This window comes from Alcanivorax quisquiliarum (assembly GCF_023051175.1).
In the GTDB taxonomy this organism is placed as follows: domain Bacteria; phylum Pseudomonadota; class Gammaproteobacteria; order Pseudomonadales; family Alcanivoracaceae; genus Isoalcanivorax; species Isoalcanivorax quisquiliarum.
Window position 1 is genome coordinate 458,983 of record NZ_JALKII010000001.1, and the last position, 57,671, is coordinate 516,653.

The following is a 57,671-nucleotide window of genomic DNA, read 5'->3' on the forward strand; positions in this document are numbered from 1 at the left end:
CCGCCCGCCGATTCGTAAACCTTCCGACCTGAAAAAACACGACTGCCTCATCCTCGACTCTCACGGTTCCTTTCGTGATCTCTGGCCATTGTGTGGGCCGAATCATCGCGAAATGGTGCGTGTCACCGGCAGCCTGATTACCGACAACAGCGAAACACTTCGCAATTGGGTGTTGTCGGGGTACGGCATCGCAATCAAGAGCGAATGGGATGTAAAAAACGAACTGCGCACTGGCAAACTGGTCACGTTGCTGGACGGTTACACAGTGCCGGACATGGATTTCTATATCATTTATGGCAGCCGGAAAAACCTGCCCGCCAAAACACGCAACTTTGTCGAATTCATCGAATCACGCATTCATCAGAACTGAACTGCCCCAGGCGTTTTTTTCTCCCTCTCTGCCGAAAATCTGGCTCGCAGAGCAGCCATGTTGTTGCCCTCGCACAGACAATATCCTCACCAACTGTTTCATCACACAATGACAACGATTGCATCCTGTCGGATTCCGCCGGCCAGCGCTTGCCTCCCTCGGAGCAACGCTGCACGATGAAACAGTTTCGTGATATTTATTTATCAGAGTTGATTGCTTATTATCCATGCTCGGCAGGATCGTTTGGCATATAACGAAAAACAGCTTTTCACTATTTTCTGTTTTCAAGTGTTCACTGATTCGTTACTCTGGCGTGCATTGGATCACGGCACCGGCAGAATCAAGCGGTAGGTGACAAGCGGCAGTAGCCAGCAGAAACCCTGCGGAAACTTAGGGGCATCTGCACAGCTAGCCTGAACACCTAGCCCAAACAGATAGCACGAAGATATCCGCAAGAAAAAGCCTGCGGGAGATAACTTGAGGAAGCGCGCAAGAAGAGCAAAAAAAGGAAACATCATCACGCTGATTTTTTACCCACGTTGAGCCTTTTGGGCTCAAGTTGGAACAAATAGCTGTTGGATTCTGCCGTAGCTACTTTTTCCTGATATTTGATGTCTACATTGCATCAGACCCGCCCCCCGGCGGGCTTTTTTTTGCTTCATTACCGACGATCTCCGCCAGTGGCCGCCGCCAGCCTCGCCAACTTTATCCCGCTTCCTTCCGCCCGCAATTTGTATGCCCGTGAACATCACGACAAGCCTGCCTGACTCTCATACACCTATACATACACGCATACATGACTTGAATTCGCAGCTTGAAAGCGCACCAGCAATCCCTTTACCCGACAAAGACCGGTAGCCAGCGACCGGGGCCGCAAGGATTGAAAGCAGCACCGTGAGCAATGGCGCACCAGTAACGTCGGCCGGATACGAAAACGCTTGTGCCATTGATCTGGAAGCGCAGCTCGATCCAACACCGCAGCCTGACGTCACCAGGCGAGCTACCGATATCATGGCCGCCATTTGCGGACACCATGCCTCGCAGCAATTCCACCGCGGCAACGCAGCTGGCTCACCCTGCTCCACGGTCAGCAGTAATCAGCGCTCGCCGACGGCTGCCTGCTTGTCCGCCCTGGCATCCCGCCTCGCCTTGCCGGGCGTGCCTCGGCCATGAGTGCCACTCCCTGTCAGCCCGGCAAGCCGGCTGTGGATGGCAAACCGGCCACGAGCACCAGCCAGCTAGCCGCTTGCCAGCAGCCACTACCGCCAACACCGCCCGCCGATCACTGCTCCATAAGTGCCGCCACGCCAACCGGCACCCAGGCATTTTTTTCTCGCCAGCGCAGGCGTTACAGGTAACAATATCGGCCAACAGGGTGCCGCGAGCTTGACGATGATCCTGGTCAGATAAAAGCCTTTGCGGTGGCGGTTTCACGTTCATATGTTTGTCACAAAAACATCTGATACTGCGCTCGATGACTACTTTTATGGCACCACAACACCCTGCATTCCCCGCCCTGGTCGGCCACCGCGGCGCACGCGGCGAAGCCCCGGAAAACACCATTGCCGGATTCATGGTAGCGGTTGAGGCAGGCGTAAAAGCGATCGAGCTTGATGTGCGGATGTCCGCCGATGGGCAGCTGGTGGTATTGCACGATGCTCGTGTGGATCGCACCACCTGGCACGCTGGCCAGGCACGTCGATTCAGCCAGGCGGAACTGGGCCTGCTCGACGCTCGTCGTAATACACCCGGCTGGCATAGCCCGGTGGGCATCCCGACACTGGCAGACGCCGTAGACGCCTGCCCGGCTTCGATCGGCTTTCAGTTCGAGGTCAAGGGCGGCGATGATCGCGTCTATCTGAATCGCCTGGCTCACAACCTGCGCCTGCTGATCGAGGAACGCCAGCTGCATCACCGGGTGGTGGTCACATCCAGCCACACCGGCTTTCTGCGCATGATGGCGCTACAGGCGCCGCAGATCAGCCTGGGCTATGTGTGCCAGTATCGTTACTTGCAACCGATTCGCCGCTGCACCGCACTGGGCTGCCACTGGCTGATTGCCCATTACGGGCTGGTTGATACCCGACTGGTCGCTCGGGCGCGTCAACGGGGCCTGAAGATATCTGTTTGGACGGTGAATGATCTGCGCGAAGCCGAGCGCCTGGCTGCGCTCGGGGTGGATAGCATCATCACTGATTTCCCCACCAGTTTCGCGGCTCATTTCAGCAACCGTGAACAGCGTCAGAAAGCACGGGTGTTTTAATCACACACGGTAGCCAGCGCCAGGAAATCATGCAGCTCGTCCTGCCGCGCCCGTGCATCCCGATAGCCCATCTGGATCAGTTCGCGGCAAAACCCCGGCTGGAACAGCAGATAACTCACCGCCGCAGCGCCTGGTGAACTGGTGCCACCCGACCCCCGCAGCAGAAACCGCAACGTCCGTGGCAAGCTTTGAATATGCTGGGCTGCGATTTCGTCGATGGGCTCGGAAGGATAGATCTTCAATACCTCGACTTCACGCAGCGTCACGCCTTCGCGCTGGCGTGCCTGCTCCGGAATCGCAGCCAGCGTGCCATTGATGCGCTCCAGCCGCTCGACATCGCCCTCCAGCGTATCCACGAACACACTGTTGAGCACATGCCCGAGCACTTGCGCCAGGGAGGGATATCGATCCAGCTGCCGCTGATGTTCGGCACTGGTATCGCCGGACACCCCGATCACAAGCACACGACTGGCGCCCAGATGCAGCGCCGGGCTCACTGGCGCCAACTGGCGCACCGCGCCATCGCCGTAATAATGCCCCTCCACTTTTTGTGCCGGGAACAGGATCGGGATAGCGGAAGAGGCCAGCAAGTGTGGTAATGAAATGGTGCTGCGCTTGCCTTTGCGACGGGCCCGCTGCCATTCCAGCAGCTCTTCTCGCCCCTGGAAAAACGCTACCGATTCACCATTGCTGTAGGACGACGCGGTGATCGACAAGGCATCCAGGTGGCCACGCTCGATGGCTGCCCCGATTCGCTCGAAATTGATCACCAGCGAGAGCAGCCGCCGCAGTGGCTCACTGTCCAGCAGTGCGCTATTGGTGGGTGTGTCTCCGGTCAGGTACACCGGCAGCAGCCAGCGCGACACGGAACGGACAAAAGCCCACAGATCCGTGCGATAAACCTGATCGGCGGTGAGGTTCGACCAGACGCGCTCCAGCCCACGCACGGCGGTACGAAAACTGGCCGCATTGGCCGCCAGCGCAGCGGCATTGATGGCGCCGGCGGAGGTGCCGCAGATGATCGGAAACGGATTGCAGCTGCCTCTGGGCACCAGCTCCGCAATCGCGGACAGAACGCCAACCTGATAGGCAGCACGCGCGCCGCCCCCCGACAGGATCAAGGCAGATTTTGCTGCCGCCGGTTCATCCCTTCGGCGCAAGGCCCTTAGCATCAGCCGCCCCCCAGAACGGTCGAATCCGGCATTTTCAGAACCAGCCACAAGGGGCCGGAAATTCAGGCGCGACGGTTCGCGTCGCGAGACAGTGCGGCGGCGCGCTGCGCCTGCTCGGCAGGAATTTCGGCGTTTTCACAGTCAGCGGGATTGCGGCCGCACAGATCACATTCTTCTGTCAGGCCCATCGCCGACATGCCGCCACAAGACCCTTTCATGGGCTTGTTGCCCAGGATCACACCGATTGCCATACCGGCAAACAGTAGCAGCAAGAGTGCAGAAGCCGCGACATAGGTCATCAACATCAGTTTGCTTGCTCCATATGGAGACGGAACTCATCCGTCATGAATTCGCGGAACCCATCGTCCGCTCGTACTATGAAGAATACCGCCAGGTGGTGTTCGCTCGCAAACGCCATGCCCTCTTCAGGGCCGAGCACGGTAAGCAGCGTTGCGAGGCCATCCGCCTGCATGGCGCTGGTGTGCAACACGGTCACCGAGGCAAGGTGATGGGCCACCGGCTGCGCGGTTCGCGGGTCGATAGTGTGTGAATAGGTTAGACCATTTTTTTCAAAAAAGTTGCGGTAATCGCCGGAAGTGGCCATCGCAAGATCCTGCAACGCCACCACCGTGTTGATAATGCGCTCCCCCGCGACCGGCCTTTCAATGGCGATACGCCAGGCGCTGCCATCCGGCTTGCGGCCTTGTGTTCGCAAATCGCCCCCGATATCCACCAGCCAGGCACCCACGCCCTGTTGGCTCAGGTATTCACCGACCCTGTCAACCGCATAGCCTTTGGCAATGGCAGAGAAATCCAGATACAACGCGCCGGGTTGCTGCAACGAGCGTTGCGCTGCATCCCAGGTCAGCCGCTGCCAGCCAATACGAGCACGCGCCTGCTCGATACTGGCCTGCTCCGGCTCGCTGTCACGTCGCCCACCAGGCCCGAATCCCCACAGGTTCACCAACGGCCCGACAGTGGGGTCGAATGCCCCCTCGCTCTGCTCCGCCAGTGTCAACGCCGCCTCCAGCACCTCGGCAAAGCCTTCCGGCACCACATGCCAGCTGCCTGCTTCGGCCCGGTTGAAGCGGGAGATATCCGAATCCGCAATATAGGTGCTCATCTGCCGGTTGACCTCGGCAAGCACGCCTTCGACGCCTGCGCGGAGATCCTCCACGCTAGTGCCTTCCGGCACCGCGCCCAGCGTTACCCGCCATACGGTGCCCATGGTCGGGCCGCCAAAGCTCGCCAGCGGCTGGCCCGGCCCGGGCGAGCAACTTGCCAACACCAGCAGAGCCAACAGAAACAGGGCCCGAAGGCCCTGTGTTCTGATTCCAGCTGTCGCACTGCGCATGGCCTCAGCCACCGAAGTCATCCAGCAGGATGTTTTCTTTCTCGACGCCGAGGTCTTCAAGCATCTTGATCACTGCCGCGTTCATCATCGGCGGCCCGCACATGTAGTATTCACAGTCTTCGGGCGCGGGATGGTCCTTCAGGTAGTTATCGTAAAGTACCTGGTGGATAAAGCCCGTCAGCCCGTCCCAGTTGTCCTCCGGTTGCGGATCGGACAGCGCAAGGTGCCAGGTGAAGTTTTCGTTCTCCTCAGCCAGCTTGTCGTATTCATCGCTGTAGAACGTCTCGCGAACCGAACGTGCGCCATACCAGAAGCTGATCTTGCGTTTGGAGTTCAACCGTTTCAGCTGGTCGAAAATATGCGAGCGCATTGGGGCCATGCCGGCGCCGCCACCCACAAACACCATTTCCGCTTCGGTCTCCTTGGCAAAAAAATCGCCGAAGGGGCCAAATACCGTCACCTTGTCACCCGGCTTGAGATTGAACACGTAGGTGGACATTATGCCTGGCGGAATATCCTTGGCACCCGGCGGTGGCGTGGCAATACGGATGTTGAACTTGAGCAGCCCCTTTTCTTCCGGGTAGTTCGCCATGGAATAGGCGCGCACCACGTCTTCGTTGTTCTTCGCTCGCATGTCGAAGAACTTGAAACGCTCCCAGTCACCACGGTATTTCTCGGCAATATCGAAATCCGAGAATTTGATGTCATAGGGCGGGCATTCCAGCTGCACGTAACCACCGGCCCGGAAGTCGACTTCTTCGCCTTCGGGCAGTTTCAGCACCAGCTCCTTGATAAAGGTGGCAACGTTATCGTTGGAGATGACTTCGCATTCCCACTTCTTCACCCCGAAAATCTCTTCGGGGATCTGAATTTTCATATCCTGCTTTACGGGTGTCTGGCAGGACAGGCGATACCCTTCGCGGATTTCTCTTTTCGTAAAATGTGTTTCCTCGGTCGGTAGAATATCACCGCCACCCTCTACTACTCGACACTTGCATTGCGCGCAAGTGCCACCTCCACCGCAGGCGGATGATAGAAAAATCCCTTTGGCTGCCAAGGTTCCAAGTAATTTGTCGCCAGCAGACACCACCAGTTTTTTCTGATCGTTAATTTCAATAGTAACGTCGCCACTGGCGACCAGCTTGCTCCGCGCGGCCAGAATGACGAGCACCATCGCGATCAGCATGATGGTGAAAACCGCTACACCTACAACAATTTCATTACCGAACATCGAGTATTCCTCCTCAGAGCTGCACGTCAGAGAACGACATGAAGCCCAGCGACATCAGGCCGACCGTAATGAAAGTAACAATACCGCGCAGACCGTCAGACGAATCGCTGTACTCAAGCCTCCCGCAGACCAAGGCCAGTGTCATATTCTCGCCCCCTACTGCACGGTTCCAGAAATGCTCCACTTCCTTCCTCCGTCAGTACAGATCGCTGGTACGCGAGTTCGGCGCAATACTGAACTGATCTTGCTCCACCTGCTGAGGCTTCCAGGCTCGCAGCCCCCATATAATCAGGCCAATCAGAAAAAACGCTGATGGTGGCAGCAGAAAAATACCGTTGGGCTGATACCAGCCGCCTGCGCTGATCACCGGCAACACCTGATAGCCGAGCAAAGACCCTGACCCAAACAGCTCCCGCACGATACCCAGAATCACCAGGATCAAGCTATACCCCAGGCCATTGCCTACCCCATCGATGAAGGCCGGCACGGGTGGGTTAGACATGGCAAACGCTTCCGCGCGACCCATGACTATACAGTTGGTAATGATGAGACCAATGAACACAGATAACTGGCGGCTAAGCTCATACGAGAAAGCCCTCAGAAACTGGTCCACCAGAATTACCAGTGAGGCAATGATCACGACCTGGACGATCATGCGGATACTGTTCGGGATCTGATTTCTCAATATGCTGATAAACAGGCTGGAAAACGCGGTCACTGTCGTCAAGGCAATCGCCATCGTCAGCGCCGTGCTGACCTGCGTGGTCACTGCCAGTGCCGAGCAGATCCCTAAAATCTGCAGAGCGATAGGGTTATTGTTGAAAATCGGTTGAAACAGAATGTCCTTGGTTTTGTACTCAGCCATTACCGTACCCCTTGATCTAGTGCCGCGCTGCTGCTTTCACGCAAACGCTCAAGAAACGGGCCAAAACCGTTTTCACCCACCCAGAAGCGCACCATGTTACTGACGCCCACACTGGTAAGCGTGGCACCAGAGAGGCCGTCAACGCGAGTCTCCGCGCCGGGAGCCCGTTCATCTACACTACCTTTCACTACCTGGATCGCGACCTCGCCTTCGTCGTTCAGCAGCTGCTTGCCCTGCCACAACTGGCGCCAGCGAGGATTATCAATTTCACCACCCAGACCAGGAGTTTCGCCATGTTCGTAGAACACCAGGCCCGCGATAGTATTGGCGTCCGCCTCCAGCGACAGAAACCCGTACATCGTTGACCACAGACCATAACCATGCACCGGTAAGATAATGCTCTCCAACTCGCCCTGCTCGTCGCGAGCGAGATAGACTTCGCCCACATGAGGTACGCGACGTACACGCGCAATATCCTCCGACTGTGTTAGCAGTGTGCTCTGTTCCGGATCGCTGGCTGCACCTTGCTGATCATAATCAGCTGGCATTTCCACCTCTTCCCCGGTTCTCAGGTCGACAAAACGATGTTCGATCTTTTCAAACTCTGCGGCGATATCGATCTCCGGACTATAGCGGCCAGCAGCTCGCAACACGTTGCTCTGCCGATCCAGTATCCGGTTAGCCTCTTGCTGAGGACGCAGCGCAACAGCCGCCGTCGATACCACAACACCGCACACAATACACAGCACAAGAGCCGCGGCCAGAGTGCCGCCTATACTGTCTTTGTCAAACGCCATCAGACCGCTCCTCCCACTGTGCGTCGCTGGCGGCGACGGATGTTTGCCTGTACTACGAAGTAGTCGATCAATGGTGCGCACAGGTTACCAAACAGAATTGCCAGCATCATGCCTTCCGGAAACGCCGGGTTGATCACCCTGATCACCACCACCATGAAACCGATCAGGATACCGAACACCCATTTTCCAGCATCTGTCATTGCAGCGGATACCGGGTCGGTCGCCATGAACACCAGCCCGAACGCCAGGCCGCCCAACGTCATATGCCAGTACCACGGCATAGCGAACATCGGGTTCGTGTCACTGCCAACAGCATTGAACATCCAGCTCGTACCGACGACACCCAGCGCCACGGCGGCCATAATCCGCCAGGAAGCAATCCGCGTAAGCAGCAGGATGCCGGCACCTATCAGAATCGCCAGCGTCGAGGTTTCACCAATCGAGCCCTGAATGCCGCCCACGAAAGTGTGCATCCAGCTAATGTCTACCTGCTGCCCCGCAGTCGCAAGCGCAGTCAGGCCAGCGTCGAAATCGATATTGCCAGATGCTGCCAAAGACAACGGGGTGGCGCCGCTGAAGTTGTCCACTGCGACCCAGACTTCATCCCCTGAAATCTGTGCCGGGTAGGCGAAAAACAGAAACGCTCGGCCGATCAGGGCGGGGTTCATGAAGTTCTTGCCAGTGCCGCCAAATACCTCCTTGCCGATCACTACACCAAAGGAGATACCCAGGAATACTTGCCACAAGGGAATCGACGGCGGCAGGATCAGGGTGAACAGGATCCCGGTGACGAAAAAGCCTTCGTTGACCTCGTGGCCGCGTTTCCACGCAAACAGCCCTTCCCAGAGCAAACCACCGAGATATACCACGATCATGATGGGGATATAATACACGGCACCGTGCAACACGTTGGCCCACAGGCTGGTGTAGTCAAAGCCTCCCAGTGCCGCCACCAGATCGGTACGCCAGCCCGGCAGTGGGCTGAAACCAAACTCGGTAATTTGCAAGTTGGCCTGGTAGCCGACGTTGTACAACCCGAATAGCAGTGCAGGCAGCGCGGCGAACCACACGGTCATCATCACCCGCTTGAGATCAATGCCATCCCGAACGTGCGCAGCAGCCCCTGTAGTGCTCGACGGCGAATACAGCATCGTGTCGAACATTTCGTAAAACACATAGTATTTCTGAAACTTGCCGCCCTCGTGGAAATGCGGGGCGACCTGCTTGTCCAGATAATTTCTCAGACCCATGGCCGTCAGCCCTCCAGCTCGATGCGGGTGAGGTTGTCACGCAGAATCGGGCCGTATTCATACTTGCCTACGCAGGCATAGGTGCACAGCGCCAGATCCTCTTCCACCAGCTCCAGTGCGCCCAGCGCCTGAGCCGAGTCGGTGTCGCCGACAACCAGCGCACGCAGCAATTGCGTCGCCAGAATATCGAGCGGCATCACCTTCTCGTAATTGCCCAGCGGCACCATGGCACGCTCACTGCCGTTGGTGGTGGTGGTGAAATCGAATTTCTTGCCCGGCAGCAGACGGGAGAGGTAGATACCCATGATCGAGTGCCGGTTTACGCCCGGCGAGATGTAGCCGAGAAAATGACGCTCGCGCCCTTCCCGCAGCACGGTTACCTGATTCGCTGTGCGGCCCAGATAGCTCAGCGCACCACGGGCGTTGTGGCCATTGAACACCGAGCCGGAAATGATCCGGTTTTCACCAGCCTTGAGCTGTCCTTCCACCAGATCGGCCAGATTTGCACCAACGCGGGTGCGCAGCAGGCGCGGGTTTTCAACCTGCGGGCCCGCCAGGGAAACAACCCTCTGCGTGTACAGCTTGCCAGAGACAAACAGCTCGCCGATGGCGATCACGTCCTGATAATTGACGCTCCAGACAGTTTTCTGCAAGCCGACCGGATCAAGGAAATGAATATGAGTGCCGGGGTTGCCGGCCGGGTGCGGGCCGGCAAACTGTTCTTCACGAATCTGTCCACCGGCAAACGAGGGCTGCGCGGAGTCAGGCGCCTTGCAGACCCAGACCGGCCCGTCAGTGAGGCGAGTCAACACGGTCAGGCCATTGCGAAACGCCTGTTCCTGCTCCTTGATGATCAGATCCGGGTTCGCAGCCAGCGGGTTGGTATCCATGGCCGTGACAAAGATCGAATTGGGCACCGAACCGGGCGTGGGCACTTTGCCGAACGGGCGTGTGCGCAGCACCGTCCAGACGCCGGATTCCACCAGCTGTTCCTGTACCGTTTCACGAGCCAGACTACCGAGGCTGCTGACGTTGTGCGCCGCAAAAGTGATCTGATCATCGTCGCCGGTCAGCTCGATGACCACCGACTGCAAGACCCGACGCTGGCCGCGGTTGATGGCTTTGACGATGCCTGACGCCGGGGCGGTAAATTTCACACCCTCGGTCTTCTTGTCAGAAAAAATCAACTGCCCCTTGCGAACCTTGTCCCCTTCCTGCACTTCCATGGTGGGCCTCATGCCCACATAGTCACCGCCGAGTATGGCGACGCTGCGCACGCGCGGCCCATCCTCGATCGACTGGCGCGGCGCACCGGTGATCGGCAGATCAAGCCCCCGTTTGATTTTGATCATAGTCTCTCGCCCACGTTCAGAAACTCAGTAAGCTGTGTCCCGGGCGCCCGGCCCCGGAGCATCGGGAAATATACTGCTGGAATCGACACTGCAAACGCTTTTGGTCGCCGCATTTTGCAGGAACACGACCCGCCGGTCCGCTGGCGCGCGCCATTATAGAGAGCCGACCAGCGTCACGCCAGCCGGCCATCTGGCCATCTCGCCACAACAAAAGGCCCGCAGTGCGGGCCTGATGATCAGTCCTTTGGAAAGACCGGAAACTCCACGCCAGAGATCTGCTGCAAAATCCGCAGCACCTGGCAGCTGTAGCCGAACTCGTTGTCGTACCACACGTACAGCACGCAATGCTTGCCGTTGACAATCGTTGCCTCGGCATCAATGACGGACGCATAGCGCGCACCGACAAAGTCTGTGGATACGGCATCTGGCGAGCTGATGAAATCAATCTGGCGCTGGAGCGGTGAATGCAGCGATACCCAGCGCAGATAGCTGTTGAGCTCTTCCAGCGTGGTTTCTTTTTCCAGCGTCAGATTGAGGATCGCCAGCGAAACGTTCGGTGTCGGCACCCGGATCGAGTTGCCGGTCAGCTTGCCTGCCAGCTCCGGCAATGCTTTCGCCGCCGCTGTGGCAGCACCGGTTTCGGTGATGACCATGTTCAACGGCGCAGCACGCCCGCGACGCGGCCCCTTGTGGAAGTTATCCAGCAGGTTCTGGTCATTGGTATAGGAGTGCACTGTTTCCACGTGACCGACGGTGATGCCGAACTTGTCATTCAGCGCCTTCAGCGGCGGCACAATCGCATTGGTGGTGCAGCTGGCCGCAGAAATGATCGTATCACTGTCGTCGATCAAGGCGTTGTTAACGCCGTGTACGATATTCTTCAGATCGCCTTTGCCGGGCGCGGTAAGCAGCACGCGCTTGATACCGGGGCTCTTGAGGTGCTGGCTCAGGCCCTCGCGATCGCGCCACTTGCCGGTGTTGTCGATCAGCAGGGCGTCATTGATGCCGTAGGCGGTGTAATCCACCTGCGACGGATCAGAGGAGTAGATCACGCGAATGAAGTTGCCATTGGCAATGATCGCGTTGTCTTCTTCATCTACGGCAATCGTGCCGGAGAACGGGCCGTGCACCGAATCGCGGCGCAGCAGGCTAGCGCGCTTTTGCAGGTCGCCCTTGCCGGATTCGCGCACTACCACGGCACGCAGCCGCAGGCCATCACCACTGCCGGCTTTCTCGATCAGCAACCGGGCCAGGATACGGCCGATCCGGCCAAAGCCGTAAAGCACCACATCGGTGGGGGTCGGCTTGGCGGCGCCGCCATTGAGGGCCTCCGCCAGCTCCTGGCGCACGTATTCCTCGACCGACTGGCCGCGGCTGTCCTTTTTATAGTTGACCGCCAGCTTGCCGATATCCAGCCGCGATGGCGACAGATCAAGCTTCATCGCTTCTTGCAGAATCGGGAAGGTGTCGACCACGGACAGCTCGGCGTCTTCCACTTGCTTGACGAAGCGGTGTGACTTGAGAATCTGGATAACGGAATTATTGACCAGCGACCGGCTGTAGACCGTGGTAGCGACGTTCTTTTCACGGTACAGCTTGCCGATCATGGGGATCATGGCTTCGGCGATTTCTTCGCGGTTCTTCCAGCGTCCGAAGTGGTCTTCCTGCTTACTCACGGGATAAGGCCCTCTGGGTGGATATCCGGGGTGGATAGGATAGCGGCGGTTTCGGGCGCGCATTCTAGCGCTTAACCGTCGGATTATCCACCGGAGCGGTGAAACCGTTCCCGGATTTTCAGGCGTTCAGCACCTCATGAACCCTTCTGCGGAGCACCGGCACCACCTCCGCCTCGAACCAGGGCCGCTGCTGTAGCCAGCGCCGGTTGCGCGGGCTCGGATGCGGCAACGGGAACCAGTGCGGCAAGGCGTCAGCATAATGACGCACGTTCTCTGTCAGCGAGGCGCGGCGGTGCGGCAAATAGTAGCGCTGGGCGTATTGGCCAATCAGCAAGGTCAATTGCAGATCAGGCAGCTCGGCACGCACACGCTCGTGCCAGGTTGGCGCGCATTCCGGCCGTGGCGGCAAATCACCGCCGCGCCCACGACCCGGATAGCATAGCCCCATTGGCATGATGGCGATCTGGCGGGTGTCGTAAAAGCGTTCACTGGTGAGGCCGAGCCAATCGCGGAGCCGCTCGCCGGAGAGGTCATCCCAGGGCACACCGCTTTTATGCACTCGTGTGCCGGGTGCCTGGCCGATGATAAGCAGCCGCGCCGTGCTGGCGGCCCGGATCACCGGCCGGGCGCCCAGCGGCAGCATCGGCTCGCACAAGGTGCAGCGGCGCACCTCCTCCAGCAGCTGGATCAGCCTGTCTGCCATTGGCCCTCCCATTGGCCCTCCGTCAGACCGGGTTTGCCGGCGGCTTCACGCGCACCAGCCCTTCCTGCGCCACACTGGCCACCAGCACGCCGTCGGCGCGGTAGATCGAGCCAAGATTGAAGCCCCGGGCGCTCGATGCGGACGGGCTTTGCATATCGTAGAGCAGCCATTCGTTCACCTTGAACGGCCGGTGAAACCACATCGCATGATCAATACTGGCGGACATCACGTTCGGCTGAAAGAAATTCAGGCCATGAGGCAGCATCGACGTGCCCAGCAGGCCGTAATCCGAACAATACGCCAGCAATGCCCGGTGAGTGGCGGCATCAGCCTGGTAATCGCCCGGCACACGAAACCACACCTGGCGAGCCGGCTCCTGCGGTGCCATGTTGAACACCGCCGCCGGGCGCACCGGGCGAAACTCTACCGGGCGCACTTGCAGGAATGCATCGCGGATACTTTCCGGCACCTGCGGCGCCAGCCGGGCGCGCAACGTCCGGTCATCTTCCAGCTCATCCGGCAGCGGCACGGGCGGCATCGAGGTCTGATGCTCTATACCCTCTTCTTCTACCTGGAAGGACGCCTCCAGACAGAAAATCGGCCGCCCATGCTGGATCGCCGTCACCCGCCGGGTGGTAAAACTGTTGCCATCCCGGATGCGGTCGACTTCATAAATGATCGGCACGCTGAAGTCGCCCGGCCGCAGAAAATAGGCATGCAGGGAGTGCGCTGCTCGCTCTGCCGCCACCGTGCAGCTGGCTGCCATCAACGCCTGTCCGGCCACCATCCCTCCAAAAATGCCGCGCTGCCGGGTATTGCGGGTGGCGCCTCGAAACAGATTCTGTTCAAGCTGTTCCAGCCGGATCACGTCCAACAGGTCATTGACCGCTTCTTTCATGTCAGGGGTTCTCGCGCTGTGGAATACTGGCCAAATGGCAGGTGCGGCATGATAACAGCGCCACTCGAGCCACCCAACCCCGGGCACGGCTCGCCGTCGCCGCTCGTCGCCGTTACAATGCGGCGCCCGCAAGCCGCCGAACCGACCGCCCATGACGCTATTGCCCGCCGCTCCGCTGTTCCCCACTGGCGCAGATCACTACCGTAACTGGCGCGGTCTGGATGCCGGTGCGCTCGCCGCCGTACTGGCCGAAATAGCCGCCCAGGCAGATCACCTCACGCTGGTGGTCACGGCCGATTCATCTCAGGCACAGCAGCTTGCCGCCAGCCTCCGGTTCTATCTGGCCGAACAGCCGCAGATTCCCGTGTTGCTGTTTCCGGATTGGGAAACGCTGCCCTACGATCTGTTCTCGCCACACCAGGACATCATCAGCGAACGTATCGACGTGCTGCATCGCCTGCCGGCGGCCGAGCGCGGCCTGCTGATCGCGCCGGTGAACACGCTGATGCAACGGCTCGCACCGCTGGCGCATATCGCCGGCAACAGCTTCAGCCTGCGCGTCGGCGAGCAGTTCGATATGGAAGGCACGCGGTCACGGTTGGCAGCGAGCGGCTATCGCCAGCGCGACAACGTTTACGACCGGGGCGAGTTCGCGGTGCGCGGCGCCATCATGGATATCTTCCCCATGGGCGCGGAGCAGCCGTTTCGCATCGAGCTGTTCGACGACGAGATAGAATCGCTGCGGCTGTTCGACCCCGATAGCCAACGCTCCACCGGGCAAGTCGACGATATCCACCTGCTGCCGGCAGCCGAATACCCGCTCAGCAGCGATGGTATCAGCCGCTTTCGCCAGCACTTCCGCGAGCGCTTCGATGTAGACCATCGCCAGTGCAGCATCTATCAGGATGTCAGCGACGCCATCGCCAGCCCCGGCCTGGAATATTACCTGCCGCTGTTCTTTGCAGAAATGTCCAGCTTGTTCAGTTATTTGCCAGCGAGCGCCAAGCTCGTACAACTGGCCGGCGTTGCCCCAGCGGCGGAGCAGTTCTGGCAAGAGGTGTGCGACCGCTTCGAGGATCGACGCCACGACATCCGCCGACCGATTCTGGCCCCCGCCGAGCTGTTCCTTCCCGTGGATGAGCTTAATCGTGCCTTGCGCAGCCACCCGGCGGCCCGCGTCGACGAACAGGCCGACAACGGCGGCGTGCAATTCGATTTCGCCCCACTGCCGGAAGCCGCCGACCCACGCGGCGGCAACCTGTTTGCACCGCTCCAGGCACAGCGGCAGCAGCACCCTGACTGGCGTATTCTGGTCTGCGCGGAGACTGCCGGCCGCCGCGAGGCCTTGCTGGAGTTGATGCAAAAACAAGGCATCCAGCCCGCTATCATTGATGGCTGGCAGGCTTTTCTGGCAGGCGATGCACCGTGGTCGCTGACCGTTGGCGAGCTGGAGCACGGCTTCCTCGCACCAGAACACGATCTGCTGGTGGTGGCGGAAAACCAATTATATGGCGAGCGCATCATGCAGCGCCGCCGCCGCAAAGCGGGCCAGGAAACCAGCGCCGAGCAGGCGTTCCGCTCGCTGGGCGAGCTACAGCCCGGCACGCCCGTGGTACATATTGATCACGGCGTGGGCCGCTATCAGGGCCTGACCCACATGAAAGTGGATGGCCAGCAGCACGAATTTCTGCTGCTGGAATATGCCGGTGGCGACAAGATTTATCTGCCGGTGTCTTCCCTGCATCTGATCAGCCGCTATGGCGGCGATCAGGAGCACGCACCGCTGACCCGCCTTGGCTCGGATCAGTGGCAACGGGCGCGGCAAAAAGCGGCCGAAAAAATACACGACGTGGCCGCCGAACTGCTCAATACCTACGCACGCCGGGAAGCGCGCCAGGGCCGCGCCTTCACCTTGCCGGAAGACGACTACCAGCGTTTTGCAGCGGCGTTCCCGTTCGAGGAAACCGCCGATCAGCAGGCCGCCATCGGTGCCGTACTCAGTGACCTTCAGGCCGACCGCCCGATGGATCGCCTGATCTGCGGCGATGTGGGCTTCGGCAAGACCGAGGTGGCCATGCGCGCGGCCTTTATCGCTGCGCAAAACAACACCCAGGTGGCCATCCTGGTGCCCACCACCCTGCTCGCCCAGCAGCACTTTGAATCATTCAGCGACCGCTTTGCAGACTGGGCGGTGCAGATTGAAGTGTTGAGCCGCTTCCGCAGCCAGAAAGAAAAAACCGACGTGCTGGCGCGGCTGAAGGAAGGCAAGGTGGATATCGTGGTCGGCACGCACCAGCTGTTGCAAGAGAACGTGCAGTTCCGCGATCTCGGCCTGGTGATTGTGGATGAAGAGCACCGCTTCGGCGTGCGCCACAAGGAGCGCCTGAAAGAGATGCGCGCCGAGGCCGATATTCTCACGCTGACCGCCACCCCGATTCCGCGCACCCTGAACATGGCCATGTCCGGCATGCGCGATATTTCCATTATCGCCACGCCACCGGAACGACGGCTGTCGGTCAAAACCTTCGTGCAGCAGAAGAACGCAGCCGTGATCAAGGAGGCCATTCTGCGCGAGCTGCTGCGCGGCGGGCAGCTGTATTATCTGCACAACGACATCGACAGCATGCGCCGCGTCGCTGAAGAGCTACAGGCACTGGTGCCCGATGCTCGCATTGCCATTGCCCACGGGCAGATGCGCGAGCGCGAGCTGGAGCAGGTGATGTCCGATTTTTATCACCGCCGTTTCAATGTGCTGCTATGCACCACCATCATTGAAACCGGCATTGATGTGCCCTCGGCCAATACCATCATCATCGAACGAGCCGATAAATTCGGCCTCGCCCAGTTGCACCAGCTGCGCGGCCGGGTTGGCCGTTCGCACCATCAGGCTTATGCGTTTTTGCTGACGCCCTCGCCTAAAGCGATGACCCGCGATGCCGTCAAGCGGCTGGAAGCCATCGAGCAGGCGTCCGACCTCGGCGCCGGCTTTACCCTGGCCAGCCACGATCTGGAAATCCGGGGTGCTGGCGAGCTGCTGGGTGAAGAGCAGCATGGCCATATCGAATCCATCGGCTTTTCGCTGTACATGGAAATGCTCGAACAGACGGTCGAGGCGCTCAAACGTGGCGAGCAGCCCGACACCCTCAAGCCGCTATCCGGCGGCCCGGAAATCAATCTGCGGGTCGCCGCCCTGATCCCGGACGATTACCTGCCGGACGTGTTCAGCCGCCTGACACTGTACAAGCGCATTGCCAGCTGCAAGAACGGCGAACAGCTCGACGAGCTCAAGGTCGAGATGATCGACCGTTTCGGCCTGCTGCCGCCGCAGGTGAAAAACCTGTTCCGCCTGACCGCACTGCGGCAACTGGCCGAGTCGCTGGGCATCACCCGCATTGATGCCGGCAGCGAATACGGCCGGCTGGAGTTCTCGGAACGCACCGCAATTGATCCCCTGCGGCTGGTCAAGCTGGTACAATCCCGCCCTCAACAATATATGTTGCAGGGCGGCAGCACCTTGCGTTTCGGCATGGATGCGGAAACCGGTGATGAACGATTCGAAGAAGTCGAGGCCCTGCTCGAAAAACTGGTGTGAGAACCAGGGGGGATACAGCACATGATCCGCATACTGCACGCTTTGCTGGTGCTGGGCTTTGGCCTGCCCGGCCTGAGCGTTCACGCCAGCGATAACTGGTATCACGTCGAGTTGATGGTGTTTGCCCATGAGCGAGCCAGCGACGAGCAATGGCGCCGCAACCGGCTGCCTGCTTATCCGGCCTCCCATATCCACTTCAGTGAGCACGGCACACGCCTGCCCGATGATGCCGACGATGCCCTTCGTGACGCCTTGAGCCAGGGTGCCTGGCAACCCGTCAGCAACCTCTCCATGGACGACATGCGTGAACGCATGGCCGAGAGCGGCCACTACCGCACGCTGTTTCATGACAGCTGGCGCCAGCCGATCAGCGCCCGTGAGCAGGCAGTGCCCGTCTACATTCAGGGAGCGCGCATGCTCGACGTGGCGGCGCGAAGCAGCACGTGGACAGAAGCCGGTTTTGCCGAGCTTGCCGAGCCCGCCGATTCATTCGAACCCGACCTTTCTGCATCGGGCCTTTCCGAATCCGGCCTTTCCGAATTCGATCTTGTCGAACTCGCTGGCGCAAGCATCGAGGCGCTTGCCTCGCCGGCCCCGCTTCCCGAGCTGCAAGGCACGCTAACGCTGAGCGAGTCACGCTTTCTGCATGTGGAGCCGAACCTGTGGCTGGCGCTGCACGACGGCGATGGCGAATACTACTTCGCCTCGCTCACGCAGAGCCGCCGCCTGCGCGTCGGCGAGCTGCACTACATCGATAACCCGCGCCTGGGTGTATTGATCAAAGTGAGCCAGTAATGCCTCGTTTCGGCCGTCACACAAACTGGCCGGCGCAGTAGCCCGACGACCAGGCCCACTGAAAATTGTAGCCACCGAGCTGGCCCGTCACATCCAGCACCTCACCAATGAAATGCAGGCCGGGCACATCATTGGCGGCGAAGGTGCGTGACGAGATGGCTCGTGTATCGACACCACCCAGCGTCACCTCCGCCGTTCGATAGCCTTCCGTGCCGCCGGGCTTTACCTGCCAGTCGTGCAGTGATGCGGCGGCCTCGTCCAGCGCCGCATTGCTGAAGCCTTGCAGGCTACTCTGCCAGCCGTGCCACTGTGCCAGCGTCTGCGCCAGTCGCTTCGGCAGCAATTCTGCAAGGCAGTGCTCCAGCGTGGCGGCAGGCCGATCGCTCCGCCAGCTGCGCCAGTCGGTATCGTCGCCGGGCAACAGGTCGATGTGCAGTACGTCGCCCGGTTGCCAGTAGCTCGAAATCTGCAACATGGCCGGCCCGCTCAGCCCGCGGTGGGTAATCAGCATGGGCGCCTGAAAGCGCACCTCGCCGCAGCGCACACTCACCGGGCAACTGATGCCGGACAATGGCGCCAGGCGCTCCTTGAGATCTGGTTGCAGCGTGAAGGGCACCAGCCCGGCCCGCGTCGGCAATACCGGCAAGCCGAACTGCTCTGCGATCCGGTAGCCGAAACCGGATGCCCCCAGCGTCGGTATCGACAGGCCACCACTGGCAATCACCAGTGATTCGCAGCGCAGCCTGCCGGCCGAGGTGCGCAGCATGAAACCCTGCCCTGCCTGCGCTACGTCAATTACCTTGGTGTTCAGCTCAATGGTGGCGCCGGCCCATTCGCACTCAGTCAGCAGCAAATCCAGAATCGGCCGGCTGCTATCGGTGCAGAACAGCTGGCCCGGCGCTTTCTCGCACCAGTCCACCCCGTGCCGCTCGACCAGCTCGAAAAAGTCGCGTGGCGTATAACGCTTCAGCGCAGAAATACAGAACGACGGATTGGCGGAGATAAAATGCGCTGGCGCGCAATCCAGATTGGTGAAATTGCAGCGCCCGCCGCCGGACATGAGAATTTTCTTGCCGGGCATGTTGGCATGATCGAGCACACGCACACTGCGACCGCGATAAGCTGCTGTGGCCGCGCACATCAGGCCAGCCGCGCCGGCGCCAATCACGACCACATCAACCGCTTCAGTCACTACAACCTCTCCAGGGCGATGCGCATGGCCTGCGCGGCGAACTCGGGTTGCGCCGCATGGCGACCACCCCGGCACTCGAACGCCAGCGCAGCACTGAGAATCAGATGCGCTGCGGCGCCGGCATCATGCTGCTCGGCCAGATGCGAGAGCCACAGCTTTGCTTCACTGTCGAAGCCCCGCTCGATCATGCGCTGAAAAAGCTGCGTGAACGCCGCCAGATGCATGCCGACAAATTCGGCATCACTGCTTTGCGCCGCGAAATCCGGCACCTTGATGCGATATTCCCGCCATAGCTCCTCGGCCAGTGCCATGGTCTTCTGTTCAAGGTAGGCAGCCGCCGGCGGGCCGGGCGCACGGCGCGAGCGCGCCCACAATGGCGCTGCCAGGAGCGCCAGCACGGTGAACGCGGCAATCGCAATCAGGATTTGCAGCATGGCTCTGCTCTGGCGCTATGGCGGTGCGTCAATCGCTCGCGACCAACGCCGCCAGCACAGCGCATACCTGCCCCATGCCGGCCGCGATAACCGCCTCGATTTCAGCCATGGTGATCTCCGTATCGCTCTTGCCGGCGGCCGGATTGACCACCAGCGACAACATTGCATACGGCAAGCCCAGCTCTCGCGCCAGTACCGCCTCCGGCATACCGGTCATGCCGACAATATCGCAACCATCACGCTCCATGCGCTGTATCTCGGCGGCCGTTTCCAGGCGCGGCCCTTGGGTGACGCCATAACAGCCGCCGTTCACCCAATCGGCGCCGCACGCATCCAGCGCCGCCGCCAGGCGCGCCCGCAAGGCAGCATCAAACGGCCAGGAGAAATCCACATGCGTCACCGGCCCGCTGCGATCATCAAAGAAGGTCATGTCGCGGCCCCAGCTGTAATCGATCAACTGATCCGGCGACACGATGACGCCACTGCGCGCATGGGCGCTGATGCCACCCACGGCGTTGACCGCAATCACGGCGCTGGCACCGGCCTCCTTCAACGCGGCCATATTGGCGCGATAGTTGACCTGATGCGGCAGCAACACATGCGGATCGCCGTGACGGGCCAGAAACAATACTGGCCTGCTCGCCAGTTCGCCTTGCACCACCGGCGCCGAAGGCGCTCCCCACTGCGTGCTGATTTGCAGCCGATCCTGCACCTGCAAGTTGTCCATCCGGGTGAGCCCGGTGCCGCCAATAAATGCCAGCGTCATGACGGTATGCCTCCCTGCTGCTGTACCGCGAAAATGCCCGGCGCATTGCGCCAGAAGCCCTTGTAATCCATGCCACAGCCGAACAGATAGGCATCCTCCGCCTCGACCCCGGTGAAATCGGCCTTCAGCCCCGGCTGCGCCTTGCGCGGGTGAATCTTGTCGACCAGCACGGCGGTAGCCACCGATGCCGCGCCCTGGGCACGGCAGGCTTCGACGATCGCCAGCAGCGTGGCACCCACATCAAGAATATCGTCCAGAACAATGACATCCCGGCCGGCCAGCCGCGTGCCCGGTGTGACGATCCACTGGATTTCGGTATTACCTGTTGTTTCCCCGGCATAGCGCGTGGCGTGCAGATAATCGATTTCCAGCGGGAACGACAGCTCGGTGAGCAGCCGGCCGGCAAATACTACGCCACCGTTCATTACCGTCAGCAGTAGCGGGTTGCGGTCGTGGTAGCGTTCGGTGATGGCCTGAGCCACGCGGTGTATGGCACTGTCAATCTCTGCCATGTCGTACAGTTGCCTTGCACTCTCTCGCACCTGGGCCAGCTCCGGCAGGCTCGGTTTCATAGGCTCGCGTCCTTAATGTCGTATCAGGTGTCTGATCTGGTGTCTGCTCCGGAATGCCCCTCCGGCGGATGCCACAGGTACCTTCCCCGGTGCGCTTTATACCTGTTCGCACAGGCTCGCGGCCAGTGCTACGGCGGCCTGATACTCGGTGGTGCTCAGGCGCACGCCGGGGCGCGCCCGCAGCGTGGCGGCCGGCACCGTGCCGGTATCATCGGTGCGGGCCATGACGGCGTCCACCACCTGTTCTGCGGCGCCGCGATCATTGCACACCAGCACCATGTCGCAGCCCGCGTCCAGTGCCGCAGCGGTGCGCGCCGCATAATCACCGACACTGGCCGCGCCTGCCATGGTCAGATCATCACTGAAGATAACACCCTGGAAACCCAGCTCTGCACGCAGAATCTGTTGCAACCAGAAACGGGAAAAGCCGGCCGGCTCCGGTGCAACAGCGGCGTAAATCACATGCGCCGGCATGATGCCCGCAAGCTTCGGCGCAAGCGCGGCGAACGGCTGCAAATCAGCCGCTCTCAGCGCCGCAAGATCGCGCGTATCCACCGGCAATTCCAGATGCGAATCCGCTGCCACATAGCCATGGCCGGGAAAATGCTTGCCGGTGGCCGCCATGCCGGCTTCGGCCATGCCGTCGATCCAGGCTGCGGCGAGTTCGATCACTGCCTCGCTGCCTGCGTGAAATGCACGATCGCCGATCACGGTGCTGGCGCCGTAATCCAGATCCAGCACGGGCGCAAAGCTGATGTCTACATCGCACTGTACCAGCTCATCAGCCATCAGCCGGCCGAGCGAGCGCGCCTCGAACAGCGCCTCTGCGGGTGCGCTGTCGTAACGCTGCCCCAACGCCGCCATGGGCGGCAAACGCACAAAATCGTCGCGAAAACGCTGCACGCGACCGCCTTCCTGATCCACGGCAATGAGAATATCCGGGCGCACCGCACGCACCGAGGCGGTAAGCTCGCAAAGCTGTTTGCGATGCTGGTAATTGCGCGAGAAAAGGATCAGCCCACCCACCGCAGGATGGCGCAGCAGTTCGCGATCAGTGGCGTCCAGCGAGGTGCCGGCAATATCGAGCATCACAACAGGGGCGGGCATGGCGATTCCTGATTCGGGAAGGGCGAAATGAATGACGAGGCGGCAGCTGCCATCATTCGATGAAAACCGGACAACCCACGCTGACCCGATCAAACAGTGCCGTCACATCCGTATTGCGCATACGGATGCAGCCGTGCGATCTGGGCACGCCCATAGGCTCGCTATCCGGCGTGCCGTGAATATAAATGAAGCGCCGCATGGAATCCACGCGGCCCAGGCGGTTGAAACCGGGTTGGCAACCGGAAAGCCACAGGATGCGCGTCAGTATCCAGTCGCGATCAGGATGCTGCCGGGCCAGCGCCGGGCTCCATATTTCTCCCGTCGGGCGCCGGCCGACAAATACCGCGCCCAATGGGGCTCCCTGCCCGATCCTGGCACGCACGATATGCTGCCCACGAGGTGTGCAGTTGCTGCCGGATTGCTCACCGGGGCCATTGAGGGCCGTTGACACGGCGTACTCTTGCCGCGCCGTGCCGTCCTGAATCGTCAGTAGTTGTTGTTCAATGGAAACGTGAATCAACATCCCGTGAGAAACCGCAGCAGAGAAAGGCGAGTGGTGTTTCAGGATGCCGCATCGCCGCTGCGAATACCACCGACGATAAACGGCAGCAGGCGCTGATTCACATCAGCTACGCCAAGCTCCACACCGAAGTCGCTTTTGCAGATTGCACGCAGCGAATCCATGCTCGACAACGCAAACACGGCGGCGCCAAGGCCGAAGTGAATGCGCCAGAACAGCTCCATCGGCGGCACATCTGGCGCGGCGGCATTCAACACGCGCAGAAAGCGCTTGAACACCGCACCATACTGCTCCCGCAGATACCGGCGCAGATGCCCCTGCGCCTGAGTGTAGGCCAGCCCACACAGGCGAAAGAACAAGGCGATGCGATGGGTTTCCTTGGCCTGGGAAGTAAGCGCCAGCCCGGAAACCAGCGCCAGCAGACGATCAAGGCCGGGCGCCTCATCAGCCTCTGCCAGTTCATCCATGCGGGCATCAAGGGCGGTGCAGAAAGGAGTGAGAAAACGTTCGAAGACCGCCTGGATGAGCGCCTCTTTGGAGCCGAAGTGGTAGTTCACCGCAGCCAGATTGACGCCCGCCTTGCTGGTAATGGCGCGCAGGCTGGTTTCAGCAAAACCTTTTTCGGCAAACAGCACTTCTGCGGTATCGAGAATACGTTGCACTGTTCCCGTCTGTGCCGCCATGAATCTCTCCAGCCTGAATCCTGCCGTGCTGCCGGATTACCCGGCAAACATACGTTTGAAACATATGTTTTGCCTGCGCCTTCTGTCAAGGTTGGCGGGCGTCATGGTCAGTCGGTGTCGGTCAAATTGTCACGAGTGCTGCGGCCCTGCTCACGATACGCACTCAGCACGGTGCGATAGGCCTGATCGACCGAGTCGGTGACCTGCATCAGCTTCATATCCGCCGCGCCGATACAGCCTTCTTCAAGCATGCGCTGCCCCAGCCAATCCATCAGGCCGGCCCAGTATGATTCGCCAAACAGGATAATCGGAAAGGGCGCGATCTTGCCGGTCTGCACCAGCGTCAAGGCTTCAAACAGCTCGTCCAGCGTACCGAAGCCGCCGGGAAACACGACAAACCCCACCGCATGCTTGACAAGCATCAGTTTGCGCACAAAAAAGTAGCGGAAGTTGACGCCCAGATCCTGGTAGCGATTGGCCATCTCTTCTCGCGGCAGCGTGATATTCAGGCCGATGGAGCACGCGCCCTTACCGTAGGCACCGCGATTAGCGCCTTCCATGATGCCGGGCCCGCCCCCGGTCAGCACGTTCAGGCCCGCTTCCGAAAAACGAGCTGCCAGTTCTTCCGCTTTTTGATAATAAAGCGATTCCTCGCCCAGCCTTGCGCTGCCATAAATGGTCACCGAAGGCCCGATGGTGGCGAGCTTGTCGATGCCCTCCACCAATTCTGCCTGAATGCGCAAGACACGCCAGGCTTCTTTACTGCGTATGGCGTCCATGTTGCTCCTCTTGCTGGCCTTGCTCTTCGTGTGCGCCGGCGCAGTCTGCGCAGCGGCACTCCTTTCGCCGAATCCACCCGGCCCGGGGCGATATCGGCCAGTGTGGCACCATTCACCACTCGGCGCTGTAAGCGGCGCAGTCCCGGATCAACGCTGCCACGCGATGCAATGTGGCATCAAGCCGTGCCAGGTCTTCATCTTGTAACGGCGCGCAGGGATCTTCGGTGACCACCGTCAGCGATGCCCCGTCATCATATCCATCTTGATGAGGTAACAGCCGACGAGCCAGCCCGGCAGGGGTATACAACGCCATCAGCTGCTGCTCAAGCCAGAAAACCAGGTCGTCGTGGTGGGTACGTGCTTGCATCAGGAGCGCCAGCTCCGGGGCTTGCACGCCAGCGTCCGCAAAGGCCCGCTCAAGCGCTGGCAGGCTGGTCTGGTTTGCCGGGTTGGCGACGCCTGCCGCGTTGGCGGCCTGCTGGAGCAGGCTCACCAGCGCCGCATAAGCATGGTGGATTGTAGCGCCTCGTAACGCCAGCAGACGGCCATGCGAGCCGCCTGCTTGTCGCTGCTCTTGCAACAAGGTGAGCAGCTCCCGCGCCAGCACCAATCGTTCACGGGCGCCGCTGACAGGGTTGCCGCTCGCTCTGCGCGACATGCTCAAGCTTTCCCGACGGGTGCTTTCTTTTTCGCGGGTGCTTTCCTTTTCGCTACCGCTTCCTTCTTTGCTACCGCCTCTTTCTTTGCGGGCGCTTTTTTCGCTGGCGTCTTCTTTGCCGCCACCTTCTTCGCTGGCGCTTTACGTTTCGCCGGCGCCTTGGCCGCTGCGGTATTGTCTTCTACCTGCCACGCGCCATCGCGGTAAAACGCCGCCCAGCCCGTCGCCTTGCCGTCGACCTCGGTAGAAACATACTGCTCTCGCGTCTTGCGGCTGAACCGCAGCACCGCCTTGTTGCCTTGCGGGTCAGCCACGGGTGCATCCGCCAGATAGCGGTGCTTGGGATCAAGCTGCTCGCGGACGGAACGCACCTCTTCCACCAGCGGTGCCCGCGTCTCGCGGTTACGGGGAAACTGGCTCGCTGCCAGAAATAGCCCCGAGGCACCGTCGCGCAGCAAATAATAGTCGTCCACTTTTGCACATTTCAGATGTGGCATGGGGATGGGATCGGCGCGGGGCGGCGCCGGCTCGCCATTACGCAGCAGCTTGCGCGTGTTGCCACATTCCTCGTTTGTGCATTTGAAAAACTTGCCGAAACGCCCCGTGCGTAGCTGCATCTCACTGGCGCACTTCTCGCATTCGAGCACCGGGCCGTCGTAGCCCTTGATACGGAATTCGCCCTGCTCCACCAGATAGCCAGCGCAGTCCGGGTTGTTACCGCAAATATGCAGCTTGCGCTTTTCATCCAGCAGGTAATTATCCATTGCCGTGGCGCAGATCGGGCAACGTTTCTTGAGCCGCTGTTCCAGTGCTTCGGCTTCATCGTCGTCAGCGCTGACAGCCTCCTCGCCCGGCAGCAGGTTCAGCGTTGCTGTGCAGCGCTCCTTGGGCGGCAGGCTGTAGCCCGAGCAGCCGAGAAATACCCCGGTGGAGCCGGTGCGAATCTGCATCGACCGGCCACAGGTCGGGCAAGCGATATCGGTATCTGTCGGCAGGTTGGCACGCATGCCGCCCTGGGCCTGTTTGCCGGCGCCATCGCCTTGTGCGGCAGCCAGACGTGCGCGGAAGCCCTTGTAGAAATCATCCAGCACATCACGCCAGTTCAACTCACCGGAAGCGATGCGGTCGAGCGTTTCTTCCATGCGAGCGGTGAAACTGTAATCCATCAGGTTCGGAAAATTTTCCACCAGCCTGTCAGTCACGATGTCGCCCATTTTCTCGGCATAGAAGCGCCGGTTCTGCTGACGGACGTAACCTCGCTCCTGAATGGTGGAAATGATCGCCGCATAAGTGGAAGGCCGGCCAATGCCTCGCTTCTCCAGCTCTTTCACCAGGCTCGCTTCGGTATAGCGCGCCGGCGGTTTGGTGAAATGCTGGGTGGTATCAATCTGCTTGATCGCCAGCACATCGCCCTGCTCCAGCGCCGGCAGCACAATATCCTCCTGCCCTCTGCGCGCCATCGGCGGCAGAATGCGAGTCCAGCCGTCAAACTTGAGAATGCGGCCTTTCGCTTTCAGCTCGTAATCGCCGCTTTTCGCGGTGATGGTGCTGCTCAGGTATTCCGCTGGCGGCATCTGGCAGGCAATGAACTGGTTGCGGATCAGCTCATAGAGCCGGCGTGCGTCGCGCTCCATGTCCGCCAGGGATTCCGCCGTGCGACTCACTTCCGAAGGCCGGATCGCCTCGTGCGCCTCCTGGGCCCCATCACGGCTGGAATAATTGATCGGCGCGTCCGGCAGATAACGCTCGCCAAGCTCTGCCTTGATCCACGCTCGGCAGGCTGTCACAGCGTCTGCCGACAAGTTGGTGGAATCGGTACGCATGTAGGTGATGTGCCCGGCCTCGTACAGCCGCTGCGCCATGGTCATGGTCTTCTTGACGCTGTAACCCAGCCGGGTGCTGGCCGCCTGTTGCAGGGTCGAGGTAATGAAAGGCGCCGAGGGGCGCGAGCGTGTCGGTCGATCTTCCCGGGCAACCACCTCCAGCTTGCCGGCCTCACGCAGTGCCTGCTCGTGGCGGCGAGCATCCTGCTCGTTATCCGGGCGGAAGTTGATGCCGGCGTGGCGCACCAGCTCAAGGCGCACCTGCTCACCGGCTGGCGCCTGCGTATCGGTATGCAACTCCCAGTATTCTTCCGGCTGGAAAACGCGGATCTCACGTTCGCGATCCACCACCAGCTCCACTGCCACCGATTGCACGCGGCCAGCGGAAAGTCCTCGTGCGATCTTGTCCCACAGCAGCGGGGAGAGCATAAAGCCCACCACACGGTCGAGAAAGCGCCTCGCCTGCTGCGCCTCGACACGATACATGTCGAGCTTGCCTGGTCGGACGAAAGCTTCCTGAATGGCCTTGCGGGTGATCTCGTTGAACACCACGCGGTCGAAACGATCATCGCTGCCGCCGATCACTTCGCGCAGATGCCAGGCGATGGCCTCCCCTTCTCTGTCAAGGTCGGTGGCGAGGTAAATGCGATCAGCCTTGGCGGCCAGGCGCTTGAGCTCGTCTATCACCTTTTCCTTGCCGGGCAGGATTTCGTATTGCGCCTCCCACTGGCGGTCCGGGTTCACGCCCATGCGATTGATCAGCTGGTCATAGGCCTTCTTTTTCTTGTAGCGTTCGCGCTCCTCGGGTGGCAGGGACCGTGTGTAGGCCGCCTCCTTTGCGCGCTCGCTGGGGCTGGTTCGGGCGCCACCACTGACCGGCAGATCACGCACATGACCCACACTGGATTTGACGATGAAATCGTCGCCCAGATAGCGGTTAATGGTTTTCGCCTTGGCCGGCGACTCAACGATCACAAGCGATTTGGCCATCAGTCTCTGCACTCAGCATTCAGATTATCAACTCCTTCCCGGGGTGCTGCTCCGAGCCCCGGAAGCCCGGCCCACACCGTTTTCCGGGCCGCCGCAGCGCGCCTATTACGCAAGCGGTGAGGGCAAAGGTCAAGGATGCCGTGCTATCTTGCCTGCCGCGAAACCGATTATCGATACCAGCCAGCGCCCGCGACACAAGGCTTGCAGGCAGTTTTGGCGCGACTCCCACCGGCATCCGTCAATCGCCGCTGGACAGCGCAAATCGATCACAGGATGATCAAGCCCAAGGGGAGCGCGCTGCCAATCAGGGCTGGCGCGGGGATTGATCCGGTAGCGGTGCCGGCCATCCGGCGGGAGGCAAGAAGCCATGAGCGATACTTACAAAGACGTGCTGGTCGCCATTGACGGCAGCGAGGAGTCGCGCCACATCTTGAGCCGCGCCGCCTCCATCGCCTGTAGCGGTGGTGGCCGGCTGCACCTGCTGCATGTCATCGAGCCGTTGGCGCTGGCGTATGGAGCCGATGTGCCCATCGACGTGACCGAGCTGCAAGGCAGCCTGATGGAGCAGGCACGGGAGAACGTCAACCGCTACGCCGACGCTTTTTCCATTCCTGCCGAGCGCGTCCATGTGGAGCTGGGCTCGATCGAAAAGACCATTCAGGACAAAGCCGATGTGTTGTGTGCCGATCTGATCGTCATCGGCAGCCATACCCGTACCGGCCTGGCGCTATTGCTGGGGAGCACCGCCCGTGGCGTGGTGCCTGGCGCACATTGCGACGTGCTGGCCGTCAAATTGCGGCGCGGCGGCTGACACAGGTTCAGCCGGCACCTGATACCGGCGCGGCGGATTCGTTCCAGCGACACAACAGATCGGCCAGCGCACTGGCTTGCTCGTGCAACGCCGCCAATTCTTCACGGGTGTCTCGAAGGCCGCTGTACAGAGGCATTTTTCGCAAGTACGAGGCCAGTTCGTGGTGCGGCTCTCGCGTGCGATTCACTTCCAGCGTCCAGCGGATATTGTGCACCAGCATGCGGTAGAACGAGAGCTTGGTCGCCAGCGAAAACAGCGGATAATCGACGGCATAACTGAAATACATGAAATCGATGCGCGCCAGCACAGCTTCGGCGCTGTGCTCATCCACACAGAGCGTGGCGCTGCGAGGCGCACCACGCACCAGCGACAAGGTGCCAAACACCTCGCCCGGTGAAATATGGTTGAGCAGCTCTGCCGGCCGGCCGGGCTGCGATGTCTCGGCCTGCACCGCCAGCCGCCCGCGCAGCAGAAAATACAGGCCGCTGTCTTCGTCCCCCTGGCGAATCACGACTGCCCCCGGATCGGCTCGGGAAATCGTGCAGCAGTTGAGCAGCAATTCGAATTGTGCGGCATCCTGCCGCAATACTTCATTGAAAAACGGCACGCCGGACAACAGCCGACGTATCCGCTCGGGCGGAAACTCCACCCCGTCTACAACCCTGGCGACCACCTTGCTCCCCCCGGAGTTACCACCCATTTGGCGGCTGGCCTTCCTCTTGTGCCGCCCCGCCGCTTCCCACAGCGCCGGGGCGTCTTCAGATCCGCGCGCCATGCTAGAACCTGCAAGCCCTTCCAGCAACGCCGTTCATCCACCACGCGGTCACTTTCAGGCTGGCCAGACGGCACTGTTCATTTAGACAGCAGACATGTTAGCATCGGGCTAGCCACTGAGGATTTTGTCATGAGCGAGAAGCTTACTGTTCGACAGCAGCAGGTACTTGATTGCATCCGCCAGTTCCAGACCGATACCGGCATGGCACCCACCCGTGCCGAAATTGCTGATCTGATGGGTTTTCAGTCCAAGAACGCCGCGTCAGACCATTTGCGAGCACTGGAACGCAAGGGCTATCTGCGACTGCATAACGACCGCTCACGCGGTATCCAGTTGCTGGACGCCGCGCTCTGGCCGGACGATGAATTGCCCGTGATCGGGCGAGTCGCCGCCGGGATGCCAATCGAGGCGGTCGAAAACGTCGAGCGCAGTGTGCCTGTTCCACAGGGTCTGTTTCGGCAACGGCCGACTTACCTGTTGCGGGTGCAGGGCGACAGTATGAAGGATGCCGGTATTTTCGATGGTGATCTCATTGCCGTACGCAAGACCAACGTAGCCCGCTCCGGGCAGATTGTGGTGGCACGGCTGGATGACGACGTGACCGTCAAGACACTGAAGCTCAGCGCTCAGGGAGCTACCCTGTTGCCCGCAAACGATGCCTACACCCCCATCAGTGTCTCACCGGATCAACTGGTCATCGAAGGGATTTTTGTGGGGCTGATCCGGGACGTCCACTGAGCCCTTAGCTCTGTGGCAGCCTCCCTGCGCCAGCGGCGCTGCGCCAACGGCATAGCCGCCAGGCAGGGGGCAAACCGGCAAGCTGGCAGTCGCCCGGCCGCAGGTTTGGCGGTTTGCAGCGGGCGGCGAACGAACGCATCAACGCATCAACGCATCAACGCATCAACAACGCATCAGAAGGCAAGCTAAATAGAAAGTCACATGGAAAGACAAATAGAAACGCGTATAGAAAGACAGATAGACAGACAAAGCAGCAAAAAACATCAGGCAAATGCGCGTTCAGACACCCGCAAGCAGGCACCGGCAAGAAAGCCCTCGAAATACGTGCTCTCGCGGTGCGCCTTGACAGATCAAGCCACTTTTCAAACAGGATGACGGCGGCCTATGCAGCCCTTGGCAGATATCGGCATAAACCTTACCGACAAACGCTTCCAGCCCGATCTTGATGATGTGCTGTCACGCGCCGCCGCGGCAGGGGTACGCTGGCAGCTGATCACTGGCACCGACGTGGCCAGCAGCCGCGCCGCGTTGGCACTGGCGCAGGCCCATGAGAACCTGTTTTGCACCGCCGGGCTGCACCCCCACCAGGCACGCGAATTCACACCCTCACTGCTCGGTGATCTGGAAGCGCTGGCCGGCCATGAGAAAGTGCGCGCCATCGGTGAAACCGGGCTGGATTTCAATCGGGATTTCTCGCCACGGCCGATTCAGGAAACGGCCTTTGCCGCCCAGCTTGAACTGGCGGCCACATTGCAGCGCCCGGTTTTCCTGCACCAGCGCGATGCCCATGAACGCTTCTTGCCCATCCTGAAAGACTATCGCGCAGCGCTACCTGATGCCGTTGTGCATTGTTTTACCGGCAGCCGCCGCGAGCTGTTCGATTATCTGGATCTGGATTGCCATATCGGCATTACCGGCTGGCTCTGTGACGAGCGGCGCGGTGGCGAATTACGGCAGCTGGTGCACAACATACCGAGCGACCGGCTGCTGGTGGAGACCGATGGCCCGTATCTGCTACCCCGCGATCTGCCGGGGAAACCACCCGTGCGAGGGCGCAACGAACCTGCCCTGTTGCCGTGGATCGTGCGACAGCTGGCCGCGTGCCGCGACGAAGCCCCCGAGACAGTCGCGCAAGCAACCTATGAGAATAGCTGCCGGGTATTTTCTGTGAGCATACTGCCAGCCTGATCCGCGTCAGGGCGGGTGCGAGCCCACCTTGACCAGCGCTCGGCCTTCGAGTCATAAGTAGCCGGCGGCACTTCGCCGGCTTCAATACTGCCAGGTGATATTGCCGAGCCGATGTGGCGCGTGTAGCGCGAAGGCGTGGAGCGAGGTACTTCCCCAGCGTCAATCGCCAGCGTCAAGACTGTCGCATAGCGGCACGCCGCATTGCCGCTGTCTGGCCAGCAGATATTCGCCTGCCAGGCAGCCGTTTTTTTCTCAGTTTTCTGCCAACAGATATTCACGAATATCCAGCAACCCGAACGGCCAGGCCAGCTCGCGCCCCTGAAAGCGCAGCACCGGGATACGCTCTCCATAGCGGGCAATCAGCTCGTCGTCTTCGGCAATATCCACCTTTTCTACCGTTGCGAAAGGCGCGGCCTGACGCAATAAAACGTCTGCCTGCTCACACAAGTGGCAGCCCAATGTCGTCAACAGTTCAATCCTGACCATGGGTGATCCTGTAGCACACGTGAATCCGATCGTTGCGCCCGAAATCCGGCGGAATGCTCCAGCGGGTGATGTCTTCCACCGTGTACCAGCGCTTGATGCTTTCATCCAGCTCGAAGCGGCGAAAGTTGCAGGAAAAGTACAGCACGCCACCGGGCTCCAGCCGCTTCATCAATGCCCGGATCAGCTCGGCATGATCGCGCTGCACAACGAAATCATCACGGCTTTTGTTGTTCGAGAACGTGGGCGGATCACAAAAAATCAGATCGAACTGCTGCTTCGCCGTGGCCACCCATTCCCTCACATCTGCACGCACCAGCTCATGCTGCCGAGTGCCAAAGCCGTTCGCTGCCAGGTTGCACCCGGCCCAGTCCAGATACTTGCGCGAAGCGTCTACGGTCACGGTGCGGCTGGCGCCCCCCAGCGCGGCATGAACGGTGGCTGCACCCGTGTAGCCGAACAGGTTCAGAAAACGCTTGCCCTGCGCCTCTTCGCCCAAGCGAAGCCGCATCGGCCGATGATCGAGAAACAGGCCGCTATCGAGGTAATCGCGCAGATTGATCAACAGCCGCGCCTCACCCTCCATCACCACGTGATAATCGCCGCTCTGGTCCAGTTTCTGGTATTGGCCCCGGCCGCGCTGGGGGCTGCGCGTGCGCAAAAAGACCTGCTCCCGATGCACCGACAGCGCTGCCCGCACAGCGCTCACCGCCAGCGTGCGCCGCGCTGCGGCGGCCTGCTCGTCGATGGATTTTGGTGGCGCATATTCCTGCACCAGCGCCCGGTCGCCATAGATATCAATGGAGAAATTGAACTCGGGCAGGTCGCGATCATAAAGCCGATACGCCTGCACGCCGGATTGATCCAGCCAGCGGCGCAGCTGTCGGCTGTTCTTGCGCAACCGGTTGACCAGCGCCTGCGCCGGCTCGGGCACATCAAAGGCCGTTTCGCCGGCAACACGCAGCGGCGGCACAGGCGCTCGCCGCTGCGGCACAAGGCGCCGTACATAGACCTGCATCGGGCCATTGCGCACCCGCCAGGCGGCCTGCGTCGCCATACCACTACGATCCAGCGCCTCCGCCTGCCCGGCAACAATTACCGCGTGCCACTGCGGCGCATGGCGCGCCATAAGCCTGCCCAACGCGTGATAAAGCCAGCCGGCACGCTGCTGCTCTTCCAGCCGCTCACCCCATGGCGGGTTGGTGACCACCACACCGGTTGCCTGCCCCCCGCCAGCAAAATCGCGTGCGCGCAGCGCGCCCAGCTCCCGTCGCTCAAAATGGATCAGCGCGCCGACACCGGCCCGGTCAGCATTCGCACGCGCCTGTTGCAGCACGCTGGCATCGGCATCGAAGCCTTTCAGGGAAAGCCCCTGCGGTGCTGCTCTCCGCGCCTCGCGGGCCTCCTCGCGCAGTGTTTGCCAGGCGGGCAAATCCGTGCCGGGCCAATGCAGCAACGCATATTCTTCGCGCAGCAGACCGGGCGCCTGATTCAACGCCATCATGGCGGCTTCCACCAGCAAGGTACCGCTACCGCAAAAAGGATCGATCAAGACCGGCGCGGTCTCTGCTACCTGCGACACCGCCCCTGCTGTTTGCGACGCTGTCTCTACTGCCTGTGACGCGCTCTTTATCGCCTGCGGCGCAGTTGCTGCCGCCTGCCAACCCGCCGCCTGCAACATTGCGGCAGCAAGAGTTTCCCGCAGCGGCGCCAGCCCGCCATCCAGCCGGTAGCCACGGCGTGATAATGCCTCGCCACTGAGATCAACGAACAATTCGCTGGCTTGCTCCCCCACCTGCAAACGCAGGCAAAGCGCACCGGCGGCGCTATCCGCCGGCAGCACGCCCGCCGGGGCATAGCGTAGAAAGCGGCTACGCGTCACCCGGCTGTCGCCCCGCACGCCCGGTTCATGATCAACACGCACATGTAACCGCAATACACGGTGCGTATGCGTTGCCCAGTCAAACGCAGAGGCCAGTGCATCAGCGGCTTCCAGTGAGCCGCCCTGATGCTGTGCTACCGGCACCAACACCCGCTCTGCCAACCGCGACCACAACGACACCCGCAGTGCATCGCGCACTTCGCCGTTCAGACGCACCGCTGCACCGCCCTGCTCTTGCGCGGCCAGCCCAAGTGCAGCCAGCTCGTCGCACAGCAGTGGCGCCAGCCCCGGCATGCAGGTAATGACAAACTCCATAACAAACCCTTCGTAACTCGTTGAATGTCGCCTGACGACCAGGTCGGTGAACGGATGTTATTCAGCATATGCGTTTTTACTGCTCTGCATATGCCAACTTGTTATTCGACCTTTCCTGCAGGTTCACCATACTGAGACAGACGATACCAACAGGGCGATGCCGAAACCGGATGTTTCAGCGGGCGGGTCGTCCTGCGCTTCAGTTTTCACTCGCTTCAGTTTTCACTTGAGTCACTGCTACCAGGAAAGGGGAACAGTAGATGAAAAGACAGAAACGCGATCGTGTCACCCGAGCCTACTCGAAAGGCTACCATGCAGGCTTGCATGGCAAATCTCAGGATCTCTGCCCGTTTGACGCCTTGATGTCCCGTTCAAGCTGGATCAATGGCTGGCGCGAGGGCCGCACCGATCACCTTAATGGCTACACCGGCATAGCCAGCGTACATAACCTGAAAAACATGGGCTGAGCCTTTTCTTGCATCGTTTCCACGACGCGCGCAAGCGCTGCACAGGGCCCCTCCCGGGCCCTTTTTAATACCTGCCAGAAACTACTGTTGCGAACGGGCCGCCTTCGCCCAGGCGTTTGCCGCTTCGGCCACCAGCGACGGGCCACGGTATATCAGACCAGTGTAAAGCTGCACCAGCGCTGCCCCCGCCCGCTGCTTGTCGGCAGCATCCTCCCCGGTGAGGATGCCACCGACACCGATTACGGGAATCCGGCCACCCAGAGCACCGACCATGTTCACCAGCGCCTGGTCCGCAAGCGGTTTCAGCGGCTGGCCACTGAGCCCGCCCGCCTCGTTGCCGTGTGGCAGCGACTCGACCTGCGGCCTCGTGACGGTAGTGTTGCCCACGGTTATGCCGTCGATGCCATGCTGCACAAAAGCGTCCGCCATCAGCGCCATTGCCTCGGCATCATTATCCGGCGCGATCTTGATGACCAGCGGTACGCGGCGCCCGGCCCGCTGATCCAGTTGTGTCTGGCGCTCGCGCAAGGTGGCCAGCAACTCTTCCAGCGCCGCACCATGTTGCAATGTGCGCAAGCCCGGCGTATTCGGCGAAGATACGTTCACCACCACATAGCTGGCCAGGCCGTGAACACGATCCAGGCAATAAAGGTAATCATCCACTGCCTGCTCGACCGGCGTGCTGGCATTCTTGCCGATATTGATGCCCAGCACGCCGTCGAAGCGGCTGCGGCTGACCGCATCGACCAGATATTCCACCCCGTGATTATTGAACCCCATGCGGTTGATGAGCGCGGACGCGGCCGGGATACGGAACATGCGCGGCTTGGGGTTGCCCTGCTGTGGCCTGGGCGTCACCGTGCCCACTTCGAGAAAACCGAAGCCCAGCGCGGCGAGGCCGTTGATGCAATCGCCGTTTTTATCCAGCCCGGCAGCCAGCCCCACAGGATTGGGAAACTTCAGGCCCATGACCTCCACCGGATACGACAGCGTGCCGGTCGGGTACAACTTGCCCAGCCCCTTGCGCAGCAGCGCCAGCGTCAGCTCATGTACAGCCTCCTCGGGCAAGGAAAACAGTAGCGGGCGAGCGATCTGATAGAGCATCGGAAAACTCCCTGGCGGCGAGCCGAAACGCCCCGGTGGGGCAAGATGGCGCGCATTATATACAGCGCAGCGCCCCACGTCAGACCTGCGAGCTCATGTCGCCACACGCCCGGCCGCAGCCGCACCTGTGTGCGGCCCTGCGCAGCCTGAAAAGCAACCGGGCAGATGCTTCTGCATCTGCCCGGTTGCAAGGGTGGAGCTGTACCAGCAGGCAAGGCATCAGGCCACGTTGCGCTGCTCCCTGGTGAGGATGAAACGCGCCAGCGCCGGCAGCAGCCAGAGCGCACCTATCATGTTCCACAAGAACATGAAGGTCAGCAGGATACCCATGTCGGCCTGGAACTTGATCGACGAGAACACCCAGAAGATCACCCCCGCCGCCAGTGCCAGCCCGGTGAAGGCAACCGCCTTGCCGGTGGTCTTGAGCGTTTCCGCGTAAGCCTCTTCCAGGGGCAGCCCGGCTTTGAGATAGCTGGACAGCCGGCTGTAGATGTAGATGCCGTAATCCACCCCGATCCCCACGCCCAGGGCGATCACCGGCAACGTCGCCACTTTCACGCCTATGCCCATCGAGGCCATCAACGCCTGGCACAACACCGATGTCAGCCCCAGCGGGATCACGATACACAACACCGCACGGATGGATTTGAAGCCGAGCAGACACAAGATGGATACCACGCCGTAAACCAGCGCCAACATGGGATATTGGCTTGCGCGAATGGTCTGGTTGGTGGCTGCCTCCACACCGGCGTTACCCGACGCCAGCTTGAATTCAATCACGCCCGGATCATTGTGTGCCTCCGCGTAGGCGGCCACGGCCGCAGTGACGCTATCCAGTGTCGCGGCGCGGTGATCGTCGAGAAACACATAAAGCGGCGTAACGCTGCAATCAAGATTGAAGAGACTGTCCGGCATGAACATCATGGCGTTGTTCAATGCATATTGATCCCGTGAGATGGTGGCCCATTTCAGGTTACCTTCGTTGGTATTGGCACTGATCAGTTTTGCCGCCGACGCAATGGTGGTGACGTCCTGCACCCCCGGCACTTGCAGCAGTTGCCACGAGAGCGCATCAATCTGCTGTAGCGCTTCATAGCTGTTACAGCTTTCCTGCGGTGTCTTGCCGATCACCACCAGCACATCAGCGCTCACACTGTAGTGCGACACCAGCACATTCACGTCGTGGTTGTACTGGTAGCGGCGCTCGGGAATGTAGCCACGCGGGCAGTCCATTTCCGTACAGGGATCAGGCCAAAGCTCCGGCGCGCCTTTATCGAGGTCACCAACCTGCACATCCTTGGCAACCCAAACGCCCGCTGCGTAGCCCAGCGCCGCGAGGAGAATCGACGCGGCCGCCCAGGTTGGTCGCGCAAAACGTGAAAAGAAATCCGCCAGCCGGTGCTTGCGCTGACGCTTGGCGCGCACACGCTCCAAGGCACGCTCACCGACGCCCAGATAAGACAGTATCACCGGCACGATGATCAGATTGGTGAGGACGATCACTGCCACACCCACACTGGCAGCTATCGCCAGCTCACGAATCACACCGACATCGATAATATAGAGTGTCAGGAAACCCAGCCCGTCCCCCGCCAGTGCAATGACGCCTGGCAGTGCCAACCCGGCAAATGTTCTCACGGCCGCCTGCCGGCCATCCAGCCCATCCGCAGCATGGTTTGCCAACGTGTTGATGATTTGCACGCCATGGCTGACGGCAATAGCGTATACAAGAAACGGCACTAGCATGGAGTATGGGTCAATGGTAAAGCCCAGCATCGACACGATACCCAGCTGCCAGATCACGGCGACAAATGAACAGCCGGCTACCACAAGTGAACTGCGCAGGCTGCGCGTATCCAGCAACAGCAGCGCCAGGGTCACGCCCAGAGTGAGGAAGAACAGCAGCGCCACTTCCGAGGCAGCTGCCATCACATCCCCCGCCATCTTGGCGGCGCCGACGATATGGATGCGAATATTCGGATACTGATCCTGGTAGCGAGCGCGGATATCATCCAATGCGTCGGAAAGCGCGGGAATATCCACGTTGGAATCCGCCGAGAGTACATCGAGCAGGTTGGCGTGAATGATGCTGGAGCGGAAATCATCGGCGACCAGGCTGCCCACGTGGCGTGAGCGCAACACGTTGGTGCGCAAGTCTTCCAGGCTGGCATCGGAACCATCATAGGCCGGCGGGATCACCTCACCGCCTTCAAAGCCGTCTTCGGTCACCTCTGCCCAGCGCACGTTAGGCGTCCACAAGGAACTGATGCGGGAAGGGTCGACGCCGCTGAGCGAGAATACCTCGTCGGTAATTTCCGACAGTGCGGTCATGTAGGATTCATTGAAAATATCGTCGCTTTCGACTTCAGCGACGATCACCCGCACATCATTCCCCAGGCTCACATCGTTACGATGTTCAAGAAAATTCTGAATGTACGGATGGCTGATCGGAACCATTTTGCGCACATCGGTATTGATCTGGATACCCGCCGCCTGAATACCGAGAAATACGGTCAGCGCCGCGAAGATCAGCAGCAGCACGGGGCGTGCACCAAACAGCACGCGCGCCACAGTAGGAGCTATTTTACCGGCCATTATCGTGAATCCCCGCCGTCAAAGAATATTGTCAAGCACGCGAACACCGCCTGCGCCGACGATGATTACACCGCCACCCTTGCGGGCCAGCACGGAGGAAATGCTTTGCCTGCCCGACACGTACTGCCGTGAAAACGTTTTGCCCTGATCCCTGCTCGTCAGCAAAGCGCCGGCGTTACCAACCAGCAAAATAGTGCCATCTTCAAGCACCACGCCGGCATTGATGCCGCTACGCAAGCCGCTGGCAATGCGCTGCCAGCTATCGCCCTGATCATGGCTGCGCCAGATATTCCCCTGCAGGCCAAACGCCAGCAGCACCCCTGCGCCGCTGCCGTCGGCATCACTTTCGCCAGCAAGGCTCAGGGCACCAAAAAACGTGCCGTGGTAAGGGCTTTCAAGTGCTGTCCAACTGGCGCCGTTATCCTGCGAACGGTACAAGGTGCCTTTTTCACCGGTGATCAACAGCGTGTCCGGCGCGCCGGCCAGCCCCGTCAGCGAATAAAAATGCCAGCCGTCATGATTTGAAAAACCTTCACCGGCACGCTGCCAGCTTGCACCGCCATCACGGGTTTCCACCACGTAGCCGTAGCCCCCCACCGCTGTTGCCTGCTGCGCAGAGGCACAACGCACATCCAGCAGGGGCGCGCCGGAGGTGTCGACCGGCAGGGCGTCAGTCTCTCCATAAAGGTCATCGCCATACAGGTCATCGTCATAAAGGTCGTCGGCATAGAGATCATCGCTGTTGTCGTCCTCGAACGACTCCTCAAGATCATCGTCACCCGATCCAAGCGCGTCGCTGTACTGGATCGACCAGCTCTGCCCACCGTCACGCGTGCCCATCACCACCGCATCATGGCCCACCGCCCAGCCATGCCGGGCGTCGGCAAAACACAGCGCCGTCAACATGACGCCTGTTGGCGAGCTGGCCTGCTGCCAGTTACTGCCCTCGTCGTCGGAATAGATAATCTGACCGCGATCGCCCACCGCTACCACACGGTCGCCGGCGCGGGCGATATCCACATACACGGTTGCTCGTAGCAACGGGTCTGTCGCTACCGTCTCTGCCGCTGCATAGCCGGAGCAGGCCAGCAGGCCCAGCGCAAATATTTTTTTCATGGTCTTCATGGAATGTACCCAGCGGTTGCTGCGTGTCCCGAACAGATTAAAAAACCCCATGGCGCCGCCAGGCAACTTCCCTACGCAGGGAAGCTGCCGGCTCGTCGCACACAGGGGCTTGGATATAACCGGGCACGCGCTGCATGCCCGGATACTGCACGTTCTTCAGCGGCCGCGCCGACGCAGCGCTGCAGGGTGGAAATACTGATCACCCGGCGTTGCCTGCGAAAAGTCCAGTGTGGAAGATTCCTCGTTCGCGAGCAGCTGCACGTGGTAGCGGCGAGCGCGAAGGTCGTGGAAGGTTTCCAGCGCTGTCCATTGCGTCGGTACTTCGTAGTAGTTCTTGATATAGGCCAGGCTGACACGCCACAGCTCACCGCGGCTGTCGTACTGGTCAATCGCGGCGATCTGCCAGGAGTCGGCATCGATATAGAAGGTGCGGCGTGCGTAGATATGGCGCTGCCCGCTCTTCAGGTTCGCTTCCACTACCCAGACACGATGCAGCTCCCAGCGGCTATGCTCCGGATTGACGTGGCCGGTCATCAGCACATCGCTGTACTTCAGATCGGGATTGGACAGGCGATAGTTGTTGTACGGAATGTACATCTCTACCGGCTGCTCATGCACGAGGCGCCAGTCGTAGCGATCGGGCGAGCCATTGTACATATCGGTATCGTCGGCGGTGCGCAGGCCATCAGAGGCTGCAATCGGCGTATCATAGGCCAGGTTTGGCGAGCGCTGTACGCGACGGGTGCCGGCGTTGTAGCCCCACGCCTGGCGTGGCAACTTCTGCTGATCCAGCGTTTCGTGGACTAGCACCGCACCACCTGCCAGACGTGCCGGCGCCGTGGTGAACGACAGGTAATAGAAGATGATGTTGTCCAGCTTCTCTTCGGAAAGCTGCGGGTCGTAGTAACGGAAATACACCTCCTGCTGCGAGGTGACCAGCGAATAGGAGCCATTGCGCTGCACCGCAACTTCCGAGGCACGGCGCACCACATAAATGCCCCGCCAGCGCAGAATGTGGTTCCAGATCGCCTGTAGCGCTTTCTCTTCGTTGGTGCCGTTCAGGATCGGGAAAGGAATCCCGCCAAAGGCGCCGGTCACACCGCTGGCCCCCAGCGTCGCTGTGGAAGCATTCTTCTTGGTGTTGTCATACACCCACTGCGGCGCCGATGTGGTGCGGCGGCTTTGGTAAACATTGATATTGAAGGTATCCGGGTAGGTTTCCATCATCGCACGCACACCGGCCGGCACTTTATCTGCGTACTGCCCCACGTTTTGTGCGTTGATGGTCAGCAACACCTTGTCGCCCGCAAACGGGTCGGGGTGGTGCTGGCCGGGCCGTGTGTAGCTGGCAGGGATGTCAGCCTTGTCAAAGCCGCTCCAGGCAGGAATGCCCTCGGGGCTGGACGGGTCTTTGCCATTGCCCTCCTTGATCGCCCCGAAAGGCGTCAGGCTGTTTCCCAGCTTGGCGGCATCTTGAGCCGATACCGCTGCATGGGAAACGGAGGAGGCCGCTAGCGCTAGCGCCAGGGCACTACCCGCAAAAGTCAGTTTTTTCAGCATGTTTGTTCTCTCCGTCAGCATTCTTTTTTGCCGGGGGGGCCATGCCCTCCCCGGCTTGTTCTTTTGTCAGAACGAATATCGTACCGAGATGGCCGCGTTGTCGCGGTCTCTCAATTTATTGCTGTAGCCCGCGCCCCAGAAACTCGTTGCTTGCACACCCAGCTCCAGATTGTTGCGGTAGACGAAGTTAAGGCCCAGTGTTGCGGCTTTGCGATCTTCCATGAAATTGCCGCCGATCACGGAGTTGCCTCGCACGTCGTGGGAAATGCTCAAGCTCGGCGCAAAGGCGATGCCGGCAAACAGATCGTTATACGTGGCGCGCAAGGCGGCGCGATAACCCCAGGAGAACCGGTCCAGGTAGGTTTTGTAGACATCGTCCGGTGACTGAATGCTGGCTTCCGTTTCCTGAATGGCCGCCGTGGAGTTGTAGTAAAGGCGGCTGCCGTCCGCAGCGCGGCGATCCAGACCGCCAGCGTGTTCTGCGCCCAGCTCGAGCAGGAACAGCAAGCCGTCGGTGCCCAGCATCGGGCCGAAGCTGAAAATACTGACCAGCGAAGCGTTCGTCATTTTCGCTTCGTCGTAGAAATAATAATACTGGCCGGCCGTTGCCGTAGAGTTTGGATCAAGGCAGCTGCCGCCAACCCGAGCTCGCACACAGTGGTTGGTGAGCATACCGATGGTCGGCGCCACCCCTTGCAGCCCTGCCGCAGCCGAAACCGCCGCCAGGTTCTGGATCAGGTTATCACCCACCTCGTTGATGATCGGTTGTTTCGGCCGGTAGGCAATTTCACCGGAAAGTGCCATGGTGCCGATGTTGGAGCTGAAGCTGAAACCGAACATGTCGATGTCTTCGCCGTACACCATCATGTACTCGGTGTCATCGACCATGGCCGCTGTGCCGAGCGCACCCCCGCCAAGATTGATACTGTTGAGGCGGGCGCCGACCACTGGCAGCTTCGCATGGGTGCGGGTGTAGTAAAAACCGAACTCGGTGCCGTTCAACGCATCGGCAAAATAACGCGCGGCGATCCCGAACTGGCCGCTATCGCCGGCCTCTTCATCCGCTGCGCGGCTGACCGTCACCTGGGTCGCTTCGTACTGGTAGTCGCTGCCGTAGGTCGCCATGGTATAGCCGGCAAAGGCATCGGCAATAGCAGGTACCCCTGCGGAGGCGGCGATCAATCGGCCGTCCACCACCACGTTACTGGCACCCTTGCCGGGAAACGCATCGTTGGTGGAATAGAACGTGCCTACCGGCGCATCCTCGGTGTTCTTCCACTCGTATTGATAAAACGCTTCGGCCGTCAGGTTGTTGGTGAGACCGTAGGAAAAATAGATGGAGCCAAGTGGCAACAGTGCCTCTTTGATCTCTGCTCCCGGCTGCCGCAGGGCGGCAAGATCAATGTAGTTGGCGGAGTTGATGCCGTTTTGCATGAACAGCGCCTCGCCCCAGTTGATGACCTGGCGGCCGGCGCGAACCAGCAGCGGGCGATCAGCAATCTGGAACTCGCCCCAGACATAGGCATCAAGCATCCGCGAACGCTGGCCCAGGTTGCGTCGGGCTGCACGGGTGAAGCGATCACCGGCGCCGTTGTTGGCATAATCCGAATAAAGTGCGTACCGGTTGGAACCGCCGAAGCCAGGGACAGGGCCGCCCGGGATCAGCGCGCCGCCATCATGGCCGCCATCCATGATCACGTGGTCATAAAACGTGGTGCCGCGCGCGAACAGACCATAATTGTTGCCGAAATCCAGTGCCAGCTCGGAGGTCGCCTTGCCCACCAGAGAAGCCAGCCCTGTATCGTAGTTGTTGTTGGCATCGTTCTTGTTGATCTGCGTGCTGTAACCACGCGTGGACATGTAAACAATGTCATCTGTCGCGGCCAGCATGCGATCCTGACCTTCGGTACGCCACATCGCACCCAGCGACAGATCGGTATCGAGACGGCCGGAAATATTCGGATTATCAAATTGCAATTCGAATGCGTGGGCAGGCAACCCGAGCGCAGTAGCAAGCGACGCACTGGCGATCGCAGTCGCCAGACGTTTCTTCAGCATGGTCTTGTTTTTCATTGCGCAACTCCGTGATTGCGATTATTTAGCGCTAGCGCCTTGTTATTGTTGCGACCTGGCGGTGGGGACCAGGCTGCTCTCCCTTTTTACCAGACTCACCGCAAGGGCTGTCTAGTCGTATTTTCTTATATTCAAAACCATATCAGCGGCGTACGCCACCGTAAAACGTGACTTGAAGGTCGGCCGGGTCAAACAAGCCCCGTCGGGATGATCGAGCCATCAGGACACTCGTCAATCCTAGCGCGGCAGATCAGCACTTGGCCATCACCCGCTTGCTTACCCGGCGCTGTGAGCCATGCGACAGAAGATGTCGGCAGCTTGCGCCTGGGCAGGCTCGACGAACAGCGCGCCGGGCCCGCCCCTTGCCATCAGGATGAGCTGGCGAGAATACGTTCCAGCACTTCGGTCAGATTGGCTGACCGGGGTACCTTGAGCAACCCGCGCAAGGCGCCGCCGAGCAGCGCCCGGCGCCCTTCTGGCAGCCGCGGCAGGCGGGCGCAGGCATTGGCCATTCTGGCGGCAACTTGCGGGTTCACCGCATCGAGCCTGCCAAGTGCATCAGCGTAGAGCCGATACCCTTCACCTGAGGCCGCATGGAACGCGGTCGGATTGGCGTTGGCCAAGGCACCCAGCACAGCACGAACGCGATTAGGCACGCGCCAATCAAAACCTTCATGCGCCAGCAGTGCCTGCACGCGGCTGAGCGTGGTCTCGCCGGGCACGGTGGCCTGCACCGTGAACCACTGATCCATCACCAACGCCTCGTCATGCCACTGCCGGGCAAAGGCATCCAGCGCCTCGTCTGCCCCTGGCAGGCCGTAATGCACCAACAGACGCAGCGCGCCGAGCTGATCGGTCATGTTATCAGCCTGCTGAAACAATACCGTCAAGTGGCCCGCCAGCCGGGCGTCGCCGGCCGCCGCGAGATACGCGAGCGCGCAGTGGCGCAAGCTACGGCGGCCAATATCTGCCGCCACCGGCCGATAAGGGCCTGCAAGCGTATTATTCTGCTCCGCCTGCCACCACAAGCTGCTCAACTGCTCGCCGATGGCAGCCCTCAGCGCCTCACGGGCGCGATGCACCCCATCCACATCCAGCTCGGGCAGCCGATCCGCCAGCGCCTGCTCGCTCGGCAGCGTCAGCAGCAATGCCGCGGCGGCGGCATCGTCATCCGCCCGCGCAAGCACCTGCCGCAATGCCGGCGCCAGCGCCGCTGCCTCATCCTCTGCGGCAGCGCGCACTGCCTCGCCGGGCACGCTCAGCAACCGCGTGACAGCAGCGTGGTATAGCCGCTGCGCCGCATCCCAGCGGCTGTAGCCGTCGTCGTCATGCGCCAGCAGAAAATGCAGCTGCTCGGTAGTGAAAGCGTAATCAAGCTCCACCGGAGCAGAAAAACCGCGCAACAGGGACGGCACCGGCGCCTCTTTTTGGCCGTGCAGCGGAAAACGGAAGCTCTGCTCTTCCTGCGTCAGCACAAGCACCGTTTCAGTGCTGCCATCCGGCAACGGCAGCCGCTGCCCGTCAGCCCCGAACAAGGCAAGGCGCACTGGCATCATTAATGGCTGTTTATCCGGCTGGCCTGGCGTCGGTGGCGTCCACTGGCGAAATGTCAGCACATAGTCGCCTTGCTCGATATGCCCCTGCACAGCAAGGTGTGGCGTGCCGGCCTGATCGTACCAGCGGCGAAACTGCTGCAAATCCAGCCCGCTCGCTTCCGCCATACAATCGAGAAAATCATCGGTCGTCACGGCCTGGCCATCAAAGCGGCGGAAATACAGATCGGTGCCGGCGCGAAAGCGCTCTGCGCCCAGCAGCTCGTGCTGCATGCGGACCAGCTCGGCACCTTTTTCGTAGATCGTCACGGTATAGAAGTTATCAATCTTCTGGTAGGCCGCCGGCCGAACCGGATGCGCCATCGGCCCCTGATCTTCCGGGAACTGCACCGCCCGCAGCACATCGACATCTTCCACCCGTTTCACGGCGGCAGAATTCATGTCTGCCGAGAAACACTGGTCGCGAAATACTGTCAGGCCTTCCTTGAGGCTGAGCTGGAACCAGTCACGGCAGGTTACCCGGTTGCCCGACCAGTTATGAAAATACTCGTGGCCGACCACCGATTCGACGCGCTGGAAACCCGCATCGGTGGTGGTTGCGGGGTGCGCCAGAACACAGGCGGTATTGAAGATGTTCAGGCCCTTGTTTTCCATCGCGCCCATATTGAAATGGCTCACCGCCACGATCATGTAGATATCCAGATCGTATTCCAGCCCGTAAACGCGCTCGTCCCAGGCCATCGCCGCTTTCAATGAGCGCATGGCGTGATCGAGCTTGTCCAGATCGCGAGGCTCTGCATAGATCTGCAAGGAAACAGTACGCCCCGAGCCGGTCTGGTACTGGTCTTCAAGGCAGGCCAGATCGCCCGCTACCAGCGCAAAAAGATAGCTGGGCTTCGGGTGCGGATCTTCCCAGGTCACCCAGTGCCGGCCATCGGCCTCTTCGCCGCGGGCGACCGGATTGCCGTTGGAAAGCAGCAACGGGAAGCGCGCCTTGTCGGCCCGTATGGTGGTCACGAAACGGCTCAGCACATCCGGCCGGTCCGGGTAGAAAGTGATGCGACGAAATCCTTCCGCCTCGCATTGGGTGCAGAACATGCCACGCGACATGTACAGCCCTTCCAGCGCAGTATTCAAGTGCGGCTTGATCGTCACCTCGGTGAGCAGCGTGCAGCGCTCCGGCAAGCCGCGTATCACCAGTCGCTCGCCATCGTAGTCATATTGCGCCTTCGGCCACGGCTGTCCGTCCACTTCCAGCCGGCACAACGCCAGCTCCACACCGTCGAAGACGTAGTCCGCCGCGGGATCGGCATCCGCACGCCGCTCAAGCTCCAGCGTGGTCGTGACGCGGCTGTAATCATCGTATAGCGCCACGTCCAGCGACGTGCGCGGGACATGAAATACCGGTGCCTGGTAATCCGCCAGGCGGATCAGATCAGCTTGTCCGTCACGCATGGGAGCCCCCTTTCGCGGGCCGCAGGTCAACGGGCTGCTCGGTCTGCGGATCGTCGGTGTCACATTCGGGCACCGGCACAAACCCGGTGCGCTGATCCTCGGGCACCTCGTTGCGAACCTCCCACGCCAGCACGGCCTGCAAACTCAATTGGCGCTGCTCGGCAGTGAGGCGGCGGCCGTCCGGCCAGCGGCCGGTTTCCACTGCTCGCCGCATGTTGTGCCAGACTTCCATGCTCATGCTGTCCACCAGCGCGGCGAAATCCCGGGGCGTCGAATCCTGTGTCATAAGTGGGCCTCGTCAGGGGGTGACGATCAGGCGTCACCCAGGCGGCTGCTCCAGCCAAGCTTGGAGCGGCACGCTTCGTAGAAGTCATGCCCCGGCGGATGCAGCAGCTTCAGGCGCTGCGGCTTTTTGCCAAGGCGAATTTCGTCATCCAGCTGCACACGCACGCCATCCTGCCCGTCGCAACTGACCAGCGGGTGCAGGCGATGGGTGGTCACGCGCAAACGAATATCACTGTTGCCATCCACCACCAGGGGGCGGCTGGTCAAGGTATGGGGATTGAGCGGCACCAGCACAATGGCATCCAGCCGCGGGTGCATGATCGGCCCACCACCGGAGAGTGCATATGCGGTAGAGCCGGTGGGGGTGGAAATGATCAGGCCGTCAGAGCGCTGCTTGTAAACAAACAGACCGTCGATGAACAGCTCGAATTCCACCATGTGGACGCTGTCCCCGGAGAGCAGCACAACATCGTTGAGGGCACTGCCCCGGCCGATGATCGCATCGCGCCGCCGCACTTCCATATCCAGCAGGAAGCGATATTCGGTGGTGTACTCACCATCCAGCACCTGGCCGACGCGCGTTTCAAGCTCCGAGGGCAGGATATCGGTGAGAAATCCCAGCCGCCCCCGGTTGATGCCGAGCAAAGGCACGTCGAAGCCGGCGAAAGTGCGCGCCGCACCCAGCAGCGAGCCATCGCCGCCCACCACGATGACCAGATCGCAGGACTGCGCCAGTTGCTTGCGTGTGCCCGCCTGCAGGCCGAGATCACCAATATCCGCCTGCAAGGTGTGTTCGATGATGATGTGGCAGCCACGCTGTTGCAGAAAGTGCACCAGCTGACGCACTGAATAAAGCGCCTGCTCGCCACCGGCGCGGGCCACCAGGCCGATATTACGAAACATCTCGCGCGGCACGGGTACCTCGTGTCTGGTTAGGGCTTGTCCACCGCTCAGGAGCCTTCCATGTCGCGGGAGATCATACCAGCGATGGCGCCGCTTGTACCCCGCCAGCGTCAGCCAGCAGCCCCTGCCAGCAGCGGATTCCCGTTGAGCCCGCCCTCCATTACCTGTACCTCGATACCCGCATTACGCAGCAGGAATACCGCGGATGCACTGCGGCGGCCGGTATCACAGTAGGCAATATAGGGGCGCGAGGGGTCCAGCAACCGGCTTTTCAGGCGCAACACGCTCAGCGGCAGGTTCAGCGCACCGGGCAGATGCTGCTGTTCATACTCGTCGGCGGTACGCACATCAAGCCACCGGGCACCTTCGGCAATACGGCGTGATGCCTCATCCGCCCCCACCTGATCCACCACCGGCTCGCGCAGCAATTGGTCAAAATCGGGACGATCAAGGCGCATCAGCACGCCATCGGTCGCCATGCTCACCGTTGCATTGCGCGGCGCACCCGCCAGCAATGCTTCTTCACCGAACCATTGGCCGGTTTCCAGGATCGCCACCGGGGTGGCTTCGAGCGCACCAGGAGCACGCACCGATACCTCGCACATCCCTTCCTTGATGATGAAGCAGCAATCCGCCTCCTCACCCTGGTGGATGATGGCCTCGCCCGCCTTGTGCTTGCGCTGCCGCAGCCGCCGGAAGATCTCGAAGATATTGCCTGGCGGCACGCGATAGAACAGCCGTGAACGCAGCAGCCTGGTCATCCATTCGCGATCACTCTCATACGCAGCATTGGCCTGGATATCGTGCATCACAAACCGTACCGACTGATCCCACGCCAGCAACGCATCGAGCCGTGCACTGTCGAAACAGACCACTGACACATCGGTGGCCGCAGTGGCTCGCCGGCGCCGTGGCTGGCAATGATCCAGCGGGTGCCAGGATTCGATCCCGCCGGCACTGACTTCCTGCGTGCCGCCCTCGACATCTGCCAGCGTGACCTCCCCGCTGAGCAGATAGACCGTCATGTTATCGGTGTCACCCACATCAAACAGCACCTCCCCCCGCCGGTAATGCCGCACCTGCTGTAGATCAAGCAGTCGATCAAGATGCTCACCACTGAGTGCGTTGACAGGCACAAATGTCTGCAGCAGACGCTTGTCGATGGACGTCCCCTGGGACATAGCCGTTATTCTCCTTATTTACCGCCATAAAACACCTGGCGGGCGGCGCCATCTTCCCCAAGGCGCACGCCACCCGCCACCCCCAGACAAGCAGGATTCGTACCAGAACCTGCCTTCAATGATGGCTATATGAAATTATTTGAACTTGAGTACGTTTTCGATCGCCACATCCGAGCGGCAATTGGGGCAACGATTGGAATTGCGGTCGGAAACCCCCGGCTTGAACTGGTTGGGAACATCAACGCGGATCACTCGCTTGCCACAGGCGCTGCCGTCGCTGGTCGCAACCTGACATACCGGGCTCTCGTAGTGACGCAACCAGGCACGGTAATGCTCTTCGGTGACCAGGCATTTTCGCGCTGCAAACGCCAAGGGGTTTTGCATGTAATCGGAAATTTCCTGGGCGCTGATGGAGACATGCCCGGCACCCGGATGAAACGCGATGAAATTCAACCCCAGCGCTTGCAACTTCTCTAATAGTTTCTGAGCACCACTGTTCGCCATGCGGATCTGCTCACGCCGGGCATCCTGCAGCTCCTCTTCCAGCGCCGCAATCCGCTCCTCGCGATCCAGCACCTCCAGCTCCTTGCCGTGCATCTGCTCGGTCAGCCGCGCACGCTCTTCTTCCAGCCGCTGCGCCAGCGCACGGCGATATTGCTCGGTGAGAATTTCGATTTCGCTACCCTGAGAAGCGTGCTGCCGTGCCTGTTCCTCCAGGCTGCTATTGAGTGATTCGACCTGCTCCTTGAGCGATACGTTCTGCTCTTTCAACGCGGCATTTTGCGATTTGAGGGTCTTGAACTGCATCAGCACCTTTTCCAGCTGGGTGCTGAGAATTTCTTCTTTCTGCTGGTGGGCATAGCGCAGCTGCGCCACTTCATCGCGATGCTTGCTCTCCATCGTCTGCACGCGCAGGCGCAGCTCCTTGATAGCACGCGCCAATCTCAGCCGCTCCTGCTCGGACTGCCGCGCCGGCTCCGGCGCTGCGGGCGCCACGGTGGGAATCTGAGCCACTGTCGGCGTTACCTGCACCGGCATGGCAACCGCCACCGGCCCTGAGTCGTCCACAAACAAGCCCATCTTGCGCCCCCGCTCACGCAGGGTATCGCGAATGAATACAAAATCGTTGGCGCCCGGCTTCATGCTCGGATCCCACAGCTGCTCCTGGTGCCAGGCAACCGGGCATTGGCTGCGACAAGCCAGGCGGATCGGGCCGATACCCATATCCGGGCCGGGACCGGCGTGTTCAAGCAAGTGACGCAACGGAATATTCCAGGACGTGTCGGCCATGCCGTCTTCGTCGAAATCAATCAGGAACAGCACGATCCCCAATATCTGAAGGCGTGAATCGACCAGCGTGTAGGCTCCACGAACTTCAGTATCGGCAAACTCGGGAACCCCCACCATGCCATCAAGAATCGCTTCAAAATCAGAATAAAGCATACTCTTGGTGACGCCACGCTCATCGAAAAAAAGCACGGCCTCAGACGTGACGGATGACAGGCTCATCTTGAAATCCCTTATTGTCGGCCTCTTTATTATCGGGCCTGATCCGAGCGCCCCTTGGCAGCGCCCGGCATGCCGTCAGCCCCCCGGGCTGGCTCGCCGATTATAATCAGGCCTCTTGCGAAGAGTGTGACTTGCATTGCAGATAAAGAAAAGGTTGCTCGCAGCCATCCGGCAACGCGCAAGACCTGATCGGATACGGGGTTGTGACAGAGATCAAAAGAAGAAACGGAAGGGAAATCTGTTACAGCAAAAGCATCAGCCAGCGGCTACACAAGCATGGCAGGAGGGGGTGAAGACTACAGCTCGAAGCCGTCGTCCTCACCCAGGAAGCATTCTTCTTCAGCGTCATCCAGCGCTTCAAGCCAGAGGCGCTCTTCCAGGCGCTCGTCAATCAGTTCGTCCATTGTGAAACTCCTTGTTTTAGTTCAGGTATTCCATAGCCAGGCCAGAAACAGCCAGGCCACGTGCATCATGATGCACTTGAGAATATGACAGGAAAATGACGTATCGGTTCCCGCAGGCGCCGCCGGGCGGCAGGGAACAGACTACAGGGAAAGTAAAAAGGAAGGTGACGCGTTGCAAGAGTGGCGGAGCGGACGGGACTCGAACCCGCGACCCCCGGCGTGACAGGCCGGTATTCTAACCAACTGAACTACCGCTCCACTCTTGAACTACTCCGGTTTCGAAAGTGCTGCTTCGAACCGGTTTCCAGTTATGGAAACTGGTGGGTGGTGACGGGATCGAACCGCCGACCCCCTGCTTGTAAGGCAGGTGCTCTCCCAGCTGAGCTAACCACCCGAAAGAGGCCGCCATTCTAGGGCTTTCGGCCCCGCTGTCAACGCCTTTCTGCTCTGCATGTAAAAAAATAATAACGATTGGATGATAAACAGCCAAAACTGCACATAACTGACCAAAACATGAGCAACCTGCTGTTTTTCTGAGGGTTTCCCGCGCCGAATGGCTGCGGCCACTGCCCCTCTACTGCTCCTCGAGTGCTTCTATATAGGCTCGCGCCACTTCCAGGCTTGGAAAACGCTGCGGCACGGTCTCGCCATTGCGGTCGGCGACGAGATAATGGCGCACTCGCAACATGCGCGTCACCGGATCCAGATCCCCCTCCTCCAGAATGGTGTAACCACGGCGGCCCCATGCCGTCACATTACCGATCATGTGCTGCTCACCTCCGGCAATGACGCCTCACCTACGATACGGCGCACGATAAGCCGCGCCAGATCATCCAGCCGCAGGCTGCCCTGTTGATCAAACCAGGTGTTCGTCCAGCTGGACATACCTGTCATCAGGCGCCGCATGATCACTGGATCGTCGCTGAAATAACCCTCGGCATGAAGCCTGTTCAACACATCCAGCCACAGTGTCTCATAGATATCACGTAGCGCCAGTGTCTGCGCCTGCTTCTCCGGCGAGAGACAGCGCCATTCATACACCAGCACGCTCATCGCCTCGCGCGTGTCGCCAATGATGGATTGCAGCTCACCGCGCACCAGCGCCAGCAACTGCGCCACCGGATCACTGTGCGCATCCCGTGCGCGCCGCAAACGATCAGTATTGAAGCGGATCACCTCCACCATTACCGCAAACAGGATATCTTCCTTGGTGGGGAAGTGATGGAAAATACTACCACTCTGGATACCCACCTCACGGGCTATATCTCGCACCGTGGTGCGATCAAAGCCCTTGTCGCGGAATAATCGGGCCGCCGCACTGAGCAGCTTGCCTCGCGGCGAATCGTCCATTCCGTAGATCTGTGTCGCCTGATCCGGGGCCATGCCTGTCAACTGGGTCATGCCTGTCACCTGCCTTGTATCGGGCGCGCCGAAGCCCGCCCGCCTTATCGAAAGCCTCGCCATCACGGCGTGTACGCACCGGCACGCGGCCCTGACCGTTCCGCTCAATGGCGACAACTCTGGTCAGGTAACGGGTGCCGCAGGCCTTTACAGACCAAGCGCTTGCTTGGTAGCTTACCGAACTAACCTGAGCCGGCACAAGCCGCCGGCTCTCTGTTCGTCAAAAGACCCACGCTGGTGCCTTGAAGCCGCCAGCAACAAGGAGCAGGCCATGACCTCCGCACCCATCCGTATCGGCTGTGCCGCTGGTTTCTGGGGCGACACCAATACCGCCGCCTTTCAGCTCGTGCGCCAGACCGAACTCGATTACCTGGTATTCGACTATCTTGCCGAGGTGACTCTTTCGATCATGGCCGGCGCGCGCATGAAAGACCCGGCCATGGGCTATGCGCATGATTTTGTCACCCAGGTGATGGCCCCGCTGGCAAAAGAGATCAAGGGAAAAAACATCAAGGTGATCAGCAACGCTGGCGGCGTAAACCCGCAGGCGTGCCGCAAGGCGCTGGAAGAGGTTTTCGCCGCCGCCGGCGTGGATCTTAAAATCGCGCTGGTCGAAGGTGACGATCTCAATACCCGCCGGGGCGAGTTGGGTGACGCCCGCGAAATGGAAACCGGTGCACCACTGCCGCCCTTCACCGTCACCATGAACGCCTATCTGGGCGCGCTACCCATCAAGGCGGCACTGGATGCCGGCGCGGATATCGTACTGACCGGCCGCATTGCCGACTCTGCACTGGCCCTCGGCCCGCTGATGCACGAGTTCAACTGGTCTGAAACCGATTACGACAAACTGGCGCAAGGCTCTCTGGCCGGCCATGTGATCGAATGCGGCGCGCAGTGCACCGGCGGCAATTTCACCGATTGGGAGCAGGTGCCGGATTATTTCAACATGGGTTTCCCGGTAGCCGAGTGCCATGCAGACGGCAGTTTCATCATCACCAAACCGGACAATACCGGCGGGCTGGTGAGCACCGCGACCGTGGGCGAGCAGATCGTTTACGAGATCGGCGACCCGCGCGCGTATCTGCTGCCGGACGTGGTGTGCGATTTCACCCAGGTGACACTGGAGCAGGTGGGCGACAACCGGGTGCGCGTCAGCGGCGCACGCGGGCTGCCGCCCACCGATCAATATAAGGTATCGGCCACCTGGCCTGACGGGCAGCGCATCACCGCCAGCTTCCTTATCGGCGGCATCGATGCGCCGCGCAAAGGCCAGGCCGTTGCGGATGCAATCCTGAAAAAAGTGCGCGGCATCTTCAAACAGCTGGGTATGGAAGATTTCCGCGATGTGTCCGTCGAGCTGCTCGGCACCGAAGCCACCTACGGCGCTCAGGGCCGGCGCAACGACACTCGCGAAGTGGTGGTGAAAATCGGCGCCGTTCACAATGACCGTAAAGCGCTGGCCATTTTTGGCCGCGAGATCGCCCAGGCGGCAACGGGCATGGCGCCGGGCCTGACGGGAATTGTCGGCGGCCGGCCCAAGCCGATGCCACGCATCCGCCTGTTCTCCACGCTGGTGAGCAAAGAGAAGGTCACCAACCATATCGACATCGCCGGGCAGCGCATTGACGTCGCCGTGCCTGCGGGGCAGCCACTGGATATTGCCAGCCTGCCGCAAGACACACCGCCGACGCCAGCCACTGATGCCGGCAGCCACACTGTGCCTCTGGTGCAACTGGCGTGGGCCCGCAGTGGCGACAAAGGCAGCCACTCCAATATCGGTGTGATTGCTCGTGATCCGAGCTATCTGCCTTACTTGTCTGCCGCGCTTACCGAATCAGCGGTGGCCGATTTCATGCGCCACACGCTGGATGCCGAGCATGGCAGCGTGCAGCGCTGGTACATGCCGGGCCTCAACGCCTTCAATTTCCTGCTCAAGAATTCGCTGGGCGGCGGCGGCATGGCGTCTGTCCGTATTGATCCGCAGGGCAAGGCATTTGCACAACAGCTGCTGGATTTCCCGGTGCCTGTTTCCGACACACTTTATTCCACCTTGAACAAATAAGAGAGGCCAGCCAACGATGGGTTACCGTTCAGTATTCCGCCCTGACCTGTTTGCCGGACGCAATATCATTGTCACCGGCGGGGGCAGCGGTATCGGCCGCTGCACCGCTCATGAACTGGCCAGCCTTGGCGCGCAGGTCATCCTGATCGGCCGCAAGGAAGACAAACTTCGCCATGTCGAAAATGAGATCATCGAAGATGGCGGCAAAGTGCTCTGGTTCACCTGCGACATTCGTGAAGAAGAAGCCGTCAAGGCAACCGTTGCCGCCGTGTACAAGGCGGTCGGCAATGTGCACGGGCTGGTGAACAACGCGGGTGGGCAATTCCCCGCACCACTGGCGCTGATCAACCAGAAAGGCTGGGAAGCCGTGGTGCGCACCAACCTCACCGGCGGTTTCCTGATGGCGCGCGAGGTATTCATTCAGGGCATGAACCGTGGCGGTGGCAGCATCGTCAATATTGTTGCCGACATGTGGGGCGGTATGCCGGGGATGGGCCATTCCGGTGCAGCCCGCGCCGGCATGGACAACTTTACCAAAACAGCCGCGTTTGAATGGGGCTGTGCCGGCGTGCGCGTCAATGCCGTTGCGCCAGGCTGGATTGCATCCAGCGGCATGGATACCTATCCGGAAAGCTTCAAGAGCACCATCCGTACACTTCGTGCCGCTGTGCCGCTCAAGCGCATGGGCGAGGAAGCCGAGGTTTCTTCGGTGATCTGCTTCCTGCTTTCTGACGCAGCGGCATTTGTCAGTGGCGACACCGTGCGCATTGATGGTGCGGCCTCACAAGGCAACATCGCCATTTTCCCGCTGCCGGATCACAACAACAGCAAGCCGTACGATGGCTTTCACCGGGCCGTTACGCCGGAGCTGTTCAATGAAAATTCTGAGGATGACGACAATGCCGGTCATTGAATCCCAGCTGGATGTCCTGAATGACGAGTTCAACCAGAACCGAGAGGCAATGCTCAAGGCGGTGGAGGAATTCCGGGCGATCGAAAACAAGGTCGTGGAGAAATCCGAGAGCCAGCGGGCGCGTTTCGAGAAGCGCGGTAAGCTGCTGCCACACGAACGCGTGGCCCGCCTGCTTGATCCCGGCTCGCCGTTTCTGCCGTTGCAACCACTGGCAGGCTATATGATGCACGACGACCGCGACGGCACCGAGGCCGGCGGTGGCAATATTGCCGGCATCGGGTATGTGGCCGGCACCCGTGCTCTGATCGCGGCCAGCAACTCGGCGATCAAGGGCGGCACCATTACACCAGCCGGCCTGCGCAAGAGTTTGCGGCTGCAAGAAATCGCTCGCGAAAACAAGTTGCCGATCGTGTCTCTCTCGGAATCCGGCGGCGCCAACCTCAACTATGCCGCCGAGATATTTGTCGAAGGTGCACGCACTTTTGCCAATCAGGCGCGCCTTTCCGCCATGGGCATCCCGCAGATCACGGTAGTGCATGGCAATGCGACCGCAGGCGGCGCTTACCAACCCGGCCTGTCTGATTACTGTGTCATGGTGCGCGGGCAGGCGAAAATGTTTCTGGCCGGCCCGCCTCTGCTCAAAGCGGCCACCGGCGAAATCGCTACCGACGAAGAGCTTGGCGGCGCCGAGATGCACGCTACTGTCGCCGGCACAGCAGAATATGTGGCCGAGAACGACGCGGACGGAATTCGTATCGCACGCGAGATCGTTGCCAGCCTTGGCTGGGCAGATCAACTACCCGCCCGAGAGAAAAAAAGCTTTCAGCCGCCGCGCTATGCAGCCGAAGAACTGCTCGGCGTGGTGCCGGCGGATCCGCGCAAGCCCTATGACGTGCGGGAAATCATTGCTCGCATCGCTGATGATTCTGCGTTCCTGGATTTCAAAAACGACTGGGACAGCGGCACTGTGTGTGGCTGGATGCATCTGGAAGGCTACCCGGTCGGTGTGATTGGCAACAATGGCCCCATCACTCATCAGGGCGCAGCCAAGGCAGCCCAGTTCATTCAACTGTGCGATCAAAGCAATCGCCCTCTGCTGTTCTTGCATAACACCACCGGCTTTCTGGTGGGCACCGAGCCCGAACAGGGCGGCATCATCAAGCACGGTTCAAAAATGATTCAGGCGGTAGCCAACGCTCGGGTACCGAAAGTGAGCATCCTGATCGGTGGTTCCTACGGCGCAGGCAACTACGCCATGTGCGGCCGCGGCCTTGACCCACGCTTCGTGTTTGCCTGGCCCAACAGTCGCGTCGCCGTCATGGGTGGCCAGCAGGCCGGCATGGTGCTACGCATCGTAGCCGAGCAGAAACAGCGCTCCATGGGCATCGAGCCCGACGAGAAAGTGCTCGACATGCTGCAACAAAGCACCGCCCAGAAGCTGGACAGCCAATCTACCGCCCTTTATGGCACCGCACAGATGTGGGACGACGGCATTATTGATCCTCGCGACACGCGCCAGATTGTCGCATTCGTGATGGATATCTGCCGCGAGGCAGCCGCTCGTCCTCTCAACCCCAACACCTTTGGCGTCGCCCGCCTCTGATCCGCAGGAGAACATCATGCTGTTTACGCAAGAACACGAAGAAATGCGCCGCACCATGCGTCAGTTCATCGAAAAAGAACTGAACCCGCATGTGGAAGAATGGGAAGAGGCAGGCGCCTTCCCCACTCATGAAGTCTTCAAGAAGATGGGCGACCTTGGCCTGCTGGGCGTCACCAAACCCACCGAGTATGGCGGCCTGGGCCTGGATTACTCTTACGGGCTGGTGATTGCCGAAGAACTCGGCAATTGCCTGTGTGGTGGTGTGCCGCTGTCGATCGGTGTGCAGACCGATATGGCCACCCCCGCACTGGCTCGATTCGGTTCTGATGAGCTGCGCCGCACTTATCTCGCACCGGCCATCGCCGGCGAGATGGTTGCGAGCATTGCCGTCAGTGAGCCACATGCCGGCTCCGATGTTGCCGCGATCAAGACGACCGCGCGCAAGGATGGCGACGACTTCATCATCAACGGCACCAAGATGTGGATCACCAACGCGCCGACCGCTGACTGGTTCTGCTTGCTGGCCAACACATCGGATGGCAAGCCGCACATGAACAAATCAATGATCATTGTGCCGGCTGACGCACCCGGCATTACCGTTGACAAACCGTTGAATAAACTGGGTATGCGCTCATCCCAGACCGCACAGGTGTTCTTCGATGATGTGCGCGTACCCCAGCGCAACCTGGTCGGCCAGGAAGGCATGGGCTTCATGATGCAGATGATGCAGTTTCAGGAAGAGCGCCTGTGGGGTGCAGCATCGGGGCTGCGCGGCTACGACAACCTGATCGACGCGACCATTGAATATACCCGCGACCGCCAGGTGTTCGGTATGCCGCTGTTGGACAACCAGAGCGTGCATTTCCGCCTGGCCGAACTGAAAACCGAAGTCGAGCTGCTGCGCAGCCTGGTTTATCGTGCCTGTGAAGAATATGTCAATGGCGGTAACGTGCTCCAGCTGGCCTCCATGGCGAAACTCAAAGCCGGGCGTTTGTCACGCGAAGTCGCAGATTCCTGCCTGCAATACTGGGGCGGTAACGGCTTCATGTGGGACAACCCTGCCTCACGTGCATGGCGCGACGGCCGGCTGGCGTCCATCGGCGGCGGTGCCGACGAAATCATGCTTGGCATCATCTGCAAGACCATGGACATCTTGCCCGGCAAGAAAAAGAAATAAGCGGCGCGCTTTGCACTGCAAGGAGAAAAGAGTATGTCTTTGCCAGACACACAGACACTTTTGCTGGAGCAGGACGGCCCGGTTTTACGCGTGACGCTGAACCGGCCCGAGAGCCGCAATGCCATGAGCCTGGCCATGGTCAACGAGCTGATGGCAGTGTTCGCAGCAGTAGCCGACGATCCCGCCGTACGCGTGATCGTTCTGCGCGGCGCCGGCGGGCATTTCTGCGCTGGCGGCGACATCAAGGATATGGCTGGCGCACGC

The 57,671-nt window shown here is 60.5% G+C and carries 49 protein-coding genes, 2 tRNA genes and 1 pseudogene (2 of these 52 only partly in view); 13 read left to right on the forward strand and 39 right to left on the reverse strand.

Going from position 1 to position 57,671, the window contains the following annotated elements:
- Positions 1–370, forward strand: the end of a protein-coding gene (locus MU846_RS02110) for a LysR family transcriptional regulator (RefSeq protein WP_246947748.1). Its footprint begins 521 nt before the window's first position; 370 of the gene's 891 nt are visible here — the last part of the coding sequence; its start codon lies beyond the left edge, outside the window; it ends in the stop codon at positions 368–370.
- A 1,486-nt stretch (positions 371–1,856) separates the two neighbouring features.
- Entirely contained in the window at positions 1,857–2,633 is a 777-nt protein-coding gene (locus MU846_RS02115) for a glycerophosphodiester phosphodiesterase (protein ID WP_246947750.1), read from the forward strand.
- On the opposite strand, the gene MU846_RS02120 is transcribed toward MU846_RS02115, so the two are convergent.
- From MU846_RS02120 to MU846_RS02175, 12 genes and pseudogenes are all read right to left on the reverse strand, one after another.
- Positions 2,630–3,805 carry a patatin-like phospholipase family protein gene (locus MU846_RS02120; RefSeq protein WP_246947752.1) on the reverse strand — a complete coding sequence of 392 codons (1,176 nt, stop codon included), beginning with the start codon at positions 3,803–3,805 and terminating at the stop codon, positions 2,630–2,632. The two genes, MU846_RS02115 and MU846_RS02120, sit on opposite strands and share 4 nt — an antisense overlap.
- Before the next feature lie 62 nt (positions 3,806–3,867).
- Complete coding sequence (gene nqrM, locus MU846_RS02125) at positions 3,868–4,110, reverse strand: (Na+)-NQR maturation NqrM (RefSeq protein WP_246947755.1); 243 nt, start codon at positions 4,108–4,110, stop codon at positions 3,868–3,870.
- Positions 4,110–5,033, reverse strand: coding sequence for an FAD:protein FMN transferase (locus MU846_RS02130; RefSeq protein WP_246947757.1), 924 nt, complete (start codon positions 5,031–5,033; stop codon positions 4,110–4,112). Before MU846_RS02130 ends, nqrM begins: the two co-directional genes overlap by 1 nt.
- Before the next feature lie 130 nt (positions 5,034–5,163).
- Positions 5,164–6,390 (reverse strand): NADH:ubiquinone reductase (Na(+)-transporting) subunit F, encoded by a 1,227-nt coding sequence (gene nqrF, locus MU846_RS02135; protein WP_246947763.1) that lies wholly within the window; start codon positions 6,388–6,390, stop codon positions 5,164–5,166.
- A 13-nt stretch (positions 6,391–6,403) separates the two neighbouring features.
- Positions 6,404–6,508: pseudogene (locus MU846_RS02140) on the reverse strand (NADH:ubiquinone reductase (Na(+)-transporting) subunit E); the annotation flags it as partial.
- A gap of 78 nt (positions 6,509–6,586) precedes the next feature.
- Positions 6,587–7,255 carry an NADH:ubiquinone reductase (Na(+)-transporting) subunit D gene (locus tag MU846_RS02145; protein WP_246947769.1) on the reverse strand — a complete coding sequence of 223 codons (669 nt, stop codon included), beginning with the start codon at positions 7,253–7,255 and terminating at the stop codon, positions 6,587–6,589.
- Entirely contained in the window at positions 7,255–8,052 is a 798-nt protein-coding gene (locus tag MU846_RS02150) for a Na(+)-translocating NADH-quinone reductase subunit C (RefSeq protein ID WP_246947771.1), read from the reverse strand. The genes MU846_RS02145 and MU846_RS02150 overlap by 1 nt, the downstream gene beginning before the upstream one ends.
- Positions 8,052–9,302 (reverse strand): NADH:ubiquinone reductase (Na(+)-transporting) subunit B, encoded by a 1,251-nt coding sequence (locus tag MU846_RS02155; RefSeq protein ID WP_246947773.1) that lies wholly within the window; start codon positions 9,300–9,302, stop codon positions 8,052–8,054. The genes MU846_RS02150 and MU846_RS02155 overlap by 1 nt, the downstream gene beginning before the upstream one ends.
- Before the next feature lie 5 nt (positions 9,303–9,307).
- Positions 9,308–10,654, reverse strand: a complete 1,347-nt coding sequence (locus MU846_RS02160) for a Na(+)-translocating NADH-quinone reductase subunit A (RefSeq protein ID WP_246947775.1) — start codon at positions 10,652–10,654, stop codon at positions 9,308–9,310.
- Between the two features lie 236 nt (positions 10,655–10,890).
- Positions 10,891–12,330: a glyceraldehyde-3-phosphate dehydrogenase gene (locus MU846_RS02165; protein WP_246947776.1), complete on the reverse strand. Its 1,440-nt coding sequence runs from the start codon at positions 12,328–12,330 to the stop codon at positions 10,891–10,893.
- 118 nt (positions 12,331–12,448) lie between these two features.
- Positions 12,449–13,033, reverse strand: a complete 585-nt coding sequence (locus tag MU846_RS02170; protein WP_246947777.1) for a uracil-DNA glycosylase family protein — start codon at positions 13,031–13,033, stop codon at positions 12,449–12,451.
- 22 nt (positions 13,034–13,055) lie between these two features.
- A complete protein-coding gene (locus tag MU846_RS02175) occupies positions 13,056–13,931 on the reverse strand; it encodes an acyl-CoA thioesterase (protein WP_246947780.1) in 876 nt (291 codons plus the stop codon).
- Between the two features lie 151 nt (positions 13,932–14,082).
- On the opposite strand from MU846_RS02175, the gene mfd reads away from it, so the two are divergent.
- Positions 14,083–17,523, forward strand: a complete 3,441-nt coding sequence (mfd, locus tag MU846_RS02180) for a transcription-repair coupling factor (protein ID WP_246947782.1) — start codon at positions 14,083–14,085, stop codon at positions 17,521–17,523.
- 21 nt (positions 17,524–17,544) lie between these two features.
- Positions 17,545–18,318, forward strand: a complete 774-nt coding sequence (locus MU846_RS02185) for a CsiV family protein (protein WP_246947784.1) — start codon at positions 17,545–17,547, stop codon at positions 18,316–18,318.
- A gap of 16 nt (positions 18,319–18,334) precedes the next feature.
- On the opposite strand, the gene MU846_RS02190 is transcribed toward MU846_RS02185, so the two are convergent.
- The 10 genes from MU846_RS02190 to topA all read right to left on the reverse strand — a co-directional run bounded on the left by MU846_RS02190 (position 18,335) and on the right by topA (position 27,842).
- Positions 18,335–19,510: a BaiN/RdsA family NAD(P)/FAD-dependent oxidoreductase gene (locus MU846_RS02190; RefSeq protein WP_371738476.1), complete on the reverse strand. Its 1,176-nt coding sequence runs from the start codon at positions 19,508–19,510 to the stop codon at positions 18,335–18,337.
- On the reverse strand, positions 19,510–19,944 hold the full coding sequence (locus tag MU846_RS02195; protein WP_246947786.1) for a hypothetical protein: 435 nt from the start codon (positions 19,942–19,944) through the stop codon (positions 19,510–19,512). Before MU846_RS02195 ends, MU846_RS02190 begins: the two co-directional genes overlap by 1 nt.
- A 28-nt stretch (positions 19,945–19,972) precedes the next feature.
- A complete protein-coding gene (locus MU846_RS02200) occupies positions 19,973–20,710 on the reverse strand; it encodes an S-methyl-5'-thioinosine phosphorylase (protein ID WP_246947788.1) in 738 nt (245 codons plus the stop codon).
- Positions 20,707–21,282: a hypoxanthine-guanine phosphoribosyltransferase gene (locus MU846_RS02205; protein ID WP_246947792.1), complete on the reverse strand. Its 576-nt coding sequence runs from the start codon at positions 21,280–21,282 to the stop codon at positions 20,707–20,709. Before MU846_RS02205 ends, MU846_RS02200 begins: the two co-directional genes overlap by 4 nt.
- Before the next feature lie 96 nt (positions 21,283–21,378).
- Entirely contained in the window at positions 21,379–22,389 is a 1,011-nt protein-coding gene (gene nagZ / locus MU846_RS02210) for a beta-N-acetylhexosaminidase (RefSeq protein WP_246947794.1), read from the reverse strand.
- Between the two features lie 52 nt (positions 22,390–22,441).
- Complete coding sequence (locus MU846_RS02215) at positions 22,442–22,912, reverse strand: L,D-transpeptidase (protein WP_246947796.1); 471 nt, start codon at positions 22,910–22,912, stop codon at positions 22,442–22,444.
- A gap of 38 nt (positions 22,913–22,950) precedes the next feature.
- Positions 22,951–23,592 (reverse strand): TetR/AcrR family transcriptional regulator, encoded by a 642-nt coding sequence (locus tag MU846_RS02220; protein ID WP_246947798.1) that lies wholly within the window; start codon positions 23,590–23,592, stop codon positions 22,951–22,953.
- 107 nt (positions 23,593–23,699) lie between these two features.
- Positions 23,700–24,371 carry an LOG family protein gene (locus tag MU846_RS02225; protein ID WP_246947800.1) on the reverse strand — a complete coding sequence of 224 codons (672 nt, stop codon included), beginning with the start codon at positions 24,369–24,371 and terminating at the stop codon, positions 23,700–23,702.
- 112 nt (positions 24,372–24,483) lie between these two features.
- Complete coding sequence (locus MU846_RS02230) at positions 24,484–25,029, reverse strand: hypothetical protein (protein WP_246947802.1); 546 nt, start codon at positions 25,027–25,029, stop codon at positions 24,484–24,486.
- A gap of 2 nt (positions 25,030–25,031) precedes the next feature.
- Positions 25,032–27,842: a type I DNA topoisomerase gene (topA, locus tag MU846_RS02235; RefSeq protein WP_246947806.1), complete on the reverse strand. Its 2,811-nt coding sequence runs from the start codon at positions 27,840–27,842 to the stop codon at positions 25,032–25,034.
- 367 nt (positions 27,843–28,209) lie between these two features.
- Between topA and MU846_RS02240 the strand changes: the two genes are divergently transcribed.
- Complete coding sequence (locus MU846_RS02240) at positions 28,210–28,653, forward strand: universal stress protein (RefSeq protein WP_246947809.1); 444 nt, start codon at positions 28,210–28,212, stop codon at positions 28,651–28,653.
- A gap of 7 nt (positions 28,654–28,660) precedes the next feature.
- On the opposite strand, the gene MU846_RS02245 is transcribed toward MU846_RS02240, so the two are convergent.
- Positions 28,661–29,428 carry a cyclic nucleotide-binding domain-containing protein gene (locus MU846_RS02245; protein ID WP_246947811.1) on the reverse strand — a complete coding sequence of 256 codons (768 nt, stop codon included), beginning with the start codon at positions 29,426–29,428 and terminating at the stop codon, positions 28,661–28,663.
- Between the two features lie 129 nt (positions 29,429–29,557).
- Between MU846_RS02245 and lexA the strand changes: the two genes are divergently transcribed.
- Positions 29,558–30,166 (forward strand): transcriptional repressor LexA, encoded by a 609-nt coding sequence (lexA, locus tag MU846_RS02250; RefSeq protein WP_246947817.1) that lies wholly within the window; start codon positions 29,558–29,560, stop codon positions 30,164–30,166.
- A gap of 384 nt (positions 30,167–30,550) precedes the next feature.
- On the forward strand, positions 30,551–31,354 hold the full coding sequence (locus tag MU846_RS02255; RefSeq protein WP_246947819.1) for a TatD family hydrolase: 804 nt from the start codon (positions 30,551–30,553) through the stop codon (positions 31,352–31,354).
- A gap of 252 nt (positions 31,355–31,606) precedes the next feature.
- On the opposite strand, the gene MU846_RS02260 is transcribed toward MU846_RS02255, so the two are convergent.
- Together MU846_RS02260 and rlmKL are read right to left on the reverse strand one after the other, a co-directional pair.
- Complete coding sequence (locus MU846_RS02260) at positions 31,607–31,840, reverse strand: glutaredoxin family protein (protein WP_246947820.1); 234 nt, start codon at positions 31,838–31,840, stop codon at positions 31,607–31,609.
- On the reverse strand, positions 31,827–34,034 hold the full coding sequence (gene rlmKL / locus MU846_RS02265) for a bifunctional 23S rRNA (guanine(2069)-N(7))-methyltransferase RlmK/23S rRNA (guanine(2445)-N(2))-methyltransferase RlmL (protein ID WP_246947821.1): 2,208 nt from the start codon (positions 34,032–34,034) through the stop codon (positions 31,827–31,829). The genes MU846_RS02260 and rlmKL overlap by 14 nt, the downstream gene beginning before the upstream one ends.
- A gap of 260 nt (positions 34,035–34,294) precedes the next feature.
- Between rlmKL and rmf the strand changes: the two genes are divergently transcribed.
- Positions 34,295–34,501 carry a ribosome modulation factor gene (gene rmf / locus MU846_RS02270; protein ID WP_246947822.1) on the forward strand — a complete coding sequence of 69 codons (207 nt, stop codon included), beginning with the start codon at positions 34,295–34,297 and terminating at the stop codon, positions 34,499–34,501.
- Positions 34,502–34,582: 81 nt separating this feature from the next.
- Here rmf and MU846_RS02275 read toward each other — a convergent pair whose 3' ends face one another.
- From MU846_RS02275 to MU846_RS02340, 14 genes are all read right to left on the reverse strand, one after another.
- Positions 34,583–35,605 (reverse strand): quinone-dependent dihydroorotate dehydrogenase, encoded by a 1,023-nt coding sequence (locus tag MU846_RS02275; RefSeq protein ID WP_246947824.1) that lies wholly within the window; start codon positions 35,603–35,605, stop codon positions 34,583–34,585.
- A gap of 219 nt (positions 35,606–35,824) precedes the next feature.
- Entirely contained in the window at positions 35,825–38,200 is a 2,376-nt protein-coding gene (locus tag MU846_RS02280) for an efflux RND transporter permease subunit (RefSeq protein ID WP_246947826.1), read from the reverse strand.
- An 18-nt stretch (positions 38,201–38,218) separates the two neighbouring features.
- Positions 38,219–39,376: a WD40/YVTN/BNR-like repeat-containing protein gene (locus tag MU846_RS02285; RefSeq protein WP_246947828.1), complete on the reverse strand. Its 1,158-nt coding sequence runs from the start codon at positions 39,374–39,376 to the stop codon at positions 38,219–38,221.
- Between the two features lie 105 nt (positions 39,377–39,481).
- Entirely contained in the window at positions 39,482–40,885 is a 1,404-nt protein-coding gene (locus MU846_RS02290; RefSeq protein WP_246947830.1) for a DUF1329 domain-containing protein, read from the reverse strand.
- Between the two features lie 66 nt (positions 40,886–40,951).
- Positions 40,952–42,958: a DUF1302 domain-containing protein gene (locus tag MU846_RS02295; RefSeq protein ID WP_246947832.1), complete on the reverse strand. Its 2,007-nt coding sequence runs from the start codon at positions 42,956–42,958 to the stop codon at positions 40,952–40,954.
- Positions 42,959–43,326: 368 nt separating this feature from the next.
- Positions 43,327–45,966, reverse strand: a complete 2,640-nt coding sequence (pepN, locus tag MU846_RS02300; RefSeq protein ID WP_246947834.1) for an aminopeptidase N — start codon at positions 45,964–45,966, stop codon at positions 43,327–43,329.
- Positions 45,959–46,252: a DUF1315 family protein gene (locus MU846_RS02305; protein WP_246947835.1), complete on the reverse strand. Its 294-nt coding sequence runs from the start codon at positions 46,250–46,252 to the stop codon at positions 45,959–45,961. The genes pepN and MU846_RS02305 overlap by 8 nt, the downstream gene beginning before the upstream one ends.
- Before the next feature lie 26 nt (positions 46,253–46,278).
- Positions 46,279–47,166 (reverse strand): NAD(+) kinase, encoded by an 888-nt coding sequence (locus tag MU846_RS02310; RefSeq protein ID WP_246947837.1) that lies wholly within the window; start codon positions 47,164–47,166, stop codon positions 46,279–46,281.
- A 98-nt stretch (positions 47,167–47,264) separates the two neighbouring features.
- Positions 47,265–48,335: a cyclic nucleotide-binding domain-containing protein gene (locus tag MU846_RS02315; protein WP_246947839.1), complete on the reverse strand. Its 1,071-nt coding sequence runs from the start codon at positions 48,333–48,335 to the stop codon at positions 47,265–47,267.
- A gap of 135 nt (positions 48,336–48,470) precedes the next feature.
- Positions 48,471–49,844, reverse strand: coding sequence for a hypothetical protein (locus tag MU846_RS02320; protein ID WP_246947841.1), 1,374 nt, complete (start codon positions 49,842–49,844; stop codon positions 48,471–48,473).
- A gap of 585 nt (positions 49,845–50,429) precedes the next feature.
- Positions 50,430–50,506: transfer RNA gene (locus MU846_RS02325), tRNA-Asp, on the reverse strand.
- 60 nt (positions 50,507–50,566) lie between these two features.
- Positions 50,567–50,642: transfer RNA gene (locus tag MU846_RS02330), tRNA-Val, on the reverse strand.
- Between the two features lie 180 nt (positions 50,643–50,822).
- Positions 50,823–51,014, reverse strand: coding sequence for a hypothetical protein (locus MU846_RS02335; protein ID WP_246947843.1), 192 nt, complete (start codon positions 51,012–51,014; stop codon positions 50,823–50,825).
- A complete protein-coding gene (locus MU846_RS02340) occupies positions 51,011–51,649 on the reverse strand; it encodes a TetR/AcrR family transcriptional regulator (protein ID WP_246947845.1) in 639 nt (212 codons plus the stop codon). Before MU846_RS02340 ends, MU846_RS02335 begins: the two co-directional genes overlap by 4 nt.
- Positions 51,650–51,920: 271 nt before the next feature.
- On the opposite strand from MU846_RS02340, the gene MU846_RS02345 reads away from it, so the two are divergent.
- The 5 genes in view from MU846_RS02345 to MU846_RS02365 are tightly spaced (at most 33 nt apart) and all read left to right on the forward strand, a layout consistent with a single transcriptional unit that may run on beyond the window.
- On the forward strand, positions 51,921–53,714 hold the full coding sequence (locus tag MU846_RS02345) for an acyclic terpene utilization AtuA family protein (protein ID WP_246947847.1): 1,794 nt from the start codon (positions 51,921–51,923) through the stop codon (positions 53,712–53,714).
- 16 nt (positions 53,715–53,730) lie between these two features.
- Positions 53,731–54,627: an SDR family oxidoreductase gene (locus tag MU846_RS02350; RefSeq protein WP_246947849.1), complete on the forward strand. Its 897-nt coding sequence runs from the start codon at positions 53,731–53,733 to the stop codon at positions 54,625–54,627.
- On the forward strand, positions 54,614–56,230 hold the full coding sequence (locus MU846_RS02355) for an acyl-CoA carboxylase subunit beta (RefSeq protein WP_246948279.1): 1,617 nt from the start codon (positions 54,614–54,616) through the stop codon (positions 56,228–56,230). The genes MU846_RS02350 and MU846_RS02355 overlap by 14 nt, the downstream gene beginning before the upstream one ends.
- A 16-nt stretch (positions 56,231–56,246) precedes the next feature.
- Positions 56,247–57,407, forward strand: coding sequence for an acyl-CoA dehydrogenase family protein (locus MU846_RS02360; RefSeq protein ID WP_246947850.1), 1,161 nt, complete (start codon positions 56,247–56,249; stop codon positions 57,405–57,407).
- A 33-nt stretch (positions 57,408–57,440) separates the two neighbouring features.
- On the forward strand, positions 57,441–57,671 hold the 5' portion of the coding sequence (locus MU846_RS02365) for an enoyl-CoA hydratase/isomerase family protein (protein ID WP_246947851.1). It continues 573 nt past the right edge of the window; 231 of the gene's 804 nt are visible here — the first part of the coding sequence; the start codon lies at positions 57,441–57,443; its stop codon lies beyond the right edge, outside the window.

Bases quoted from the DNA above. Each gene is read 5' to 3' on its own strand.
- MU846_RS02115 (WP_246947750.1), top strand. From the start codon at position 1,857: ATGGCACCACAACACCCTGCATTCCCCGCCCTGGTCGGCCACCGCGGC.
- MU846_RS02120 (WP_246947752.1), bottom strand. From the start codon at position 3,805: ATGCTAAGGGCCTTGCGCCGAAGGGATGAACCGGCGGCAGCAAAATCT.
- nqrM (WP_246947755.1), bottom strand. From the start codon at position 4,110: ATGTTGATGACCTATGTCGCGGCTTCTGCACTCTTGCTGCTACTGTTT.
- MU846_RS02130 (WP_246947757.1), bottom strand. From the start codon at position 5,033: ATGGGCACCGTATGGCGGGTAACGCTGGGCGCGGTGCCGGAAGGCACT.
- nqrF (WP_246947763.1), bottom strand. From the start codon at position 6,390: ATGTTCGGTAATGAAATTGTTGTAGGTGTAGCGGTTTTCACCATCATG.
- MU846_RS02145 (WP_246947769.1), bottom strand. From the start codon at position 7,255: ATGGCTGAGTACAAAACCAAGGACATTCTGTTTCAACCGATTTTCAAC.
- MU846_RS02150 (WP_246947771.1), bottom strand. From the start codon at position 8,052: ATGGCGTTTGACAAAGACAGTATAGGCGGCACTCTGGCCGCGGCTCTT.
- MU846_RS02155 (WP_246947773.1), bottom strand. From the start codon at position 9,302: ATGGGTCTGAGAAATTATCTGGACAAGCAGGTCGCCCCGCATTTCCAC.
- MU846_RS02160 (WP_246947775.1), bottom strand. From the start codon at position 10,654: ATGATCAAAATCAAACGGGGGCTTGATCTGCCGATCACCGGTGCGCCG.
- MU846_RS02170 (WP_246947777.1), bottom strand. From the start codon at position 13,033: ATGGCAGACAGGCTGATCCAGCTGCTGGAGGAGGTGCGCCGCTGCACC.
- MU846_RS02175 (WP_246947780.1), bottom strand. From the start codon at position 13,931: ATGAAAGAAGCGGTCAATGACCTGTTGGACGTGATCCGGCTGGAACAG.
- mfd (WP_246947782.1), top strand. From the start codon at position 14,083: ATGACGCTATTGCCCGCCGCTCCGCTGTTCCCCACTGGCGCAGATCAC.
- MU846_RS02185 (WP_246947784.1), top strand. From the start codon at position 17,545: ATGATCCGCATACTGCACGCTTTGCTGGTGCTGGGCTTTGGCCTGCCC.
- MU846_RS02195 (WP_246947786.1), bottom strand. From the start codon at position 19,944: ATGCTGCAAATCCTGATTGCGATTGCCGCGTTCACCGTGCTGGCGCTC.
- MU846_RS02200 (WP_246947788.1), bottom strand. From the start codon at position 20,710: ATGACGCTGGCATTTATTGGCGGCACCGGGCTCACCCGGATGGACAAC.
- MU846_RS02205 (WP_246947792.1), bottom strand. From the start codon at position 21,282: ATGAAACCGAGCCTGCCGGAGCTGGCCCAGGTGCGAGAGAGTGCAAGG.
- nagZ (WP_246947794.1), bottom strand. From the start codon at position 22,389: ATGCCCGCCCCTGTTGTGATGCTCGATATTGCCGGCACCTCGCTGGAC.
- MU846_RS02215 (WP_246947796.1), bottom strand. From the start codon at position 22,912: ATGTTGATTCACGTTTCCATTGAACAACAACTACTGACGATTCAGGAC.
- MU846_RS02220 (WP_246947798.1), bottom strand. From the start codon at position 23,592: ATGGCGGCACAGACGGGAACAGTGCAACGTATTCTCGATACCGCAGAA.
- MU846_RS02225 (WP_246947800.1), bottom strand. From the start codon at position 24,371: ATGGACGCCATACGCAGTAAAGAAGCCTGGCGTGTCTTGCGCATTCAG.
- MU846_RS02230 (WP_246947802.1), bottom strand. From the start codon at position 25,029: ATGTCGCGCAGAGCGAGCGGCAACCCTGTCAGCGGCGCCCGTGAACGA.
- topA (WP_246947806.1), bottom strand. From the start codon at position 27,842: ATGGCCAAATCGCTTGTGATCGTTGAGTCGCCGGCCAAGGCGAAAACC.
- MU846_RS02240 (WP_246947809.1), top strand. From the start codon at position 28,210: ATGAGCGATACTTACAAAGACGTGCTGGTCGCCATTGACGGCAGCGAG.
- MU846_RS02245 (WP_246947811.1), bottom strand. From the start codon at position 29,428: ATGGCGCGCGGATCTGAAGACGCCCCGGCGCTGTGGGAAGCGGCGGGG.
- lexA (WP_246947817.1), top strand. From the start codon at position 29,558: ATGAGCGAGAAGCTTACTGTTCGACAGCAGCAGGTACTTGATTGCATC.
- MU846_RS02255 (WP_246947819.1), top strand. From the start codon at position 30,551: ATGCAGCCCTTGGCAGATATCGGCATAAACCTTACCGACAAACGCTTC.
- MU846_RS02260 (WP_246947820.1), bottom strand. From the start codon at position 31,840: ATGGTCAGGATTGAACTGTTGACGACATTGGGCTGCCACTTGTGTGAG.
- rlmKL (WP_246947821.1), bottom strand. From the start codon at position 34,034: ATGGAGTTTGTCATTACCTGCATGCCGGGGCTGGCGCCACTGCTGTGC.
- rmf (WP_246947822.1), top strand. From the start codon at position 34,295: ATGAAAAGACAGAAACGCGATCGTGTCACCCGAGCCTACTCGAAAGGC.
- MU846_RS02275 (WP_246947824.1), bottom strand. From the start codon at position 35,605: ATGCTCTATCAGATCGCTCGCCCGCTACTGTTTTCCTTGCCCGAGGAG.
- MU846_RS02280 (WP_246947826.1), bottom strand. From the start codon at position 38,200: ATGGCCGGTAAAATAGCTCCTACTGTGGCGCGCGTGCTGTTTGGTGCA.
- MU846_RS02285 (WP_246947828.1), bottom strand. From the start codon at position 39,376: ATGGGGTTTTTTAATCTGTTCGGGACACGCAGCAACCGCTGGGTACAT.
- MU846_RS02290 (WP_246947830.1), bottom strand. From the start codon at position 40,885: ATGCTGAAAAAACTGACTTTTGCGGGTAGTGCCCTGGCGCTAGCGCTA.
- MU846_RS02295 (WP_246947832.1), bottom strand. From the start codon at position 42,958: ATGAAAAACAAGACCATGCTGAAGAAACGTCTGGCGACTGCGATCGCC.
- pepN (WP_246947834.1), bottom strand. From the start codon at position 45,966: ATGCGTGACGGACAAGCTGATCTGATCCGCCTGGCGGATTACCAGGCA.
- MU846_RS02305 (WP_246947835.1), bottom strand. From the start codon at position 46,252: ATGACACAGGATTCGACGCCCCGGGATTTCGCCGCGCTGGTGGACAGC.
- MU846_RS02315 (WP_246947839.1), bottom strand. From the start codon at position 48,335: ATGTCCCAGGGGACGTCCATCGACAAGCGTCTGCTGCAGACATTTGTG.
- MU846_RS02320 (WP_246947841.1), bottom strand. From the start codon at position 49,844: ATGAGCCTGTCATCCGTCACGTCTGAGGCCGTGCTTTTTTTCGATGAG.
- MU846_RS02335 (WP_246947843.1), bottom strand. From the start codon at position 51,014: ATGATCGGTAATGTGACGGCATGGGGCCGCCGTGGTTACACCATTCTG.
- MU846_RS02340 (WP_246947845.1), bottom strand. From the start codon at position 51,649: ATGACCCAGTTGACAGGCATGGCCCCGGATCAGGCGACACAGATCTAC.
- MU846_RS02345 (WP_246947847.1), top strand. From the start codon at position 51,921: ATGACCTCCGCACCCATCCGTATCGGCTGTGCCGCTGGTTTCTGGGGC.
- MU846_RS02350 (WP_246947849.1), top strand. From the start codon at position 53,731: ATGGGTTACCGTTCAGTATTCCGCCCTGACCTGTTTGCCGGACGCAAT.
- MU846_RS02355 (WP_246948279.1), top strand. From the start codon at position 54,614: ATGCCGGTCATTGAATCCCAGCTGGATGTCCTGAATGACGAGTTCAAC.
- MU846_RS02360 (WP_246947850.1), top strand. From the start codon at position 56,247: ATGCTGTTTACGCAAGAACACGAAGAAATGCGCCGCACCATGCGTCAG.